The organism is Ruegeria sp. BJ3, from assembly GCF_056535665.1.
Window position 1 is genome coordinate 553,955 of the sequence record NZ_JBQFIT010000001.1, and the last position, 54,817, is coordinate 608,771.

Annotated in this window: 58 protein-coding genes and 1 tRNA gene (2 of these 59 cut by a window edge); 17 read left to right on the top strand and 42 right to left on the bottom strand. The window is 59.9% G+C overall.

All coding sequences use genetic code 11. The features are described from left to right. The 7 genes from ACR3EL_RS02830 to ACR3EL_RS02860 form a co-directional block, all read left to right on the top strand. A protein-coding gene (locus ACR3EL_RS02830) for an RluA family pseudouridine synthase (protein WP_480720344.1) crosses the window boundary here: on the top strand, positions 1 to 287 show its end. The gene continues 757 nt to the left of window position 1, outside the view; 287 of the gene's 1,044 nt are visible here — the last part of the coding sequence; its start codon lies beyond the left edge, outside the window; its stop codon occupies positions 285 to 287. Then, a complete protein-coding gene (locus tag ACR3EL_RS02835) occupies positions 284 to 955 on the top strand; it encodes an HAD-IA family hydrolase (protein ID WP_170342943.1) in 672 nt (223 codons plus the stop codon). Before ACR3EL_RS02830 ends, ACR3EL_RS02835 begins: the two co-directional genes overlap by 4 nt. Positions 956 to 959: 4 nt before the next feature. Next, positions 960 to 1,667: an ATP12 family chaperone protein gene (locus ACR3EL_RS02840; RefSeq protein ID WP_170342941.1), complete on the top strand. Its 708-nt coding sequence runs from the start codon at positions 960 to 962 to the stop codon at positions 1,665 to 1,667. A gap of 210 nt (positions 1,668 to 1,877) precedes the next feature. Next, on the top strand, positions 1,878 to 2,894 hold the full coding sequence (locus tag ACR3EL_RS02845; protein WP_093965393.1) for an amino acid ABC transporter substrate-binding protein: 1,017 nt from the start codon (positions 1,878 to 1,880) through the stop codon (positions 2,892 to 2,894). Between the two features lie 126 nt (positions 2,895 to 3,020). Further along, entirely contained in the window at positions 3,021 to 4,253 is a 1,233-nt protein-coding gene (locus tag ACR3EL_RS02850) for an amino acid ABC transporter permease (RefSeq protein WP_093965394.1), read from the top strand. A gap of 3 nt (positions 4,254 to 4,256) precedes the next feature. Then, positions 4,257 to 5,555 (top strand): amino acid ABC transporter permease, encoded by a 1,299-nt coding sequence (locus ACR3EL_RS02855; protein WP_170342939.1) that lies wholly within the window; start codon positions 4,257 to 4,259, stop codon positions 5,553 to 5,555. 12 nt (positions 5,556 to 5,567) lie between these two features. Beyond that, on the top strand, positions 5,568 to 6,359 hold the full coding sequence (locus ACR3EL_RS02860; RefSeq protein ID WP_170342938.1) for an amino acid ABC transporter ATP-binding protein: 792 nt from the start codon (positions 5,568 to 5,570) through the stop codon (positions 6,357 to 6,359). Between the two features lie 49 nt (positions 6,360 to 6,408). On the opposite strand, the gene ACR3EL_RS02865 is transcribed toward ACR3EL_RS02860, so the two are convergent. The 15 genes from ACR3EL_RS02865 to rpmH form a co-directional block, all read right to left on the bottom strand. After that, positions 6,409 to 6,906, bottom strand: coding sequence for a SixA phosphatase family protein (locus tag ACR3EL_RS02865; protein WP_170342936.1), 498 nt, complete (start codon positions 6,904 to 6,906; stop codon positions 6,409 to 6,411). Next, the gene (locus ACR3EL_RS02870) at positions 6,903 to 7,616 is read right to left on the bottom strand and encodes a 4Fe-4S dicluster domain-containing protein (RefSeq protein ID WP_217354998.1); all 714 of its coding nucleotides are present in this window, start codon (positions 7,614 to 7,616) and stop codon (positions 6,903 to 6,905) included. Before ACR3EL_RS02870 ends, ACR3EL_RS02865 begins: the two co-directional genes overlap by 4 nt. After that, positions 7,553 to 8,347, bottom strand: a complete 795-nt coding sequence (locus ACR3EL_RS02875; RefSeq protein ID WP_170342987.1) for a sterol desaturase family protein — start codon at positions 8,345 to 8,347, stop codon at positions 7,553 to 7,555. The genes ACR3EL_RS02870 and ACR3EL_RS02875 overlap by 64 nt, the downstream gene beginning before the upstream one ends. Positions 8,348 to 8,399: 52 nt before the next feature. Then, positions 8,400 to 9,263 (bottom strand): acetylglutamate kinase, encoded by an 864-nt coding sequence (gene argB / locus ACR3EL_RS02880; RefSeq protein ID WP_093965404.1) that lies wholly within the window; start codon positions 9,261 to 9,263, stop codon positions 8,400 to 8,402. Positions 9,264 to 9,419: 156 nt separating this feature from the next. Continuing rightward, positions 9,420 to 10,823: a PepSY-associated TM helix domain-containing protein gene (locus ACR3EL_RS02885; RefSeq protein WP_170342935.1), complete on the bottom strand. Its 1,404-nt coding sequence runs from the start codon at positions 10,821 to 10,823 to the stop codon at positions 9,420 to 9,422. 66 nt (positions 10,824 to 10,889) lie between these two features. Continuing rightward, a complete protein-coding gene (locus ACR3EL_RS02890; RefSeq protein WP_254433005.1) occupies positions 10,890 to 11,246 on the bottom strand; it encodes a DUF2946 family protein in 357 nt (118 codons plus the stop codon). Positions 11,247 to 11,254: 8 nt separating this feature from the next. Next, positions 11,255 to 11,908: a ribosome biogenesis GTP-binding protein YihA/YsxC gene (gene yihA / locus ACR3EL_RS02895; RefSeq protein WP_170342933.1), complete on the bottom strand. Its 654-nt coding sequence runs from the start codon at positions 11,906 to 11,908 to the stop codon at positions 11,255 to 11,257. Next, positions 11,905 to 12,642 (bottom strand): MOSC domain-containing protein, encoded by a 738-nt coding sequence (locus ACR3EL_RS02900; RefSeq protein WP_480720352.1) that lies wholly within the window; start codon positions 12,640 to 12,642, stop codon positions 11,905 to 11,907. The genes yihA and ACR3EL_RS02900 overlap by 4 nt, the downstream gene beginning before the upstream one ends. Further along, on the bottom strand, positions 12,639 to 14,465 hold the full coding sequence (gene yidC, locus ACR3EL_RS02905) for a membrane protein insertase YidC (RefSeq protein ID WP_480720354.1): 1,827 nt from the start codon (positions 14,463 to 14,465) through the stop codon (positions 12,639 to 12,641). The genes ACR3EL_RS02900 and yidC overlap by 4 nt, the downstream gene beginning before the upstream one ends. Before the next feature lie 116 nt (positions 14,466 to 14,581). Next, positions 14,582 to 16,132, bottom strand: coding sequence for a putative bifunctional diguanylate cyclase/phosphodiesterase (locus ACR3EL_RS02910; protein ID WP_480720356.1), 1,551 nt, complete (start codon positions 16,130 to 16,132; stop codon positions 14,582 to 14,584). Between the two features lie 68 nt (positions 16,133 to 16,200). Next, on the bottom strand, positions 16,201 to 17,094 hold the full coding sequence (gene ttcA, locus ACR3EL_RS02915; RefSeq protein WP_170370210.1) for a tRNA 2-thiocytidine(32) synthetase TtcA: 894 nt from the start codon (positions 17,092 to 17,094) through the stop codon (positions 16,201 to 16,203). Between the two features lie 42 nt (positions 17,095 to 17,136). After that, positions 17,137 to 18,759 (bottom strand): acyl-CoA dehydrogenase family protein, encoded by a 1,623-nt coding sequence (locus tag ACR3EL_RS02920; RefSeq protein ID WP_480720358.1) that lies wholly within the window; start codon positions 18,757 to 18,759, stop codon positions 17,137 to 17,139. 78 nt (positions 18,760 to 18,837) lie between these two features. Next, positions 18,838 to 19,077, bottom strand: coding sequence for a membrane protein insertion efficiency factor YidD (gene yidD, locus ACR3EL_RS02925; RefSeq protein ID WP_170343482.1), 240 nt, complete (start codon positions 19,075 to 19,077; stop codon positions 18,838 to 18,840). Further along, positions 19,074 to 19,496 (bottom strand): ribonuclease P protein component, encoded by a 423-nt coding sequence (gene rnpA, locus ACR3EL_RS02930; protein ID WP_170342922.1) that lies wholly within the window; start codon positions 19,494 to 19,496, stop codon positions 19,074 to 19,076. The genes yidD and rnpA overlap by 4 nt, the downstream gene beginning before the upstream one ends. A 26-nt stretch (positions 19,497 to 19,522) precedes the next feature. After that, positions 19,523 to 19,657: a 50S ribosomal protein L34 gene (gene rpmH / locus ACR3EL_RS02935; protein WP_005980833.1), complete on the bottom strand. Its 135-nt coding sequence runs from the start codon at positions 19,655 to 19,657 to the stop codon at positions 19,523 to 19,525. Between the two features lie 295 nt (positions 19,658 to 19,952). Between rpmH and ACR3EL_RS02940 the strand changes: the two genes are divergently transcribed. The 4 genes from ACR3EL_RS02940 to ACR3EL_RS02955 all read left to right on the top strand — a co-directional run bounded on the left by ACR3EL_RS02940 (position 19,953) and on the right by ACR3EL_RS02955 (position 23,648). Further along, positions 19,953 to 20,684 (top strand): TVP38/TMEM64 family protein, encoded by a 732-nt coding sequence (locus ACR3EL_RS02940; RefSeq protein ID WP_170342921.1) that lies wholly within the window; start codon positions 19,953 to 19,955, stop codon positions 20,682 to 20,684. A gap of 3 nt (positions 20,685 to 20,687) precedes the next feature. Next, a complete protein-coding gene (locus tag ACR3EL_RS02945) occupies positions 20,688 to 22,106 on the top strand; it encodes a dihydrolipoyl dehydrogenase family protein (RefSeq protein WP_170342919.1) in 1,419 nt (472 codons plus the stop codon). A gap of 18 nt (positions 22,107 to 22,124) precedes the next feature. Further along, complete coding sequence (locus tag ACR3EL_RS02950) at positions 22,125 to 23,507, top strand: sensor histidine kinase (protein WP_254433003.1); 1,383 nt, start codon at positions 22,125 to 22,127, stop codon at positions 23,505 to 23,507. A gap of 64 nt (positions 23,508 to 23,571) precedes the next feature. Then, positions 23,572 to 23,648: transfer RNA gene (locus ACR3EL_RS02955), tRNA-Arg, on the top strand. Positions 23,649 to 23,759: 111 nt separating this feature from the next. On the opposite strand, the gene ACR3EL_RS02960 is transcribed toward ACR3EL_RS02955, so the two are convergent. The 11 genes from ACR3EL_RS02960 to ACR3EL_RS03010 form a co-directional block, all read right to left on the bottom strand. Continuing rightward, positions 23,760 to 24,137 carry a hypothetical protein gene (locus ACR3EL_RS02960; RefSeq protein WP_170342917.1) on the bottom strand — a complete coding sequence of 126 codons (378 nt, stop codon included), beginning with the start codon at positions 24,135 to 24,137 and terminating at the stop codon, positions 23,760 to 23,762. 496 nt (positions 24,138 to 24,633) lie between these two features. Then, the gene (locus ACR3EL_RS02965; RefSeq protein ID WP_170342915.1) at positions 24,634 to 25,788 is read right to left on the bottom strand and encodes a Gfo/Idh/MocA family protein; all 1,155 of its coding nucleotides are present in this window, start codon (positions 25,786 to 25,788) and stop codon (positions 24,634 to 24,636) included. Then, positions 25,788 to 26,843 (bottom strand): sugar phosphate isomerase/epimerase family protein, encoded by a 1,056-nt coding sequence (locus ACR3EL_RS02970; RefSeq protein ID WP_093965426.1) that lies wholly within the window; start codon positions 26,841 to 26,843, stop codon positions 25,788 to 25,790. The genes ACR3EL_RS02965 and ACR3EL_RS02970 overlap by 1 nt, the downstream gene beginning before the upstream one ends. Positions 26,844 to 26,869: 26 nt before the next feature. Next, on the bottom strand, positions 26,870 to 27,928 hold the full coding sequence (locus tag ACR3EL_RS02975) for a LacI family DNA-binding transcriptional regulator (protein WP_170342914.1): 1,059 nt from the start codon (positions 27,926 to 27,928) through the stop codon (positions 26,870 to 26,872). Between the two features lie 7 nt (positions 27,929 to 27,935). After that, positions 27,936 to 29,558: a dihydroxyacetone kinase subunit DhaK gene (locus ACR3EL_RS02980; protein ID WP_170342912.1), complete on the bottom strand. Its 1,623-nt coding sequence runs from the start codon at positions 29,556 to 29,558 to the stop codon at positions 27,936 to 27,938. 10 nt (positions 29,559 to 29,568) lie between these two features. Beyond that, positions 29,569 to 30,561 carry an ABC transporter ATP-binding protein gene (locus ACR3EL_RS02985; protein ID WP_170342910.1) on the bottom strand — a complete coding sequence of 331 codons (993 nt, stop codon included), beginning with the start codon at positions 30,559 to 30,561 and terminating at the stop codon, positions 29,569 to 29,571. Further along, positions 30,554 to 31,651, bottom strand: coding sequence for an ABC transporter ATP-binding protein (locus tag ACR3EL_RS02990; protein WP_170422020.1), 1,098 nt, complete (start codon positions 31,649 to 31,651; stop codon positions 30,554 to 30,556). Before ACR3EL_RS02990 ends, ACR3EL_RS02985 begins: the two co-directional genes overlap by 8 nt. 2 nt (positions 31,652 to 31,653) lie before the next feature. Beyond that, on the bottom strand, positions 31,654 to 31,842 hold the full coding sequence (locus ACR3EL_RS02995; protein ID WP_170343500.1) for a hypothetical protein: 189 nt from the start codon (positions 31,840 to 31,842) through the stop codon (positions 31,654 to 31,656). Next, positions 31,839 to 32,777, bottom strand: a complete 939-nt coding sequence (locus ACR3EL_RS03000; protein ID WP_010442361.1) for a carbohydrate ABC transporter permease — start codon at positions 32,775 to 32,777, stop codon at positions 31,839 to 31,841. Before ACR3EL_RS03000 ends, ACR3EL_RS02995 begins: the two co-directional genes overlap by 4 nt. Further along, a complete protein-coding gene (locus tag ACR3EL_RS03005) occupies positions 32,774 to 33,721 on the bottom strand; it encodes a carbohydrate ABC transporter permease (protein ID WP_170332156.1) in 948 nt (315 codons plus the stop codon). The genes ACR3EL_RS03000 and ACR3EL_RS03005 overlap by 4 nt, the downstream gene beginning before the upstream one ends. A gap of 79 nt (positions 33,722 to 33,800) precedes the next feature. Then, positions 33,801 to 35,120 carry an ABC transporter substrate-binding protein gene (locus ACR3EL_RS03010; protein WP_093965439.1) on the bottom strand — a complete coding sequence of 440 codons (1,320 nt, stop codon included), beginning with the start codon at positions 35,118 to 35,120 and terminating at the stop codon, positions 33,801 to 33,803. Positions 35,121 to 35,518: 398 nt separating this feature from the next. Between ACR3EL_RS03010 and ACR3EL_RS03015 the strand changes: the two genes are divergently transcribed. Then, positions 35,519 to 36,298: an MOSC domain-containing protein gene (locus tag ACR3EL_RS03015; RefSeq protein ID WP_170342908.1), complete on the top strand. Its 780-nt coding sequence runs from the start codon at positions 35,519 to 35,521 to the stop codon at positions 36,296 to 36,298. 107 nt (positions 36,299 to 36,405) lie between these two features. Here the strand turns inward: ACR3EL_RS03015 and ACR3EL_RS03020 are convergent, their stop codons facing one another. From ACR3EL_RS03020 to ACR3EL_RS03050, 7 genes are all read right to left on the bottom strand, one after another. Next, the gene (locus ACR3EL_RS03020) at positions 36,406 to 37,293 is read right to left on the bottom strand and encodes a sulfotransferase domain-containing protein (protein WP_480720367.1); all 888 of its coding nucleotides are present in this window, start codon (positions 37,291 to 37,293) and stop codon (positions 36,406 to 36,408) included. A 345-nt stretch (positions 37,294 to 37,638) separates the two neighbouring features. Beyond that, positions 37,639 to 39,186 (bottom strand): arylsulfatase, encoded by a 1,548-nt coding sequence (locus ACR3EL_RS03025; RefSeq protein WP_170342904.1) that lies wholly within the window; start codon positions 39,184 to 39,186, stop codon positions 37,639 to 37,641. Between the two features lie 571 nt (positions 39,187 to 39,757). Further along, positions 39,758 to 40,606 carry an enoyl-CoA hydratase/isomerase family protein gene (locus ACR3EL_RS03030; protein ID WP_480720369.1) on the bottom strand — a complete coding sequence of 283 codons (849 nt, stop codon included), beginning with the start codon at positions 40,604 to 40,606 and terminating at the stop codon, positions 39,758 to 39,760. Between the two features lie 78 nt (positions 40,607 to 40,684). Next, the gene (locus tag ACR3EL_RS03035) at positions 40,685 to 41,473 is read right to left on the bottom strand and encodes an SDR family NAD(P)-dependent oxidoreductase (RefSeq protein ID WP_480720371.1); all 789 of its coding nucleotides are present in this window, start codon (positions 41,471 to 41,473) and stop codon (positions 40,685 to 40,687) included. A 12-nt stretch (positions 41,474 to 41,485) separates the two neighbouring features. Beyond that, a complete protein-coding gene (locus tag ACR3EL_RS03040; protein WP_480720373.1) occupies positions 41,486 to 42,451 on the bottom strand; it encodes an LLM class oxidoreductase in 966 nt (321 codons plus the stop codon). Between the two features lie 13 nt (positions 42,452 to 42,464). Next, positions 42,465 to 43,241 carry a CmcJ/NvfI family oxidoreductase gene (locus tag ACR3EL_RS03045; protein ID WP_480720375.1) on the bottom strand — a complete coding sequence of 259 codons (777 nt, stop codon included), beginning with the start codon at positions 43,239 to 43,241 and terminating at the stop codon, positions 42,465 to 42,467. Between the two features lie 54 nt (positions 43,242 to 43,295). Beyond that, positions 43,296 to 43,991 carry an NAD(P)H-dependent oxidoreductase gene (locus tag ACR3EL_RS03050; protein WP_170526347.1) on the bottom strand — a complete coding sequence of 232 codons (696 nt, stop codon included), beginning with the start codon at positions 43,989 to 43,991 and terminating at the stop codon, positions 43,296 to 43,298. A 110-nt stretch (positions 43,992 to 44,101) separates the two neighbouring features. On the opposite strand from ACR3EL_RS03050, the gene ACR3EL_RS03055 reads away from it, so the two are divergent. Beyond that, on the top strand, positions 44,102 to 45,016 hold the full coding sequence (locus ACR3EL_RS03055; RefSeq protein ID WP_480720377.1) for a LysR family transcriptional regulator: 915 nt from the start codon (positions 44,102 to 44,104) through the stop codon (positions 45,014 to 45,016). A gap of 44 nt (positions 45,017 to 45,060) precedes the next feature. Here the strand turns inward: ACR3EL_RS03055 and ACR3EL_RS03060 are convergent, their stop codons facing one another. From ACR3EL_RS03060 to ACR3EL_RS03085, 6 genes are all read right to left on the bottom strand, one after another. Next, positions 45,061 to 46,038: an energy transducer TonB family protein gene (locus ACR3EL_RS03060; RefSeq protein ID WP_480720379.1), complete on the bottom strand. Its 978-nt coding sequence runs from the start codon at positions 46,036 to 46,038 to the stop codon at positions 45,061 to 45,063. A gap of 101 nt (positions 46,039 to 46,139) precedes the next feature. Continuing rightward, positions 46,140 to 46,517: an ExbD/TolR family protein gene (locus tag ACR3EL_RS03065; protein WP_170342891.1), complete on the bottom strand. Its 378-nt coding sequence runs from the start codon at positions 46,515 to 46,517 to the stop codon at positions 46,140 to 46,142. Positions 46,518 to 46,521: 4 nt separating this feature from the next. After that, complete coding sequence (locus ACR3EL_RS03070; RefSeq protein ID WP_093965501.1) at positions 46,522 to 46,848, bottom strand: ExbD/TolR family protein; 327 nt, start codon at positions 46,846 to 46,848, stop codon at positions 46,522 to 46,524. A 31-nt stretch (positions 46,849 to 46,879) separates the two neighbouring features. Continuing rightward, on the bottom strand, positions 46,880 to 47,545 hold the full coding sequence (locus ACR3EL_RS03075) for a MotA/TolQ/ExbB proton channel family protein (protein ID WP_170342889.1): 666 nt from the start codon (positions 47,543 to 47,545) through the stop codon (positions 46,880 to 46,882). Continuing rightward, positions 47,542 to 47,976: a hypothetical protein gene (locus tag ACR3EL_RS03080; RefSeq protein WP_170342887.1), complete on the bottom strand. Its 435-nt coding sequence runs from the start codon at positions 47,974 to 47,976 to the stop codon at positions 47,542 to 47,544. The genes ACR3EL_RS03075 and ACR3EL_RS03080 overlap by 4 nt, the downstream gene beginning before the upstream one ends. A gap of 166 nt (positions 47,977 to 48,142) precedes the next feature. Beyond that, entirely contained in the window at positions 48,143 to 49,267 is a 1,125-nt protein-coding gene (locus ACR3EL_RS03085; protein WP_170342977.1) for an ROK family transcriptional regulator, read from the bottom strand. Positions 49,268 to 49,573: 306 nt separating this feature from the next. Here ACR3EL_RS03085 and ACR3EL_RS03090 point away from each other — a divergent pair, with 306 nt between their 5' ends. The 4 genes from ACR3EL_RS03090 to ACR3EL_RS03105 all read left to right on the top strand — a co-directional run bounded on the left by ACR3EL_RS03090 (position 49,574) and on the right by ACR3EL_RS03105 (position 53,141). Next, positions 49,574 to 50,542 carry a sugar ABC transporter substrate-binding protein gene (locus ACR3EL_RS03090; protein ID WP_093965461.1) on the top strand — a complete coding sequence of 323 codons (969 nt, stop codon included), beginning with the start codon at positions 49,574 to 49,576 and terminating at the stop codon, positions 50,540 to 50,542. A gap of 114 nt (positions 50,543 to 50,656) precedes the next feature. Next, a complete protein-coding gene (locus tag ACR3EL_RS03095) occupies positions 50,657 to 51,730 on the top strand; it encodes an ABC transporter permease (protein WP_480720382.1) in 1,074 nt (357 codons plus the stop codon). Further along, entirely contained in the window at positions 51,730 to 52,506 is a 777-nt protein-coding gene (locus tag ACR3EL_RS03100) for an ATP-binding cassette domain-containing protein (RefSeq protein ID WP_170342885.1), read from the top strand. The genes ACR3EL_RS03095 and ACR3EL_RS03100 overlap by 1 nt, the downstream gene beginning before the upstream one ends. Further along, positions 52,503 to 53,141 carry an AAA family ATPase gene (locus ACR3EL_RS03105; protein WP_170342884.1) on the top strand — a complete coding sequence of 213 codons (639 nt, stop codon included), beginning with the start codon at positions 52,503 to 52,505 and terminating at the stop codon, positions 53,139 to 53,141. Before ACR3EL_RS03100 ends, ACR3EL_RS03105 begins: the two co-directional genes overlap by 4 nt. Here ACR3EL_RS03105 and ACR3EL_RS03110 read toward each other — a convergent pair. From ACR3EL_RS03110 to ACR3EL_RS03120, 3 genes are all read right to left on the bottom strand, one after another. Next, positions 53,138 to 53,656, bottom strand: a complete 519-nt coding sequence (locus ACR3EL_RS03110; protein WP_480720385.1) for an N-acetyltransferase family protein — start codon at positions 53,654 to 53,656, stop codon at positions 53,138 to 53,140. The two genes, ACR3EL_RS03105 and ACR3EL_RS03110, sit on opposite strands and share 4 nt — an antisense overlap. After that, a complete protein-coding gene (locus tag ACR3EL_RS03115; protein ID WP_170342880.1) occupies positions 53,653 to 54,207 on the bottom strand; it encodes a helix-turn-helix domain-containing protein in 555 nt (184 codons plus the stop codon). The genes ACR3EL_RS03110 and ACR3EL_RS03115 overlap by 4 nt, the downstream gene beginning before the upstream one ends. Before the next feature lie 108 nt (positions 54,208 to 54,315). Then, positions 54,316 to 54,817, bottom strand: partial view of a Fe(3+) ABC transporter substrate-binding protein gene (locus ACR3EL_RS03120; RefSeq protein ID WP_170342878.1) — the final stretch only. It continues 512 nt past the right edge of the window; only the last 502 of its 1,014 coding nucleotides appear in the window; the start codon falls outside the window, past its right edge; it ends in the stop codon at positions 54,316 to 54,318.

The window sequence follows — 54,817 nt, forward strand, 5'->3', positions numbered from 1 at the left end:
ACCAGCTGCGCGCGCACATGGCGGCCATCGGGCACCCGATTATCGGCGATGGGAAATATGGCGGCTCGGGTCAGGAAAACCTAGGCGATGGCTGGGGCGCGCAATTGGGCGGGGTCATCAGCAAAAAGCTGCATCTGCACGCCCGAACCGCGTCCTTCAAGCATCCGATGACCGGCAAGCAGATCACGATCAACGCTCCGCTGCCACCGCACATGAAGGACAGCTGGGACACCTTGGGCTGGACCGAGGATCTGGCCGCCGAGGACCCGTTTGAGGAGTTGCAATGACCGCGCCTCTGCGCCTGGTTCTGTTCGATGTCGACGGGACGCTGGTGGACAGCCAGGCCAGCATCGTGTCGGCCATGACCGCCAGTTTCCAGGCTCTGTCCCTTCCGGTGCCGGATCGCGCGGCGATCCTGTCGATCGTGGGGCTGTCCTTGCCGATTGCAATCGCACGCCTCGCGCCGGATCAGTCACAGGCAACTCAAAGCCGGTTGGTCGAGGGTTACAAAGAGGCGTATCACGCTCATCGGCTTGAGATGGGGGCGGCAAGTTCACCGCTCTATCCCGGCGCGCGCGAGGTTATCAGATCGTTGCAGGCCGTGCCCGAGATCCTTCTGGGCGTGGCGACGGGTAAATCGCAGCGGGGGTTGGATGCCTTGCTCGAGGCGCACGGGTTGGATTCTGTCTTCGTTACCCGTCAGGTGGCGGACCATCATCCATCCAAGCCGCATCCCTCGATGATCGAAACGGCGCTTTTTGAAACAGGGGTTTCGGCCGGTGATGCCGTGATGATCGGCGACACCAGCTTTGACATGGAAATGGCGCGGGCCGCCGGGGTTGCGGGGATCGGTGTGGGCTGGGGTTATCATGATCGGTCGCAGCTAGGTGCGGCGTCCGCGGTGATCGACCGGTTCGAGCAGCTGCCCGGCGTCCTGACCGCAGTCTGGGGATAACGACATGAGTGAGTGGAAACCGAAACGCTTTTGGACAGGCAGTGCCGTGGTCGCGACCGATGGTGGCTATACCATCGAATTGGACGGCCGCCGCGTGCGGACACCGGCCAAGGCTGCTCTGGTCCTGCCCACCCGGGCCATGGCCGAGGCGGTGGCCCGCGAATGGGACGCGCAGGAAAAGGAAATCGATCCGGCGACGATGCCCTTCACCCGTTCGGCCAACGCGGCAATCGACAAGGTGCAGCATCAGCACGCGGAAGTTGCCGACATGTTGTCGGACTATGGCGATTCGGACCTGCTGTGCTATCGCGCAACGCACCCCGAAGCCCTGATCGAACGTCAGCGCCACGAATGGGATCCCGCGCTGGACTGGGCCGCGGAAACGCTGGGCGCCAGGCTGATCCCAGTTGAAGGCGTACGGCATCAGCCTCAGGCCCCCGAGGCACTGGACAGGCTGCGTCGGCAGGTTCACGACCTGGACGCGTTCCGTCTAGCGGCGTTTCACGACCTTGTGAGCCTGTCGGGTTCGTTGATTCTGGGTTTTGCCGCTGCCCAAAACTGGCGCAAACCGGACGAGATATGGCGCATTTCTCGGCTGGATGAATCCTGGCAGGCCGAGCAATGGGGGGACGACGACGAGGCGGTCCAAGCCGCCGAACTCAAGAAGATTGCCTTTTTGCATGCGAAAACCTTCTACGATCTATCGGTTTGAGCCTTTCTGGTCCTGATTTGAGAGGCTTGGGCGGCTGCCTTGCCGGGAACATATCGTTTTCACTGATCCGACCCTTGACGTTTGTTTATGAATGCGCCCAAACTCGGGCGCACTAAAGGGGAGACACCTTTGGGGTAACCTATCCGGCTACCTTTGTGTGTCGGACAAGATCCGTCCCGGGATGGGGCGGGAAATCAGGAAGAGGTAAAAATGAAAAAATCCGTAATCTTGGGCGCGGCGACGATTGCCGGTCTTGCTGCCGGCGCGGCCGCGGCAGGAACCATGGACGACGTCAAAGCGCGCGGCAAGCTGAACTGCGGTGTAACCACCGGTCTGGTTGGCTTTGCTGCACCTGACGCGAATGGCGAATGGCAGGGCTTTGACGTTGCTGTATGCCGCGCAGTAGCCGCCGCCGTTCTGGGTGACGCGAACGCTGTTGAATTCGTTCCCACCACCGGCAAAACCCGCTTCACCGCTCTGGCTTCGGGCGAAGTTGACATGCTGGCCCGTAACACCACCTGGACCTTCAGCCGCGACGTCGACCTGAAGTTCGAATTCGTGGGTGTGAACTACTACGACGGTCAGGGTTTCATGGTGCCCAAGGCACTGGGCGTCAGCTCGGCCAAGGAACTGGACGGCGCGACCGTCTGCATCCAGACCGGCACCACCACCGAGCTGAACCTGGCGGACTTCTTCCGCTCGAACAACATCAGCTACGAGCCGGTTCCGATCGAAACCAACGCCGAAGCGCAGCAGCAGTACCTGGCAGGTGCCTGTGACGTTTACACCACCGACGCCTCGGGCCTGGCCGCAACCCGCGCCACGTTCGAAAACCCCGGTGATCACGTTCTGCTGCCCGAAATCATCTCGAAGGAGCCGCTGGGCCCGCTGGTCCGTCACGGCGACAACGAGTGGGGCGACATCGTTCGCTGGACCCTGAACGCGCTGATCTCGGCTGAAGAGCTGGGCATCACCTCGGCCAACATCGACGAGATGGCTGCAGGTACCGAGAACCCGGAAATCAACCGTCTGCTGGGTAGCGAAGGCACCCTGGGCGAGATGCTGGGTCTGGACGCACAGTGGGCCATGCGCGCCGTCAAGGCGGGTGGTAACTACGGTGAAGTGTTTGCCAAGAACATCGGTGAGGAAACCCCGATCGGTCTGGCACGCGGTCTGAACGCACAGTGGACCGATGGTGGCCTGCTGTACTCGCCGCCGTTCCGCTAAAATCCACGGAAAAGGGCGCAGGGCAACCTGCGCCCTTTTTTGCAAAACAGAATGCTACGGGCTGCTCGGGAGCGGGGAAAACCCTGCCGGGAAGGAAGCGTCCGAAAAGCACGGGGATCCCAAAATATGTCGACTATGACTGACCCACCGAAGGCTGACTTTCGGTTGTCGATGCTCATAAACGATACACGCTATCGCTCTCTTACATTTCAGGTGATCGCGGCAATCGTTATTGCGCTCAGCATCTGGTATCTTGGTAACAACCTGATCCAGAACCTTAGGGCCGCAGGGCTCAACATTTCTTATTCTTTCCTGGGCGATCCGTCCGGGTATGACATCAACCAGCGATTGATCGAATATGACAGCCAGTCCTCGCATGGGCGTGCGGCTGTCGTCGGCATTCTCAACACGCTTTTGGTTGCAGTCCTGGCTTGTATCACTGCCACGGTGTTTGGCGTGATCGCCGGCGTTTTGCGCCTGTCAAACAACTGGCTTGTATCCAAGCTGATGGCGGTCTACGTGGAAATCTTCCGGAATATTCCGGTTCTGATCTGGATCATCATCATCTTCACGATCATGACCGCCGTGCTGCCGGGACCGAGGGAGTTCCGGGGCGATAACCCAACATCCAGCATGCTGTTTGATCTGTTCGCCTTTACCAACCGCGGCGTCTATGTCCCGCGCCCCGAGTTTGCGAATGGGCTGTTCGGTTCGACCTTTCTGAATTGGCTGCTGGTCATCGCGGTTTTGGTCGCTTCGTGGTTTGCGTCTCGTGAAATTGAGAAACGCGCCACGCTCAAACAGGAACAGACGGGCGAGCGTCCAAAGACCGGCCTTGTGAAGCTTGCAGTCTGGCTTGTGCCTTTTGCGCTGCTGATGATTTTGATGGGCCTGACCTGGGATGTCCCCGCTCTGAAAGGTTTTAACTTCAGCGGTGGTATCAAGGTCGGCGGTCCGCTGATCGCATTGTGGTTCGCTTTGTCGATCTATACCGGCGCCTTCATCGCAGAAAACGTACGTGCGGGTATTCAAGCGATTTCAAAAGGTCAGACCGAGGCTGCGGCCGCGTTGGGCCTGCGTCCCGGCCGGATCATGAATCTTGTGATCCTGCCTCAGGCGCTGCGGGTCATCATCCCGCCGTTGATCTCGCAATACCTGAACATCACCAAGAACTCGTCTCTGGCGATTGCAGTCGGCTATGCGGATATCACCGCAACACTGGGTGGCATCACGCTGAACCAAACCGGTCGCGCGATCGAGTGCGTCTTGCTTCTGATGCTGTTCTATCTGACAGCCTCGCTGCTGATTTCGATGGCGATGAACATCTACAACGCATCCGTCAAGTTGAAGGAGCGCTGAGCCATGGCTGATCAAACAACAAATCCGATCGCATTTGTGGCCGACGGAACCATTCCTCCGTCGCCTCCGCCGGCAAACCAGACGGGTATCGTCAAATGGCTGCGTGAGAACCTTTTCTCGGGTGTCACAAACACGATCCTTACTCTTCTGTCGATTCTGCTGATCTATGTGCTTCTCAAGAACACCTTGCCGTGGATTTTGAACGGCGTTTGGAATGCGGACTCGCTCGCGCAATGCCGCGAGATTCTGGACGGCAAGACCGGGGCCTGTTTCGCAGTTCTGACCGAACGCTGGCATCAACTGATCTACGGGTTCAAATATCCAGTAGAAGCGTATTGGCGCCCGAACTTGGCGTTTGTGCTGATGCTGGTCGCTGTGGCACCTGTTCTGTTCTTCGACCTGCCTCGTAAGCTGCTGCTGTTTACGGCGCTCTACCCGTTTATCGCTTTCTGGCTGATTTGGGGTGGAACCATCATGGTGCCCATCGTGGCCCTGCTGGGCTGTGTCGCGGCAGGCGTGGTATTCCAGAAATTTGGCCGCAACAGCTTTGCAGCCGGGTTCTTTGGGGCCATTGTCGTGGCGCTGGTCGTGTGGAATGTCGGCGGGGCACTAATTCCCGAAGACGCCAACGAAGGTGCGCTGCTGACTGCGGTGCCCAGCCGTGACCTGGGTGGTTTTATGCTGAACCTGATGTTGGGTGTGACCTGTGTGTCACTGTCTTTGCCCCTGGGTATTGCACTGGCTCTGGGTCGTCAGTCCGATATGCCGCTGATCAAGTGGGTTTGCGTCATCTTCATCGAATTCATCCGTGGCGTGCCTTTGATCACGCTGCTGTTCGTGGCTTCGGTGATGCTGGCCTATTTCTTCCCGCCTGACAGCACGGTCGACCTGTTTCTGCGCGTTGTGATCATGATCACCATGTTCTCTGCCGCCTATATCGCCGAGGTGATCCGCGGCGGTCTGGCTGCGCTTCCGCGCGGTCAGTATGAGGCAGCAGACAGTTTGGGTCTGGACTACCCGCAGGCGATGCGTCTGATCATCCTGCCACAGGCCTTGAAGATCTCAATCCCTGGTATCGTAAACGTGGCCGTTGGCCTGTTCAAAGATACCACGCTGGTTTCGGTCATCTCGATGTTCGATCTGGTGGGCATGATCCGGGGTCCCATCCTGGCGTCGACCGAATGGAACGGCGTCTATTGGGAGCTTCTGGGCTTTGCCGCGCTTCTGTTCTTCGTCGTCTGTTACGGCATCTCTCAATATTCCCAGTGGCTCGAGCGTCGCCTTGCCACGGATCATCACTAAGGAGTTCAACACATGTCTGAACTTGCAATCGACCGCGAAATTGACCGCTCTAAAATGCAGGTGAGCGACGAGGTCGCCATCGAAATCACCAACATGAACAAGTGGTACGGGTCCTTCCACGTGCTGCGCGACATCAATCTGACCGTCAATCAGGGCGAGCGGATCGTGATCGCGGGGCCGTCGGGCTCGGGCAAATCCACTCTGATCCGCTGCCTGAACGCGCTGGAAGAACACCAGCAGGGCAAAATCGTGGTGGACGGAACCGAGTTGTCGAACGATCTGAAGAACATCGACAAGATCCGGTCCGAGGTTGGCATGGTGTTCCAGCACTTCAACCTCTTCCCGCATCTGACCATACTGGAGAACTGCACGCTGGCCCCGATCTGGGTGCGCAAAACGCCCAAGAAAGAGGCCGAAGAAACAGCGATGCACTTTCTCGAAAAGGTCAAGATCCCCGAGCAGGCCAACAAGTATCCCGGCCAATTGTCGGGTGGTCAGCAGCAGCGTGTGGCCATCGCCCGCAGCCTGTGCATGCGTCCGCGCATCATGCTGTTCGACGAACCGACCTCCGCTCTGGACCCCGAGATGATCAAAGAGGTGCTCGACACGATGATCGAGCTGGCCGAGGAAGGCATGACCATGCTCTGCGTAACGCACGAGATGGGCTTTGCCCGCCAGGTGGCGAACCGGGTGATCTTCATGGATGCCGGTCAGATCGTTGAACAGAACGAGCCGGAAGAGTTCTTCAACAACCCGCAAAGCGAACGGACCAAGCTGTTCCTCAGCCAGATTCTGGGTCACTGACACGGGTTGAATACGACGTTGGAAAGGGCGGGGTGATCCCGCCCTTTTTTCATTCTAGCAACGCGCGCGGCGTGACGAATTCGATCACCTGGCCGTCGTGCCAACCGATTCCGGACCAGTCCGCCATATCAAATTGAAGAACCGTGGTCGCACAGGTCGGATAGTCGAGGAACCGCGGGTGCTCCGGTGCAGACTGGACAATACGTTCCGCAAACTCCGCGACCCCCGGATTGTGGCCCAGCAGTAGGACCGTTTGCCCCGTCGCGCTGGACAGCGCCTGCCGCATCTGCTCGGGAGCGGCATGATAGAGTTCGGGGAGGAACCGGATGTTGCGCGCGCTCAGCCCCATCCGAAGCCAGGTCTCGCGCGTGCGCACGGATGAAGAACTGAGGACCTCGTCGGGCCTATAACCCTTGCGTCGCAGCCAATCGCCGATGGCGGAGGCCGAAGCTCGCCCGCGCTTGTTCAGTGGTCGGTCATGATCGGGCAGGCCGGGATGGTCCCAACTGGATTTTGCGTGGCGGGTCAGGATAAGCGTGCGGGTCATTCCGGGTGAAAGGCTCTCATGTGATGGGCGGATTGCTCGGCCCGACGTCCGGCCCCCACGCTGAGCGGACAGGCCAGCCGGGCTGCGCATCCCTGTGTCATGCAGGCCTGACCGGGCGGAGTTCTCAGGTGGCCGTGGCAGGCGTCGACGTCATAGAACGTTTTGGCGTTCAAGGCCCCGACCGGGCAGGCCGATGCGCAGGGCGCAGGGCAATTGATACATGGCGACGGGTCGTCTGCGACGGGAATGTTGAACTCGTGATCAAAGTGCAGGGCTCCACGCAATGAAATCATCATTCCCACCGTGTCGTGCACCAGCGCGCCCACCGGGCTTTGAAACGTACGTCCCGAATTCAAAGCCCAATCTATGAATGGCGCATACGGGGGGCCGCCGAATGGATACAACGCCTGGGCGCCCAGGTTTTCCGCAAGGGTGCCGACCACTCGGAGCGACCAACGGTCGACCGGGTCTGGCTTGCCGTCCAACCACTCGGCCGAAGCGGTGAGGACCGGCCAAAAGCTGCTGCCTGCCCCGAGTAGAATAAGCGTGCCAGTATCCAACTGTTTGGCGCCACTCACCCGCGGGTGTTGCGCGCCCATAACGATCAGGCCCGCTGCCTCGGATGTGGACACCACTTGATCATAGGTCACTTGCGCCGAAACGGCAGAGCGAGGCTCCACCCCAGCTTCGTCGGTCGATCGTCCTGCCATTCCAGCCCCACGGTCATGTCGTCGTGGCCGGCCTCGGGCTGCGCCACATACGTCCCCATCAAACGATCCCAGATGGATAATGCAAAGCCATAATTGCTGTCATGTTCCCTGCGCAGCACCGAATGGTGGACCCGGTGCATGTCCGGTGTGACCAGTATTCGGCGCAGAGGGGCATCGACGACGGCGGGCAGACGGATGTTCGAATGGTTGAACAAAGCTGTGCCGTTCAGCAGGATTTCGAACAGGATGACCGCCAGCGCGCTGGGTCCCAGCAGGTAGACGAGACCGATCTTCAGGCCCATCGACAAGGCGATTTCGATCGGATGAAAGCGAACGGCCGTGGTGACATCCATGTCCCGGTCGGCATGGTGCACACGATGAAGACGCCACAGGACCGGCACCTTGTGGGTGATCAGATGTTGCGCCCAGATGGCGAAATCCAGCACCAGGACACAAAGGGTGACCTCGACCCATTTGGGCCAGTCCAAAGCGTTGAAAACTCCGACGCCCAACCGGCCGGCATCCAAGGCAGCCCCGACCGTAAGCAAAGGGAACCCGATCGCCATCGCCCGCAGTGTCAGCGTGTTCAGAAGGGTGACCGACAGGTTGGTCAGCCAGCGGCGCGATCGAGGCACGCGTAGCGGGCGGCGCGGGGCAAGCCTTTCGGCCAACGAGAAGGCCAGAAACAGCGTCAGAAAGATGCCCAAGCGGATAATGAGTTCACGCTCCATGCATTCAAATTTAAGCATGTGAGTCTGAACTGCAAGGGCGGGCTTGCCCGCGTCAGTCGGGGCGGATCAGAGATCCCGCACCATGTTCGGTGAACAGTTCCAGCAGCACGGCATTGGGGGCACGGCCGTCCAGAATGACCACGGCGCGCACGCCGCTGTGCAGCGCGTCCAGCGCGGTTTCGGTTTTGGGGATCATACCGCCTGCAATGGTGCCCTCGCGGGTCATTTCGCGGATCTGGCCAGCCTTCAACTCGGTGACGACCTCTCCAGCGGCGTTCTTGACGCCGGATACGTCCGTCAACAGCAGAAGGCGATCGGCCTTCAGCGCCGAGGCAATCGCGCCGGCGGCGGTATCGCCATTCACGTTGAACGTCTCCCCGTTTCGACCGGCCCCAAGCGGAGCGATCACCGGGATCACGTCATGCGAAAACAGATCATGCAGGATCTTGGGGTTCATTTCGGCGGGCGTGCCGACATAGCCCAGCGACGCATCGGTCTGGTCACAGGTCATCAGGTTGGCATCCTTGCCCGACAGGCCAACGGCCGTTCCACCCTGAGCATTGATGGCCTGCACGATGCGCTTGTTCACCACGCCGGACAGCACCATTTCGACCACTTCCACCGTGGCGGCATCGGTGACGCGCTTGCCGTTAACGAAGTCCGACTGGATGTCCAGCTTGTCCAGCATCGCGTTGATCATCGGCCCGCCGCCATGCACGACAACCGGGTTCACGCCGACCTGACGCATCAGCACCACGTCGCGGGCAAAGCTCTCCATCGCTTCGTCGCTGCCCATGGCGTGCCCGCCCAGCTTGATCACGACGATCGCTCCGTCATAGCGCTGCAGATAGGGCAGGGCGCTGTTGAGCGTGGCGGCGGTGGCTATCCAATCCCGGTTCATGTCCTGTTTCTTCATGGCTGTCGTCCCTCTGGCCTTCCCTGTTAGGGCCTTTGGCCGGACCTGCCAAGCCCGGAACGGGCAGGCCACAGGTTTTGTTGCGTGGCGCGCCAAAAGGGGGACGCTGTCGCGCCACGCAGATGGGCGGCACCACAGTGGTACCGCCCGAACCGATCAGCTGAATGCGCGCCGAACCGCGGGGATGTTGCTGACCGCCAGCAGGTCGACGGCCAGCACCGCAAGCAGCGTCAGCCCGACCAGCGGAAAGGCCATGGCCGTGAACAGCCCGATCAGCACCGCGCCCTTCCACAGGGGCATCTCAGCCGGCATCGGCGGCGCCGCCAGACGGCTGGCGCCGGACGGCCGCCGTTTGATCCACATGACCACGCCGGACACGCAGACAAAGATCACCGACAGGCAGAACACCACGTTCAGGACAAAGTTCCACAGACCCGCCAGACCCATATGCAGCGGAATACCCACCGCCATGGCCTTACCCATCAGCGAATAGTCCTGAAACCGCACGTCGGCCAGAATCTTGCCGGTGTACTGGTCGACATGGACGGTGCGGTCCTCGGTGGCGTCGGTCGAATCGCCGCTCATGCTGTCGCGGTTCAGGGTCCACACGCCCGTGTCACCGCTGGGGTAGGCAACGCGGAACCGGTTCTGCATGCCCAGGGACTCACCCAGCGCAACCATCGCATCGATATCGACCGGAACACCCGTCGGCACCCCGGCAATGCCCGCTTCCGAACCCGAGGCCGGCATCGGTGTCTGTTCCAGCGCCCAGGGCACGTCGTTCTGGCTGCCGTGGTTCATGCTGGCATGCAGATCGTCCGACAGTGGGACGTTGTCCCATTTCTCGGCCGGAAAGCTGCTCCAGGCCTGCACGAACTTGCCGCCCCAGATCCCGGTCCACGACATGCCCGAGATCAGGAACCCGACCAGCAGAACCGACATCCAGAACCCGGTGACCGCGTGCAGCGATTTCCACAGGGCCCGGCCCCGCGCCCGCAGGTCAGGCACCAGGGCCGCCACAACGTTTCCGCGCGACCACCACATGTAAAGGCCGGTGAACACCAGCAGCAGCGCCATCCCGGCCGCGATTTCCAGAATGCGGTCGCCGGTATCGCCCATCAGCAGGGTCGAGTGGATGTTGTCGGCCAGATCGTACCACCCCGCGCGACGGTCCCAGACCTGGATCACCTTGCTGGAATACTGGTCGATCGCTACCATGCGCTGGCCTGTTTCGGCCTTGACGCGGAACACGGTTGCCAGATCCGGTGCCTTGGGGCCGGTCCATTCGACCACGCGGCCCGGTACGCGGGCCTGCACCAGATCGGCCAGTTCGGATGCGGGCATCGCCTGTCCCGTGATCTCGACCGCGATCTTTTCTCCGTCGCGGCCATCGGCTTGGGTAATGAACATCATCATCAGGCCGGTCACCGCCAGGATGATCAGGAAGGGGACAACAAAAAGCCCCGCATAGAAGTGCCACCGCCAGGCGGCCATGTAGAATTTTTGCGCGTGCTTGCGCCGGGCCGCCTGCGCGACTCCGGTTTGGCTGTCTTGGGCCATTTCAGTCTCCAGAAATTCGAAACATCCCCGGCCGGGCGGCCGAGGTTTCAGGTCTTGTTCGCGGTTTCAGGAGAGGTGGGGCGGACCCCGTGCGTCATACCGGGCGTAAAAGCCTGCGCTGCGATGAGTGAAATCCACATGCGCCCAACGCGCGGCAATCGGCCAGTCGGCGGGCAGCACCGTCCCCACTTCGGGCAATTGGGTTGCCAGATTCACCCCGCCATAAGGGCAGGCGCTGCGTTCGTCGGTTTCGTCGTGGTCCGGGGCGTCCTCGCCCGGGTCGATCCAGCGCTCGACCGGGCCGTCGCCCGTGCAGATCACCATAAGGATCGCCCCGTCCGAGTTGCGCGTGGGCATCCAGCCCATCGGGATTGCACCGGATACCATCACGGCAACCAGCGTCAGCACCGATATGACGCGCATCAGCAGCATCATTCCAGATTGGCGATGATCGAACGTAGAGTTGGGATGCCGTCGCCTTTTTCGGACGAGGTCAGCACGATCTCCGGATAGGCGGCGGGGTGTTTGGACAGGGCACCGCGCACCTGTTCCAGAACCTTTTCTCGGTCCTTGGCCTTGACCTTGTCGGCCTTGGTCATCACGCATTGAAAGGTTACGGCGCTGGTGTCCAGCAGCTTCATGATCTCGTCATCCACGGGTTTCACGCCGTGGCGGGAATCGATCAGCACGAAGGCCCGGCGCAGGGTCTGCCGCCCGCTCAGGTACTGTTTCAGAAGGCGTTGCCACTTCTCGACCACCTTGACCGGCGCGTTGGCATAGCCATAGCCGGGCAGGTCAACCAGATACAGCTCGGGGCCTTGAGTGAAGAAGTTGATCTCTTGCGTGCGGCCCGGCGTGTTCGACGCGCGGGCCAACCCCTTGGTGCCGGTCAGAGCGTTGATCAGGCTGGATTTGCCCACGTTCGAGCGGCCGGCGAAACAGACCTCGATCCGGTCGGGGGCGGGCAGACCGTTCATTGCCACGACGCCTTTGACGAATTCGGACGGCCCGGCAAACAGCTTGCGGCCGGCCTCTATTGCGTGGTCATCGGGATCGGCCGCCAGGGAAAATGGCAGGGCTTTCATTGAACCTGCACCTTGTCTCCGAGGCGGATCATGCCTTGGCGAATGACTTCGGCGTATACTCCGAAATCCTGATGGTCCCAGCTGCGCAGAGCACCTAGCGTATCTGCGTCCCGCACTCCGGTGTCGGGGTTCGCAGTCGTTGCCATGCAGCGCGTAATCCGTTCTCGCACGTGAAACACGGCCTCGCCGATCTGCACGTCCCTATCCAGCCAATCAAATTCTTCCCACAGAGGAAGGCCATCGAACCAGATGTTGCCACGCCAGCGGCAGATCGACAGCTCGCGGCCCAGACGCTGCTCGACCGCCCGATGCGAGGCCATGTTGCACAGGCTGACCGAGGGATAGTCACTGTCGGTCATACCACGGCCAGGAACCCGGACGATCCGTGCCGATGCGGCGCGGTCGGCAGGCATCAGCGGGCTGACCCACTCCAGAAACAGGTCTTGTTCTGTGTCCGGGTGGAAGGTCAGATCGGGACGATTCGGGTGGCTGAGGGTCACGCGATCCCCGTCCAGAACGGCCGATATCGCCATCACTTGGGGCGCCTTCGAGCCGCGGCTGAAATTGGCGCAAGGCGCCCACTCGGACCCGTCGGCCTTGGACATTTCATGCGCCACCGCCCAGACGCGATCCCCGGGCATGGTCTGCCCGGGGATAACGGTGACTTCCTGCAGGGATTCTCTGCCATGGCTTTTGATCGGATGGCGCCAGATCTGCGTGACTTGCCCGGTCATTTCTTGTCCGTCCTGGGGGTTTTCTTGAACCCCGACTTGATGTTGCCAAACACATCCGGCGTATAGCCCTGGCTGCGCATGATCAGGTATTGCTGGGTGAACGTGATGGTGTTGTTTGCGATCCAGTAAACGACCAGCCCGCTGGCAAAGCTGCCCAGCATGAACATGAATACCCATGGCATCCAGGCAAAGATCATGGCCTGGGTCGCGTCGGTGGGCGCCGGGTTCAGCTTTTGCTGCAGCCACATCGAGATCCCCAGCAGCAGCGGTAGGATGCCGATGAAAATCGTCGCCATCAGCGTGCCCGGCTCAGGTCCGGCCCACGGCAGCCAGCCGAAGAAGTTGATGATCGAGGTCGGATCCGGCGCACTCAGGTCCCGGAAAGGACCGAACCAGGGGGCTTGCCGAAGTTCGATGGTGACGAAGATCACCTTGTAGAGAGAAAAGAAGATCGGGATCTGCAGCAGGATCGGTAGACAGCCGGCGGCCGGGTTGACCTTTTCCTTTTTGTACAGCTCCATCATGCCCTGCTGCATCTTCTGACGGTCGTCGCCGGCAGCTTCTTTCAGGGCTTCCATCTGTGGCTGCAATTCCTTCATCTTCGCCATCGAGACGTAGGATTTGAACGCCAGCGGGAACAGGATTGCCTTGATGATCAGGGTCAGCCCGATGATCGACCAACCCATGTTGCCGATCAGGGCGTTGATGTTGTGCAGCAGCCAGAAAATCGGCTTGGTCAGGAAGAAGAACCAACCCCAGTCAATGCTGTCGATAAACTTCTGAACGCCCTGGGCCTGATATTCGCGGATGGTCTCCCATTCCTTGGCCCCGGCAAACAGTCGGGTGGTAACCTCGGCGGATTCGCCGGGGGCAACCGTCATCGTCGGCAACACCGTTTCGGCCTGGTAGATCTTCCGACGCGCGTCATATTTCGCGGCCGCCTTGAAAGCCGACCCCGGATCGGGGATCAGCGTGGTCATCCAATAATGGTCGGTAAAGCCGATCCAGCCGTTTTCCTTGACCTGATAGACCTCGGCCTGTGCCCGTTCGTTGGGGTCGATGTCGAAATCGCGGACATCGCCATAGTCGACCTCGGACAGGGTCCCGTCGGCCATGCCGATCACACCTTCATGCAGGATGAAGAAGTTCTTCAACCCCGGCAGATCGCCATCCTCGCCGATGCCGTGGCGGGCCAGAATGCCGTATGGGGCCATTCCGACCTCGGCTCCGGTGCCGTTTTCGACGGATTGGGTCACGGTGAACATGTAATCCGCATCCACACCGATCGTGCGGCGGAATGTCAGGCCCGCGCCATTTTCCCATTTCAGGGTTACTGGGCTGTCTACCGACAGGGTCTCGCCCTGTTCCAGTGTCCAGATGGTATTCGGGCCCGGCACGTCCGAACCAGCCAAACCGGCACCGGGTGCCCACCCGTAGAGGGCGTAATAGGCCGAATTGGACCCAACGGGCGACAGCAGTTCGACGATCGGCGCGCCTTCGTCGATCGAGACCTTGTAGTCTTTCAGATACAGTTCGTCGATCCGTCCACCCGAAAGCGACAGGCTGCCCGACAGACGCGGCGTGTCGATTTGGATCCGCGGCGCGGTGGCTTCCGGCAGGGTTTCCTCTGCGGTGGCGGTTGCCTCGCCGACGGTCGTGCTTCCGGCGCTGGGCGTCTGAATCTCTTCCCCCTCCGAGGCGCTGATCTCAGCCTGCTCAGGTGTTGTGGTCGGTTCCGGCGGAGGGAACAGCACAAACCAGACCAGGATCACAAGGAAACTAAGCGCGGTTGCAAGGATGAGATTCTTGTTCTGATCGTCCATCTGGGACAGCCACCTTGAGCAGTGAAAGACACCGCAGGGTTCAACAGAGTGCAGCCCAAAAGGTCAAGCGGAATCGCCCCGGAAATCGTGAGTGTAGGGCAATCCAGTCCCCGAAATCAGGATTTCCGGCTCAATTCGCGGCCAATCCGCGGTGCGCCTTCCAGTTTCGCGCGGCGGTCCTTGATCCAGTCGAGCGTATGCTCGACCGGCATCGGCTTGCCGACCCCAAAGCCTTGGACATGGTGACACCCCAATTGCGCCATCAGCGCGTGCTCGCCGGGGGTTTCCACCCCCTCGGCCAGGGTTTCAAGGTTCAACCTCTCGGCCATCATCAGAATGGCGCTGACCATTTGCTGCTGGGACGGATCCCTATCCGCATTGGACACGAAAGACCGGTCGATCTTGATGCGGGAGACATCAAAGCGTTTGATCGACGAAAATGATGCGTGACCAGTGCCGAAATCGTCCAGATCGATGCAACAGCCGAGCTTGGACAACTGGGTCACGTTGCGGGTGATGACATCATCGGGTCGGCGCGAAAAAACGGTTTCGAGGATTTCCACGGCCAGCCGGTCCGGCGAAAGGTCGAACTGGTCCAACTCCCATCGCACCCGGTCAACAAGTGAGGGGTCCCGCAATTCGTCCGATGAAAAGTTGATGCCGATCCGAGGAATGACGGCGCCGGCGCAGTCCCAGTCGCGCATAGCGCGAAAGGCGTGGTGGCGGATCGTCTGGCCCAGCTTGTCCATCAGCTTGGCCTGTTCGGCAAAAGGCAGAAACACCTGCGGCCCGACAACTCCCTTGGAAGGGTGTTCCCATCGAGCAAGGGCCTCAAACCCGGTGATGTCGCCGGTGTCCGTTGAAACCTGTGGCTGAAACCAAGGGCGGATCTGACCGGTTTCCAGAGCAGTCTCCAACTCCTTGCGGAAATTGATATGGACGACTGATCTGCGCCGCGTGGCCTCGGAGTAGGCGCGGATCGTGGAAGGCCCGTTCCGCTGTGCTTCGGCAAGCGCGGCCCGAGCGGCCTCGATCCAGCCGTCCGGCTCTTCATCGGCAACGGCAGAGTGCAGGCAGAATCCGGCAGAGCAGGACAGATAGAGGCTGGCATTGTCCAGCGGGATCGGTTCCTCCACCGTGCTTTGTATGCGTCCCGAGGTTTGGATGCAGCTTTCCAAGTCCAGATGCCGTGAGGGGCGCAACCCGATCAGAAACGTGTTTCTCGACAGGCGTGTTGCAATATCCTCGCTCCGGATCACCGCCAAGATGCGGTCGCAGAAGCGCCCTGCCACATAGTCGGCTGCCGCGGTGCCGTGCAGCTCTTCGACATCGTCGAAATCATCTAGAGACACAACGATGCAGGCTGAATCCTCTCCGGTTGCCCGCGATGTGCTGTGCAGATACTCCATCTCGGCGCAGAAAACATCACGTGGTAACAGTCCCTTGGGCCGCATGTGCGTCGCCAAAGCAGGACCGGCGCCCGGTTGCAGCCGTTGGGCGGCCGAAAACAACAAGGGCAACCCCAGGGCGACAACGACCAACGCCGTGTCGCCGCCCAGCCAGAAAGCAGCCAGGCACAATGCAGGTACGAACGCCAAAACCTGCGGCATTGCCAGAACGGTCAGCAGAGCATTCCGAAAACTTTGGAGTGAGAACCTTTTCAGCATCGATTCCGGCCTTCCAATTGGGCGAACTGAGTCCGATCGGAGGCTAGGAAATCAATCTGAGTCAGACGTTAACGCTGAAGCGGAATTTCTTCCGGATTTTCGCCGTTTTTGTCGGGGTTCAGCGTCAGTCCGGCAAAATCGAACAGCTTCGAATCCAGAAGGTGCGAGGGCCGGGCATTGGTCAGTGCGCGGAACATCACCTGCCGCCGGCCAGGGCTGTTCTTTTCCCATTGGTCCAGAATCTGTTTGACCTGCTGGCGTTGCAGGCCGTCCTGACTGCCGCACAGATCACAGGGGATGATCGGATAGTTCATCGCTTTTGCGAATTTCTCGCAATCAGCCTCGGCCACATGGGCCAGCGGGCGATAGACGAACAGGTCGCTTTCTTCGTTCACCAGTTTCGGAGGCATGGTCGCCAGACGGCCGCCGTGGAACAGGTTCATGAAGAAGGTTTCCAGGATGTCATCGCGGTGATGCCCCAGAACCACGGCCGAGCACCCTTCCTCGCGCGCGATCCGGTACAGGTTACCGCGGCGCAGGCGCGAGCACAGCGCGCAATAGGTGCGGCCCTGCGGCACCTTGTCGACCACGATGGAATAGGTGTCCTGATACTCGATCCGGTGCGGCACGCCCATGCGTTCCAGAAACTCGGGCAGCACGGTGGCTGGAAAGCCCGGCTGCCCCTGATCCAGATTGCAGGCCAGCAGGTCCACGGGCAGCAGGCCGCGCCACTTCAGCTCGTACAGAACGGCCAGCAGGGTATAGCTGTCCTTGCCGCCCGACAGGCAGACCAGCCAGCGCGGCGGCTTGCCGTCCTTGTCGTGGGCCGACGGGTCAACCATGCCGTATTGCTCAATCGCTTCGCGCGTCTGGCGCACGATGCGTTTGCGCAGCTTCTTGAACTCGGTGGTCGAGGGCGCACCGGCAAACAGCGGATGGATATCGTCAGCTTCGTCGAACATGCGCAGCCCCTACCGCAGATGCGCCGACCGGGCAAGGCCCGCCTAGCCGGACAGCCGGCCCAGCAGGACGTCGGTGTCCAGCCCCGAGACCGATCCGGGTATGCGCCCGCTTTCGCCCAGAACCCGCGTGGCAATATATCCATCGGCCACCGCACCGGGCGCGTGGCGCAGCAGCAGCGCGGCGGTCAGCAGATGCGCGGTGGCCTCGGCGAACCAGCGGGCCTCGGCCTCGGGGGGCAGGGTGGGCCAGCGGTCGCGATGCGCCTTCAGGGCGGCGTCATAACGGCGGTCGGCTCCGGTTGCCGCGTCCAGTTCGGCCTGCAAGGTCTGGGCGGCCAGCGGGTCGCGCGCAAGGCTGCGCAGAATGTCCAGGCAGATCACGTTGCCCGACCCCTCCCAAATGCCGTTCAGGGGCGCTTCGCGATAGATCATCGGCATCGGCGTGTCTTCGACATAGCCCATGCCGCCCAGCACCTCCATCGCCTCGACCGCCACGACTGGGCAGCGTTTGTTCGACACGAACTTGGCCAGCGCCACCCCGATCCGGGCAAAGGCGCAGTCTTCGGCGGTGTCCCCGTCAAAGGCGCGGGCCACGCGCAGGCCCAAGGTCAGCGCGCCTTCCCAGTCCAGCACCAGATCGGCCAGAACGGCGCGCATCAGCGGCTGGTCAATCAGGCGGCGCTGAAAGGCGCTGCGGTGGCTGACCCAGTGATGCGCTTCGGACAGGGCTGCGCGCATCAGGCCGGCGGGGGCCATCGCGGTGTCGAGCCGGGTGTGATGAACCATCTCGATGATCGTGCGCACGCCGGCCCCCTCGTCGCCCAGCTGATAGGCCAGCGCGTCATGGAACTCGACTTCGGACGAGGCATTGGCGTGGTTGCCCAGCTTGTCCTTGAGGCGCATCAGGTGGATGGCGTTGCGCTCGCCTTCCAGCCAGCGGGGCAGCAGAAAGCAGGTCAGCCCGCCCGGAGCCTGCGCCAGCGTCAGGAACCCGTCGGACATCGGGGCCGAGCAGAACCATTTGTGGCCGCGCAGCCGCCAGGCATCGCCGTCACGGTTGGCGGTGGTGGTATTGGCACGCACGTCCGAGCCGCCCTGTTTCTCGGTCATCGCCATGCCCAAGGTCGCCGAGCGTTTTTCTCCGATCGGGCGGGGGGCCGGGTCATAAGTGTCGGCGGTCAGTTTCGGGCGCCAGATTTCGGCCAGTTCGGGGTTGGCGGCCAGCGCCGGCACGGCGGCATAGGTCATGGTCAGCGGACAGCAATGGCCCGGCTCGACCTGGCTGGCCAGATAGACCATCGTGGCATGGGTGGCGTGACCGCCCGGCGCTCCGTCCCAGGCAAGTGCGGCATAGCCTGCCGATTGGCTCAGATCCATCATGTGATGATAGGCCGGGTGGAACCGCACCTCGTCCAGACGGCGGCCGCCCCGGTCGAACAGGCAGAGTTCGGGCGGGTGCATGTTGGCGTCGCGCCCGGCGTCGCGCGTTTCGGCTCGGCCCAGAGCGGCCCCGTAGGCGGCCAGCGAGGCCGCCCGCGCCCCGGCGCGCGTGGCGCAGTCCCTCAGAACCGGGTCCGAGGTCCACAGGTCAACGTCGCCGCGCTCGGGCGGTTGGTTCGTCACTTCATGCGTGGGCAGAGATTGGCGGGCGTTGGATCTGGACATGGGCGCCTCGGAGAGTTGTTGCTGAAGCCGATGTTCAGCGGCGCACCCCCCTTGGGTCAAGCGTGACGGGGTGTCAGATCAGGGCGCGTCGGGTTTGTCGTCGGGCACCGGGTCATAGCCGTCGCCGCCCCAGGGGTGGCAGCGCCCGATGCGGCGCGCGGCCAGCCATGCGCCCTTGATCGGGCCGTGCTTTTCCAGCGCTTCCAGCGCATAGGCCGAGCAGGTCGGCTGATAGCGACAGTTGAACCCCACCCAGGGGCTGAAGATCAGCCGGTAGGCCCGAATGGGCAGCGCGAGGATATGGGCAAGCAGGGTCATTTGCGCGGGCTGTGGATCTTGCGCAGGGCCTGGCGCAGATCGTCCAGCAGGGCGTCAAAGGGGCGGGCGGCGGTCACCTCGGCCCGTCCGATCAGGACATAGTCCCACCCGTCCCGGCCATGGTCCGGCAGAACGGCGCGGGCCGCCTCGCGCAGGCGGCGCTTGGCCCGGTTGCGGGCTACGGCATTGCCGACCTTTTTCGAGCAGGTGAAACCGACGCGAATGCCCTCGGCCTCATCCGGCGCGCGCTTGCGGGCCTGCACCATCATGGAAGGCGTGCCCTGTCGTCGGGCCCGTGCGGCCCTGAGGAAATCGCTGCGCTTGCGCAGCACCGACAGAGCAGGCGCGCAAACGGACGCCGCCGGGGGCATATCCCCGGGGTGGTCAGTGCCATCCACAGGGGCCTCCGGCGGCGTCATGTTCAAAACCTGAAAGGTCGCGCGGTTTATGCGCTCAGCGACTTGCGGCCGCGGGCACGGCGAGCGTTCAGGATCTTGCGGCCGGCCTTGGTGGCCATGCGCGCGCGGAAACCGTGGCGGCGTTTGCGAACCAGGTTCGAAGGCTGATAGGTGCGTTTCATCGCTCCGTCTCCAATCTTTGGCGGTCGGGTGCGGCGCGGATTCGCCTGCCCGTGGTGTTCGAAGCCCGTCCTCTACTGGGAACCGGCGGGCAAGTCAAACCCCATCGCAACGGTTTTCGTGCCTTTTGCAACAATTCTGTCGGGCGACCGGTCAAAAGTTTCAGAATCAGCCCGAGGATGGCGGATTTCTCACATTGAACCGGTGCGTGTTCAACCCGGCGTGAGGACCCTGTTGCACAGAAGGCCAAGCGCGCATCTTGTGGAGCAGATGAAGCATTCGAACCCGGAAGACAAGATGACCGAAACCACCCAGGTGCCGCGCAGTGGGCTGGCGCGACATATTCCCCTGATCGTGATCCTGACGGTTGCAGTCGTCGGGTTCTTTGCGCTGGGCGACTACCTGACTTTTGAAACCCTGCGCGACAATCGCGAGGCGCTGTTGGCCTGGCGCGATGCCAATTACTGGTCGTTGGCGGGCGTTTTCGTCCTGGTCTATGTCCTGATCGTCGCCTTCTCTCTGCCCGGTGCGGCCGTGGCGTCGATGACGGGCGGGTTCCTGTTCGGGCTGTTCGCGGGCACCGTGTTCAACGTCTTTGCCGCAACCGTGGGGGCCTCGGCGATCTTTCTGGCGGCCCGCTGGGGGTTGGGCGAGGCGTTGACGGCGCGGCTGGAGGCCTCGGAAGGCACCGTCAAGCGAATCAAGGACGGGTTGCGCGAGAACGAGATCCCGGTGCTGTTCCTGATGCGGCTGGTGCCGGTGGTGCCGTTCTTTGTCGCCAATCTGGTGCCGGCGCTCGTCGGGGTGAAGTTCCGGAACTTTCTGCTGACCACGGCGCTGGGCATCATTCCGGGCGGCATCGTCTATACTTGGATCGGCGTCGGTCTGGGCGGCGTGTTCGACCGGGGCGAGACGCCGGACCTGTCGCTGCTGACCGAGCCCTTTGTGATCGGCCCGATCCTGGGGCTGTGCGCGCTGGCGGCTTTGCCGATTCTCCTCAAACTCATCCGCGGCCGAAGGGGCCTTTGATCCATGCAAGAACTCAAGACCGACATCCTGGTGATCGGGGCCGGGTCGGGCGGCCTGTCGGTGGCCGCCGGGGCCAGCCAGATGGGCGCGGACGTGATCCTGCTGGAAGGGCACAAGATGGGTGGCGACTGCCTGAACTATGGCTGCGTCCCGTCCAAGGCCCTGCTGGCCAGCGCCAAGCTGGCCCATGCACAGAGCCATGCCGCGCCATTCGGCGTTGCCGACCACGCGCCGCAGGTGGACTATGCCGCCGCCAAGGATCATGTGCGGGACGTGATCGCGCAGATTGAGCCCATGGACAGCCAGGAACGGTTCGAAGGTTTCGGCGTGCGCGTCATTCGCGACTGGGGGACGTTTCTGTCGCCCACGCAGGTTCAGGCCGGCGATTTCGTCATCACCCCCCGCCGCGTGGTGCTGGCCACGGGCTCGTCCCCGCTGGTTCCGCCGATCCCGGGGCTGGATGGCGTGCCGTTTGAGACCAACGAGACCATCTTCGACCTGCGCGACAAGCCCGACCACCTGCTGATCATCGGCGGGGGACCCATCGGCATGGAAATGGCGCAGGCCCATGTCCGGCTGGGCTGCAAGGTGACGGTGATCGAAGGCGCGCGGGCGCTGGGCAAGGATGACCCCGAGGCGGCCGCAGTGGTATTGGAGGCTCTGCGCGCCGAAGGGGTCGAAATTCTGGAACATGCAATGGTGGCCCGGGTGCGCGGGAAGGCCGGGGCGGTCGAGGTCGTCACCGAGGACGGCGCGGTCCATGCGGGCTCGCACCTGCTGCTTGCGGTGGGACGCAAGGCCAACATTGACCGCCTGAACCTGCAGGCTGCGGGGATCGACCAAACGCGCACGGGCATCAAGGTGGATGACAGCCTGCGCTCCACCAACCGCAGGGTCTACGCGATCGGCGACGTCGCGGGCGGGCTGCAGTTCACTCATGTGGCGGGGTATCATGCCGGGGTCATCATCCGTTCGGCCCTGTTCGGGCTGCCGTCCAAGGCCAAGACGGCGCACATCCCCTGGGCGACCTATACCGACCCCGAACTGGCCCAGGTCGGCCTGACCGAGGCGCAGGCGCGCGACCGTCACGGCGACAAGGTCGAGATCGCCCGGTTCGACTATGCCCATAACGATCGCGCCGTGGCCGAACGCAAAACGACCGGGTTCATCAAGGTCATGGTCGTCAAGGGTCGCCCGGTGGGGGCCGCAATCGTGGGGCATCAGGCCGGCGAACTGATCAACTTGTGGTCTCTGGCGCTGGCCAATAACCTGAAGATGAGCCAGATCGCGGCGATGGTGTCGCCCTATCCCACGATCGGAGAGCTTAACAAACGGGTGGCGGGCGCCTATTTCTCGCCAAGACTGTTTGAGAATCAGATGGTTGAACGAGTGGTCAGGCTGGTCCAGCGCTGGATCCCCTGATCGGGAAAGGAGCGCCACTTGAACTCGCTGTCGGGTCGTTTCCTGATCTTGACGACGGTCTTCGTGATGTTGGCCGAGGTGCTGATCTTCGTGCCGTCGATCGCGCGCTTCCGAGAGGATTTTCTTCTGAACCGGCTGGAACGCGCCCAGATCGCCTCGCTCGCGCTGCTGGCAGACGACATGCTGGCCGACGAGCTGGAGGCCGAGCTTTTGGCCAATGCCGGGGTCTACAACGTGGTGCTGCGCCGGGACGAGGTGCGCCAGCTGATGCTGTCTTCCCCTATCCCAGACCAGGTCGCCAAGACCTATGATCTGCGAGGCGCCGGGCCCTGGGTTCTCATTCGGGACGCGATGATCCGTTTCTTCACGCCCGAGAACCAGGTCATTCGCGTCATCGGGCAGCCTGTCCGGGATGCGGGCCTGCTTATCGAAGTTACCATGGACAGCGCGCCCCTGCGTATGGCGATGATCGACTATGGCCTGCGCATCCTCGGCCTGTCCTTTGTCATCTCGATCATCACCGCGTTTTTCCTGTTCCTTGCGGTGCGGGTGGTTCTGGTGCGCCCGATCAAAAGCGTGGTGGGCTACATGCAGCGTTACGCCCGTGCACCCGAGGATGCGCGCGGCATCATCTCGCCCCAATCCAAGGTGACCGAACTGCGCGAGGCTGAAGAAGCCCTGCAGATGCTGCAGACCGACCTGACCCAGGCCCTGAAACAGCGCGAGAGGCTGGCACAATTGGGTGGCGCGGTGGCCAAGGTCAGCCACGATCTGCGCAACATCCTGACCTCGGCCCAGCTGTTCACTGACCGGATCGAAGCCAGCGACGACCCGCTGGTCCGACGGATGGCGCCCAAGCTGGTCAACTCGATCACCCGGGCGGTGTCCCTGTGCGAAAGTACGCTGGCCTTCGGGCGGGCCGAAGAGCCCGCGCCCACCCTGACCAAGGTGCGGTTGCGCGATATCGCTGCCGACGTAGCGTCCAGCGAGGCTCTGGCCGTAGACGGCGGCTGTATCGAAATCGCCAACGACGTTCCCGAAGACTTGGTCGTTCGGGCCGATCCGGAACAGATGTTCCGGGTCATCATGAACCTTGTGCGCAACGCACGCCAAGCACTGATGACATCCGGCCAACCAGGAAAAATCACGATTTCGGCCTGCGAAGATCAGGACGCATGGGTCATCGAGGTTCGAGATACCGGCCCCGGTTTGCCGCCACGAGCGCAGGAGAATCTGTTCACGCCGTTTCAGGGTGGTGTGCGCAAAGGTGGCTCGGGCTTGGGTCTGGCGATTTCGCAGGAACTGGTGCGCGGCCACGGGGGAGAATTGGTGCTGACCAGCACCGGCCCCGAGGGCACGGTCTTTGAAATAAGGCTCCCACGGGGAGAGATGGGTTTTTGAAATATTTTTGAAGAATCGGGTTGCACGTCCCGAACGCCGGGTCTAAATACCGCCTCACCAACGCGGACCGATAGCTCAGCTGGATAGAGTACTTGACTACGAATCAAGGGGTCGGGGGTTCGAATCCTCCTCGGTCCGCCACTGGTAACTCCCGAAAAACAGTGTTTTTGGCAGTTTGGCCCATGTGGTGAAACCGAGGTGTTTTGTCTCAAGACAACTTCGAGGCAACCGCGCTGGGTTTAATGGGGTGTTTCACCCCATTCCATATGGTCCGCCTTCCTGTAGTTCGCCGAATGCCGCCCAAACCTCGTGACAGGCGCGTTCAAACGCCACATCATCTTTTGGGATGCTGGCCTTGAAATTGGGGTAAGACATGTGGTTGCCCAAGTTCATCAGCACGGTCACGAGGTGGTTGCGCGGTATGAATGCCCGGTAACGGTAGTCGCCGCCCGGTGTCTCGATCACCTGACCGTCCATGCCATAGTCGCGCAGCAATTCGGCGTCCTGTGCGCGGCGAAACCGCAGGCAGACGCGGGATCCCATGTGCGGCCCGCTGGTGTTGCCGTCCTCATCCTTGGCAACGGCTGAGAAAAAGCCCGAACCCTCGGGCGTCGAGAATGCTACCCACATCTGCAGGTCCTCCTATTTTTGGGAAAGGGCGCGCTGTCTATCAGAAAAAATACGGGGTCGTCAAATCGAGGGGGCTTCCGCGCTGGGTTGCTTGGCCTGGAGGCGCAAACCGAGACCTCAAAATCCGGCATTGGATACGTGGGGGTTGGAGGCTATTCGTACCCATCCAGTTTTGCCGTGATCGCCTCCTGTTGCGGCGATCTTTCTGAAAGCGGTGGCTGACATCATTGAGCTGCTGTGCTGAACAGACGCTCATACCGATGGTTCCTTTGTGGGCCGGTTCGGGCCATTTGTACTTGCCGGCCGCGTTGGTGGCTTCGTCCGCAGAGCGGCCATTGGTGGACGATGCGGCGAAGAGTTGCTTTGCCCGGCGGGCTATGATTTTGGCGGCCACAGAGTTTCAATACTGCGGCGAACTGGTGGTTGGACGAGCCGAGGGGCAGGGAAGGGTTGGCTGGCTCAGTATCCGGTGCCTACCCTATGCCCACAGCCAGACTTACTCCAACTTGACCCAAGCCGCGTTTCTGGACGAGCTTTGCACACAAGCGGCTACAAATTTGACGCCGTCTAGCCCGTCGTGCACGGTTGGGTAAACAACGGACGCCTCAGGTGAAATCCCATTTCGGAAAGCCTGGATCGCCTCAGCAGCCTCTCCGTAAATATTGGCGAACCCTTCAAGATATCCTTCGGGATGGCCCGGAGGAACTCTGCTCAAGCGATTGGCAGCGTCACCAGCTCCAGCGCCATTGCGGGTGATCAGACGCTTTGGCTCGTTGTAGGGCGTAAACCAGAGATAGTTCGGGTCTTCCTGAGCCCACTCCAGCCCACCTTTTTCACCGTAGACCCGCAACCGAAGTGCGTTTTCATTGCCAGGAGCCACCTGAGAGGACCACAGCATACCCCGCGCTCCGCCTTCGAAGCGAAGCAAGACATGTGCGTTGTCATCGACTTGGCGCCCAGGCACGAAGGCCTGCAGATCCGCCGCAAGGCTTTCCGCCCTCAGCCCGGTCACAAAACAAGCGAGGTTGTAGGCATGGGTTCCGATGTCGCCGGTTGATCCGCCCGCGCCCGAGCGTTCGGGATCGGTTCGCCACTCCGCCTGTTTGAAATCCTGCTGCTCGGTCAGCCAATCCTGCGGGTACTCAACCTGGACGACGCGGATCTTGCCAATATCGCCGTTGGCAACCATTTCACGCGCCTGCCGAACCATCGGATAACCCGTGTAGTTGTGGGTCAAAATGAACAAGGCATTCGCGCTTTCCGCCGCTTTGACCAGTTTTTTTGCATCGGCAAGGGTCGAGGTGAGTGGCTTGTCACAAATGACGTGAATCCCGCGTTTCAGGAATTCACGCGCGGCGGCATAGTGGACGTGATTTGGCGTGACGATTGAGACCGCTTCAATCCCGGATTTGAGCCGGGCTTCCCGGATCGCCATTTGTTTGAAGTCTTCATAGACCCGTTCGAGACCCAATGCCCGGCCGCTTTCAATGGATTTTTCGGGCGTCGAAGACAAAGCGCCGGCAACCAGCTCGAACCTTTCGTCCAATCGCGCCGCTATGCGATGAACGCCGCCTATGAAGGCGTCATTTCCGCCGCCGACCATGCCAAGCCGAATGCGTCTCGAGGCTTCTTCACTGCGTCCTGTAACCATTATTCGATCCCCAGCATTTTGCGATTGGCGGCTTCGTCAGCACCACCGTCCGCGAAATCATCAAAGGCTTTCTCGGTCACACGGATGATGTGATCCGACACAAACTGAGCGCCCTCACGCGCTCCATCCTCGGGGTGTTTGAGGCAGCATTCCCATTCGACCACAGCCCAGCCATCAAAGTCGTTCGCCGCCATTTTTGAGAAGACCGCCCCGAAATCCACCTGGCCATCACCAAGCGACCGGAACCGACCGGCACGATCGACCCAGCTTTGGTATCCTGAATAAACCCCTTGCCGCCCGGTCGGGTTGAACTCGGCATCTTTGACATGGAACATCCGGATCCGATCCTTGTAGATGTCGATATTGTCCAGATAGTCGAGGCATTGCAGCACGTAGTGCGATGGGTCGTACAACATGCAGGCCCGTGGGTGATTGCCTGTCCGTTCGAGGAACATCTCGTAGGTCACGCCGTCGTGGAGGTCCTCTCCGGGGTGAATTTCGTAGCAGACATCGACGCCGCATTCCTCGGCGTGGTCAAGGATCGGCACCCAGCGGCGGGCGAGTTCATCAAATGCCGTTTCAATCAAGCCGGCAGGGCGCTGCGGCCAGGGATAGACGTAGGGCCATGCCAACGCGCCCGAGAATGTCGCATGGGCCGAAATGCCCAAGTTCTTCGAAGCGGACAATGCTTTTTTGACCTGGTCTACGGCCCATTCTTGCCGGGCTTTCGGGTTTCCTCTGACGCTCTCGGCGGCAAAGCCATCAAAGGCGCTGTCATAGGCCGGGTGAACGGCCACAAGCTGACCCTGAAGGTGCGTTGACAGTTCAGTGACTTCGACGCCATTTTCCCTGGCTTTGCCTTTGAAGTCATCGCAGTAACCGGTGCTGGACGCGGCCTGTTCAAGGTCGAACAACCGGCCATCCCAACTGGGAACCTGGACGCCCTTGTATCCACAGTCAGCCGCCCATTTGGTAATCGCGTCCCACGAATTGAACGGCGCTTCGTCCCCTGCGAATTGTGCAAGAAATAGTGCTGGACCTTTGATCGTTTTCATAAGTTTCCTCCCCAAAACCTAAGCCGCTATGGCGGTAAATTTTCCCTCAGATAGATGTCGATACGGATACGTTCCTGCGCTTTGTTGAATGGGACCTTGTCTGAAGTCGCACGCAGAAGACGGACGGCTGAACGAACAATGTGCCCGGTGTCTTGCGAGATCAGGGCGTCAAACGTGCCAACCCTCAGAGCCTCTCGACTAAGCGGAGTCAGTTCATGCGCTATGATCACCAGATCCTTGCTGAGCTTGTTTTCCGAAAGGAATTGAATAAGGCCGGCATTGCCCGCTGCTGACGAGTATATTCCGACCAGATCCGGATAAGTTTCGAAGATTTCGGGCATCATCTTGTAAATCAGATCCGGGTCATCCCGGCCCTCAACAGACGCCACGACCTCGAGATGCGGAAACTCCTCGGCCACAACAAGATCAAAGCCCTGGCGACGCTCCAGGTGGTCACGTGCCAAACGAGAGCCAGTCAGAACCAGGACCTTGCCTTCCCGATGAACGAACCGCCCCATCAATTGACCGGCGGTTCGTCCTGCGGAAACGTTGTCAATTCCTACAAAGTGGTCTCGCTCGGAACTCGGCAAGTCAGACACCAAGGCAACCACCGGGACCCCTTTGTCCTTGAGCCGTCTCACCGCATCGCGAACAGAAGGCGTTTCGGGTCCGAAAACGGCAACTCCATCAATATCCAAACTGTCGACAGCATCTAGAATGTTAACGATATCCTGCGGTTCAAACGGAGCGACCCTTTTGATCGTGATGCGAGTTCGCTCGATAAACTGGTCACGGGATTGCTCTGCGATCTGATTGCTGATCGCTTCCACAAATTCGTTGTCGGTGTCCGGCAGAACAAAGAGGAAGTTGTAAACCCGGTTTCGTGCGAGGTTGGCCGCGGCGGTGTCGCGCACATACCCCAGCTCATCAATTGCCTTTTGTACTTTCTGAACGGTCACTGCCCGCACGCCGGGGCGCCTGTTCAAGACCCGGTCCACAGTCGCCAGGCTGACACCCGCAACCCGCGCGATGTCATTGACGGTTGGCTTCTTCACCAATTCTAGTTTTTGTTTTTGGTCTGCCACGTGTTCTTCAGCCCTCAAGCTCCCGCGCCAAGCCCTCGAATAACAAGGCAACGGCCTCAGCGCCGGGATCGTTATGTCCAACTAGGTTTTCTTCGGGAACATAGGCTGCTCGGCCCGCCTTCGCACGGCGAATTTTGGCCGTATTGTTCGCACCTTCGCGGGCGGCACTTGCTGCATGGGCCAACCCCGACGGGAGAGCGGCAAGCGCGGGTGCCAAGGCGTCAATCATAGTTCTGTCGCCGACCTTGGCGCCTCCAACTTGGCTGACGCGTTTCAGGCCTTCTTCCAAGGATTTGGCAACGGTTGCCCCATTGGCACATGCATCACCAGCTGCGTTGAAGAAAATTGCAAGTATCACGCCGGAGGAGCCACCCATTGTCTGGCTCAATTCATTGCCCAACGCCGGAAACAGCTGAGTCAAATCAGCCAGCGGCATGCGGTCAAGGCTGCCTTGCAGCGCTCTTGCGGCCGTCGCCAATGTGCTTCCTGTATCGCCATCACCGGATTTCGCGTCCAGTTCGTTCAGGTTCTTCTCAGCGTTGATGAGGAGTTCAGACAAGCGCGAGATCGTTTCTCTTGTGGTGGGATTGTTCGAAGGAATTGGGTCGATCGGGGTCAGGCCGTCAGGCAATGGTGCCACTTTGACCGGGTCGATGGAATTGACTCCGGGCCACGCGGCCAGATCAACGGGTGCTTCAAGAGCTGACAAATCGTCCTGATCCACGGGCAGAATGGAAACAGAAAACCCGTGCATATCCAGCGATGTCATCATGGGGGCCGGGCCGATGATATGGTGGGCAATACCGGTTTCGGACAAGGCGTGCGTGAGGACAGCCATTTCCAGCGGAGTTGTGGAACCGAGGTTGTTCACCAAAGCTACACATTCCCCGGCCCCAAGTCGTTGCCTCAGTTTCTCCACCATTGTGGACATGGCCGATACGGCACTTGAGAACTCGACTTGCTGCACACCCGGCTCGCCATGGATGCCCAAACCAAGTTCCGCTTTGCCAGGTGCGATCCTGTCTTCTTTCGGAGATCCCGGAACAGTACAGGTGTCCAAGCTCATACCGATGCTGACAACCTTCTCGATGGTGCTACTGGCTGCTTTGGCAACGGTGTCCAGGTCAGCACCACTTTCAGCAAGTGCTCCGGCGATTTTGTGCACGAACAACGTGCCTGCCACGCCACGTGGCTGCGGCAGGTCGGGCAGGGCGATGTCGTCATCGACGACCACCATTTCAACCTTGCGGCCCAATGCACGGGCGCGTTCAGCGGCCAGCCCAAAGTTCAACCGGTCACCGGTATAATTCTTGACGATCAGCAAGCACCCTGCCTCACCCGTGACTGCAAGAATGCCCGCCAGAACCGCCTCGACCGACGGGGACGCAAACACTTCGCCGCAGACTGCGGCCGTCAGCATTCCGGCGCCAACAAAGCCTGCATGGGCGGGTTCGTGACCTGACCCTCCACCGGACACCAACGCCACCTTCGACTTGTCCCAATCCGACCTGTAGACAACTTTGATATGCGGGTAGCCGTCCAGCCGGGTAAGCCTCCCTCCAGAGGAGGCCAGAAGACCGTCTATGGCATCTGTTACCAGAGTTTCTTTTGTGTTGAGGAACTGGGCCATGCTTTGCTCCTTAATTCACCCGCGCGCCGGACGCGTCAAAATACAATGGGTTGTGGGGGCGGATTTTTATTATTTTTCCAGTTGGATAGTCCTGGTGGACATCTATCAACGTCACGACCGGGTGACCGTTTAGGTCCAGGTGCAGCCGTGTTTGATCGCCCAGGTGCTCGGCGCGTATCACGCGCGCCTCACGGCCTTCACCTTCAACGATGTTTTCCGGGCGAAGACCAATCTGCGGGCCTTTGTGGTCGCCTCCGAACAACTCGGACGGCAGGATGTTTATCCGTGGCAGACCCAACCTGCTGGCCACGTAAACGCTGCCGGGATTTTCGTAGATATCGCGGGGGGTACCGTATTGAACCAGCCTGCCGTTTTCCAACACGCCGATATGCGTGGCCATTGTCATGGCTTCCACCTGATCATGGGTCACATAAAGCAAGGTTGATCCCAGGTCGGCCTGAATTCTTTTCAGTTCGACCCGCAAATCCGCCCGAAGCTTGGCATCCAAAGAGCTGAGCGGTTCGTCCATCAGGAATATCTGGGGGTCGCGCACCAGCGCCCGTCCGATCGACACTCGCTGCATTTCGCCGCCGGACAATTCGGTGGCTTTGTTGTCCAGCTTGTGCGGGATCTGCAGGATCTCCGAGACTTCGTTGACCTTCCTGGCGATCTCATCCTCTGGTGTCTTCAGGATCGGCGACCGCAGAGGGAAAGACAGGTTTTCACGCACTGTCATATGCGGGTACAGCGAGTATTGCTGGAAGACCATCGCCACGTCGCGCTGGGCGGGTGTATCCATCCCGACGTCGCGCCCGGCAATGCGAACTGTGCCTGAATCCAGCTTCTCAAGCCCGGATATCAATCTCAGCGTTGTTGTTTTTCCCGCACCCGTCGGACCCAACAACACCACGAAGGCACCGTTGGGGATCGTCATTGAGATATCATCCACCGCTTTGATGTCGTCGAATGACTTCGAAATGTTTTCCAAAACGACTTCAGCCATTGCTCAGTACCTCGTCGTTCAGTGCGGACCTCAACGCGCGTCCGGTAGATTTTTCGAAAAGGGTCACTGCGGATGATCGGAATTCCAATCCGACCGTCTCGCCGGGATTGACGGTTTCGCGAGCATCAATCCGGGCTTTCAGCTCTCCGTTCGGGCTTTGCAGCGTCACGATCTGGGTGGTGCCAAGATATTCTGCGGCCAGGACTTTGGCTCGGTAGGCACTCGCATCCGACAGAAAAACATGTTCGGGGCGGACACCAAACACCAGATCACCTTCCGCCCCTTCCATCAGCTTGGGCACGGCTTCGTCATGACCATTCAGTCGTACCATTTCCGAGCCAGGCTCGACCTTTCCTTGAAACGGCAGGAAGTTCATCGAAGGAGACCCGATAAAATCCGCAACGAACATTGTGGCCGGTTTGTCGTAGATTTCCTGCGGCGTGCCGAATTGCTCGATCACAGCGTTGTTCATCACAACGATCTTGTCGCCCATTTGCATGGCTTCCAGTTGGTCATGTGTGACGTAAACAGTGGTTGCGCCCATGCGATCGTGGAGCGCGCGCAATTCTTCGGCCATGTGCTCACGAAACTCGGCATCCAAAGCGCCAAGAGGTTCGTCCATCATGAATGCCTTGGGTTCGCGAACAATTGCGCGACCCAGCGCCACGCGTTGCCTGTCGCCACCTGAAAGCCCACCCACCGGGCTGTCGAGGATGTCGTTTATCCCCAGAATTCCCGCGACTTCTTCGACTTTGGCTTTGACAGCAGCGCGCGGCATGCCCTGCGAAATAAGCGGATAGCTGATGTTCTTGCGCACGTTCATGTGGGGATACAGCGCGAACATCTGGAACACGAAGGCAATGTCCCGCTCTGATGGCGGCCGCTGGCTGATCTCTTCGCCGTCCAGATAGATTTCGCCCGACGTTGGAAGCTCCAATCCCGCGATCATCCGCAGCGTCGTCGTTTTCCCGCAACCGGAGGGGCCCAGCAGCATGAAAAACTCGCCGTCTTCAATCGTGAACGAACTTTCGCGGACAGCCGTGAAATCGCCGAACATCTTCTTTACGTTTTTGACTACGATCTGGGCCATTTCTACTCCGGGAAATGGCTGACGATGATGAACATGACGGTTCCGATCAGCGTGACGATGAAAGAGTAAGTGAAGGCCCAAAGGACAAAGGGCTGCATCAGCATGAAGACACCCAGTGCGATGAGGATGGTTGCGACCATCTCCCATGGGCCGCGGCGGAGCCGCACCAATCCGGAAAGAAACTCGCTCATTTGCGTACGGCTCCGAATGTTATCCCGCGCAGCAAGTGTTTGCGCATCAGGATGGTGAAAATCATGACCGGGATCAGGAAGATCGTCGCGCCGGCCGCAACGGCAGGCCAGTCCAAGCCGCCGATACCGATGATGGTCGGGATGAACGGTGGTGCAGTTTGCGCGTTTGCGGATGTCAGCAGCACGGCGAACGCATACTCATTCCAGGCGAAGATCAGGCAGAAGATCGCAGTTGACGCAATTCCGGTAGCGGCTTGCGGCAGCACCACTTTGTAGAAGGCCTGAAACCTCGTGTACCCATCGATAAGGGCGGCTTCTTCGTACTCCCTGGGGATTTCGTCGATGAATCCTTTCAGCAACCAGACCGCCAGGGAGATATTCACGCCCGTGTAGAGCAGGATCATCCCGAGATGCGTGTCGCTTAAACCGAGGTTTCTGAACATCAGGAAGATAGGGATGGCGACAGCGACCGGAGGCATCATCCTTGTACTCAGGATGAAGAACAGAAGGTCATCCTTAAGCGGGACCTTAAATCGGCTGAACGCATAGGCAGCCAACGTGCCAAGGAAGATACTCAAGAACGTCGAGCCAAATCCGATGATGACCGAATTCATGAAGCGCTCGCCGAACTTGGAGGGCCCAACGATCACCATGTCGTATTGGCGTACGATCTCATCGGCCCAGTTCTGCGGCGGGTTGGCTTCCAGAAACTCCTGCGTCTGCCTGGTGCGTGTGGTGAAAAGGTTTACGTAGCCTTCGAGCGTTGGGTCAAAGACCACTTTGGGCGGGTAGCTGATCGCGTCGGCCGGAGACTTGAAGCCAGTCAGCAAGATCCAAACCAGCGGGATCATCGTGATCAGCGCATAAGTGATGACCAGGAAGCCTGCGATCCATTTGGACCGGTTCGAAGGTTCAGTGACCGAAAAACTGCTCATCGCTGTTTCACCTTGTTCAGGGCCTTGACGTAGATCGACGCAAGGCCGAACACGGTGACGAACAAGATGATCGCATAGGCCGAGGCGTAGCCCGTCCGCCACTTCTCAAACGCCTCTCGCTTGAGATTGATTGAGGTGAGTTCCGTTACAGATCCCGGCCCACCGCCTGTCAGCTGAACAACCAGGTCGAACATCTTGAAGTTCTCGATCCCTCGAAACAGCACCGCGAGCATCAGGAACGGCAGCACCATCGGAATGGTAATCGTAAAGAACTGCCGCAGCTTGCTGGCCCTGTCGATCTCAGCCGCCTCGTAGATGTAGTCGGGGATGCTGCGCAGCCCGGCCAGACAGATCAGCATCACGAAGGGGGTCCACATCCAGGTGTCAACGATCACGATCGCCCAAGGGGCCAAAGTGACCGACCCCAGCATTTCAAAGCTTGAGGGGTCCTTGCCGGTGAACCAGGACACGATGTAGTTGAACAGGCCGATTTGAGGCTGATACAGGAATTTCCAGAAATTCCCGACGACGGCCGGGGACAGCATCATCGGCAGCACGATGATCGTGGTCCAAAGATCGTTGCCCTTGAATTTCTTGTTGATCAACCACGCCAGCGTGAACCCGATCAGGACCTGGAAAAAAATTGTCCAGAACAGGAAATGCGCTGTTGCCTGCATATTCAGCCAAGTATCCGAGTCCGTCAGGATACGCTCGTAGTTCCTGAGTCCGACGTCTTTGACTTCGCGCCCGATCCGGTTGGCCTTGTAGTTGGTAAAGCTCAGCTGGATGGTCCAGATCAACGGAAAGATGTTGATCGCCAGCAATAGAAAAATCGTTGGGGAGATGAAAATCCAGGCGATCGCGCGGTCGGATAATCCTCGGATTTTTCGCGCAACTCGCTCGGGCGTTGCCTGCGCAACGCGATCTACGGTCCTGTCAGACATCTCTTTGCCAGCTCTTGTTGGTTTAGGACTCACGGGTGAAGGTGGAGCGGGATTGCACCCGCTCCTGCCTGTGTCCGGACTACAGCTTGCCTTCGTCTTCGAAGACTTCGGTCCAGTCTTGGATCAGAAGGTCAAGCGCTTCTTGAGCGGTGCCCTGGTCCGCAACCACGTAGTCGTGGATGCGCTTCTGCATCGCCAGCAGCAGTTCCGCATAAGCAGGCTCCTGCCAGAAATCCTGCACCCCGGCCATCGCTTCCAGGAAGTCACCGGCAAACGGCTGGCTGTCAACAAAACCCGGATCTTCCAGTACGGAGTTATGGGCCGAGTAGCCGCCGAGCTCCCACCATTTGGCCTGAACGTCCGGTTGTGCAAACCACTTGATGTACTCAAGTGCGGCGTCCTGTTTGTCAGAGTAGCTGACAACAGAGATACCTTGTCCGCCCAGTGTCGAACCTGCCTGATTTTGTGGTGGGTTCACAAAGAAGTCGATCTTGTCGCCGCCGGTATTGGGATCGGCGTAGAGACCCGGGAAGAACGCAAACCAGTTCATCGCCATGGCGACCTGACCGGACTTAAAGGCGTCCAGACTCTCACCCATGTAAGAGTTGGTATATCCCGGAGGCGTCGCCGTTTCGTAGAATTCCTTGTAGAATTCCAGAGCTTCAACCGCTTCGGGCGAGTTCACGGCGCCTTCCATGTCATAGGAACCCGGCGTGTTTTCGTATTTGAAGCCCCAAGGATACAGCGCTCCGGTCACACCCATGGTGATCCCTTCCGAGCCGCGCTCGGTAAAGATGGCTGCGCCATAGACAGTCTTGCCGTCGATCTCACGACCTTGGAAGAACTGCGCGATCTGCAGGAGTTCTTTTTGCGATTGAGGCTCGCGAAGATCCTGACCCGTCGCCTCTTTGTAAGCGGCTTGGATGTCGGGGTTTTCGAACCAGTCCTTGCGGTAGAACCAGCCATTCGCATCGCCCATCGCTGGCAACGCATAGTAGTTTGGCGTGCCCTTGGGCCAGGTCGAGTAGGCATAGACGGTGGCCGGCGCGAAATCGTCCATGCTGATGCCTTCAGCATCGAAGAAGTCGTTCAGTTTGACATAGTGGCCATTCTCGGCGCCCCCGCCGATCCACTGGCTGTCGCCGATCAACAAGTCGCAGAGCTTGCCCCCGGAGTTCAGCTCGTTCAACATCCGATCCGCGAAATTCGGCCAGGGAACAAACTCGAAGTTCATCGTGTGACCGGATTCGGCTTCGAATTCCTTTGAAAGCTCAACAAGCGCGTTGGCCGGGTCCCATGCAGCCCAACAAAGCGTCAGATCTTCAGCATTCGCCTTGGTGGAAAGAGTAGTAGCGGCAAGGACTATTGCGCTGGCCGAGGCCAGTTTTGTGTAAGTCATCCATTCCTCCCTTTTTGCGCCGTCAATCGAGGATGTGCGAATCGCGGCATACCTCCAAGGCTATTTGAGGTACGCACATCAAGTCTAGATATTTTTGAGGTTCGTACCTCAAGGCGGCGGCAATTGACGGGGAATAATCCTTTTAGTAATTGATTTTAATTAATTTTATTACTTTTCGTCGTTGCGCAAGTATTTTCAGCAGTGAGGCATTTAATGGCCGTACCCGCCAAGATCGGCGCAGCTCACAATCACGGCCCTCGTGCGGCCAACCGGTTTTTGGCACCCGCTTGTGAAGCTCTAGCGGATTATTCGGTCGATACCTTTGAGGATTGGAGATAGCGTCAAACGGCACGGGTCACTCTGGATCGTGCATAACTCGGTTGGACAGGTGCAGACGTATGAACACGCTCTCTATCGTCAGATTGAACCGGTACCCAATCAAAGGCTTGAGTGCCGAGCCGATGCAAACCGTGACGCTGCGGGCAGGGGAGGGGATCCCGGGTGATCGCCTGTTCGGATTTGCGCGCTACAACTCCGGGTTCGACGCGCAGAACCCTCAGCCACTGCCGAAAGATCGCTTTGTTGTTCTGTTGAATGAGGCTGCGTTGGCAGGCGTAGAGACGAGTTTTGATATTGAGACTCAAGATCTTGAGATCAAAGCGAACGGCAAAACACAAAGCTTCAATATGCGAACACCAGAAGACCGGATGAATGCGGCGAGTTTCTTGTCTTCGGAGATCGACTTGAAAGATCCCGAATTGCCGGAATTCGTCTCGTCTGCTCCTCATCGGTTTACGGATGTGTCCGTCGTCTCACCAAAAATGATGAACGCGATATCCGTTCTTAATCGCGCGTCGGTGCGAGAGTTGGGTGAAAAACTGAACTCAGAGATCCAGCCAGCGCGCTTCCGCGCGAATATCGAGATAGACGGCTTGCCTTCGTTTTCCGAGTTGGACGCAGTTGGATCGGTTCTGAGATTTGGCGATGTTGAGTTGAAGATACTATCGCGAACGAAAAGGTGTGCGGCCACTGAAGTGAACCCGGATACGGCCGAGCGTGACTTGAAAATACCCTATCTTATCAGGCAGTTGATGGGGCACATGGATATAGGGGTTTATGTCGAGGTAGCCAAAGGCGGAACCCTAAGTGTTGGCCAAGCTGGGGAAATGCTTGCCTGAATGCCGCCCCTTCAGATTAGCAACCCCGGGAAACCTCTGTTCTATATTCCATTGCGAACCGGGTTTACTATTTTCGGTATTCGCTGGTTCGATCGGTATAGCAATATCTAGGCAGCGTCGTTTCCCCGAGAGCCATATTCCAACCATTCTCGGTCTTTGGGATCCAGGTGTGCGTCCATCATTGCGTCGTAGCCTGCCAGTTCTTCCGCCGTCAGTTTCCCGTGCCATTTGCCACTCGTTCCGCTGTGGAAAAACTCGGCATCCGACCTGAAGAACCCCTTGCCACCTGAGGGGGCATAGCGTTCTGCTTTGTCCTTCATGTTGTCGAAGGTCGCAGCTTGAACCAATTGATCCATGACCACCTCTGAATGGGTCGTGCCCAAGATGTCAGCCAGTCGGAAGAACGTCCCTCTCAAGTCCCGGGTCATGTCGGCGTAGTGAAAAAGCGATACGTTCGGCCGGTCGGAAAGTGCCGCAGCTGCTTTGTAATGCCAAATGATATGTGCCAGTGGCATCGCATCGGTATCGAACCCTTCCGCCCCGCCGTCCAAAAAGCGACGGAATGTGATACCTTCTTCATCGTTCTCGGGATACCAGGTGTCAAACCAGGTCATTGGAATGTTTCTGACGTGTTTGCGATACGAGAAATGCGCGTCGAGGGGATGACGAAAAACACAGATGTACTGTGCTTGATCATCCAGAGGTAACCCATCCATAGGTGTGTGGCTTTTCATGCTGCGCCGATGCTGCATGGCTTCGAGCCGCTCTGCGACTTCAGGCATTTCTCGGATTCGGATGTCTACCCAAGGCATCTTCACGGACAACTCCGTTTCAACTTCGGGATCACCAGAAAACAACAGCGATACGATGGTTTGCATCCAGGTCGTGCCGCATTTCGGAGGTGTCACCACGAACACATCGTCGGGGCGGATGCGAACCACATCCCAGCGTCTATTGTCGGTCAGGGGGCCAAGGTAGAGCTTTCGGTTTTTCACGTCTAAAAACTCCTCCGTGCGAATTGGTTCAGGAAAAGTGGAATGAAAGTGAAAGGCGACTGATTCTCATGGCAGAAAGCCCAAAAAGCCTGTTGCTGCCTTGTTGAGTTAGGCCGGCAACAGAGTGAGAGCGGAGCAGCGCCAATACGTTATTCCAAAGACCGCCTAGGGTTCTGTCCAGAAAGCAGCGCTCAATGCCCGCAAAACGGAACCGAGCCGCCGTTCACTATTTCCCTTGGACTGCGCTGGTCTTCAGTCCAAAGGGATGATTTACCAGTCTGAATTCGACAAACAGTTGACTGTGAATTCAGACTGGCGAACACAGCTCACGGCGTCCAGTTAATGCTATTGGTTCCCGGCACGGCTCGTGAGTTCCTCCATAACGTTGTCGAGGTTGAAACTGCCAGGTTTTTGCCTTGGCGGAAATTCCTCGAAGCTTTGCAGCCATTGCCCTACGTAGGCGGCGGCCGGCGCTATCGCGAACATATGCTCGAGGAACCAGCGCTGGTATCCCATGGCGTTCTCTTCTTCGGCTCGCTCGAACGGATCGCTGCGGAGGTTTGCCAGCATCGGTGCGCGCAAGACTTCAAACGGTGAGAGCCATACATCAAGCCCATGAGCATTCTGCTTCAGGAATGTCACCTTGTACTGTTCGTATCGCAAGGCGGCGACGCTGCCATCATCCGTCCAATAGATGAACTCACTGCGCGGCCACTCATCAGTTTGACCCGAGAGCGACGGCAGAAGATTGTAGCCGTCCAGATGGGCCTTGTATTGGCGGCCGATGGCTTCAACGCCACCATCGAGCAACCGTTCTTTGATGTCTGGCTCACCGACCGCAGCCAGAATGGTAGGCAACATATCCGTATGCGATACTACGCCATTGACCTTCGATCCCGGCTCGATAACACCCGGCCACTTGATGACCGTTGGGACGCGATAGCCACCTTCCCATTGTGTGTTCTTCTCACCGCGGAAGGGTGTCGTGCCGCCATCCGGCCACGTGAACGTCTCCGCTCCGTTGTCGGTTGAATACATTACGACGGTGTTTTCGGCGATTCCGAGCTCATCAAGTTTATCAAGCAGTACACCGACATGCCCATCATGCTCGACCATGCCGTCAGGATAAACTCCAAGTCCCGTCACTCCCTCGGATTCTTCCTTCAGATGCGTAAAAATGTGCATGCGGGTGGAGTTCCACCAAAGGAAGAAAGGTTTGTCCTGTTCAACGGCTCTATCCATGAAATCCAACGCGCTGGCTGTGACTTCTTCGTCAACGGTTTCCATGCGCTTTTTCGTGAGCGGCCCGGTATCCTCGATCGAGCCATCAGCGGTCGACTTGATCACCCCGCGCGGGCCGAAGTTTTCCCTGAAGGCTTCATCCTTGGGGTAGTCAGGGTTTTCCGGCTCTTCTTCTGCGTTGAGATGGTAAAGGTTTCCGAAAAACTCGTCGAAACCATGGTTTGTGGGTAGGTGCTCGTCACGGTCACCCAAATGGTTTTTGCCGAACTGGCCAGTCATGTAACCATGGTTTTTGAGCAGCCCTGCGATGGTTGGGTCTTCGACGGGCATGCCCTCTGGCGCGCCGGGTAGGCCGACCTTGGTCAGGCCCGTGCGGATGGGAGATTGTCCTGTGATAAAGGCCGCTCGTCCCGCGGTGCAGGACTGCTCTCCGTACCAATCAGTAAATAGCGCGCCTTCTTTGGCTATGCGGTCGATGTTGGGTGTCTGATACCCCATCATGCCATGGTTGTAGGCACTGATATTCCAAAATCCAATGTCATCTCCCCAAATAATCAGGAAGTTTATGGGGGGATCATCTTGTGCGGAAACGGTTGTGGCAGCTGCAGCAAACAAGGCCGCCATTATGGTTGATCTTGTTTTGTTTTTCATTTTCGTCCTCCCAAAATTTTTTGTTAATACCGAGTAACCTACCACAAAATCGGCGGTTTTGTCGGGGTACTTGCGGTTTTCAATATTTCGGGCGGAAACGCGCAAGTGATCCAAGACACCCAATCGACTTTGTTGGCTTTGCTTTATGAGCCGGCCGAAACTTTTCCCCGCGCTTCAAGGCGTGGTTGATAAAGACGAGTTGCGTCGAAACTCGGATTCACGCCAATACGGTTTCTGGAGCACGTCTTCTGCTTTGGGCGCAAAGAAGGCACCTGCTAAACGTTGTTTGGGTGTGTGTTTAGTAAGTCTGCCGGTCGTTCCGGCACATTCGATCCCGTGCGTTGGCGACCGAAAAGCGCCGCGCACCGTTGATCAGCCCGGCCGCCTCGGACGTCGGTGCTGCTGCCGTCTATCCTTTGGCTTACCGCCGGCTTCGGAACATGGGCGTTTGGGTTCCTTGACAGACGCAGTATGGCGACCTGCGTGCCTCGGCCCCCTTGCCGTCGGAACGCCCATGCCTGCTGCGGGATATGATCCGCTGAAACCGATTTCAGCGGATCAAGCGCAGTCGTCAGTTGGCGATCTCTTGCACCTTCATGACCAGTTCGTTCCAGTTTCGCTGGTTCTCTATATCATGCTCGAGCCCTTGTTCATCGGCAATTCGAAAGCGCTTGACCGCCGGCGTCTTGCTTGTCGCCTGGTACAGCCAATAGGCCTCGGCCCTCAACGCTTCGGAAATAGGTTTGTCGATGGATTCGTAGACCATCTGCTTGCACGCGTTGATGGATTCGGCGGGGAATTGGGCAATGCGCCTGGCCAGAGCATCGACATAGGGACCGATCTCGTCGGGATCCAGCGCCTTGTTGATGGTGCCCATGCGCTCGGCATCGCCGGCATCGTAATCCTGCGCACTCAGGATGATTTCCAATGCCCGGCCAAGCCCGGTTTGGCGCGCCATGCGAGAAGCGCCGCCGCCGCAGGGCAGGATGCCCATGCCAACTTCCATCTGCATGAACTTGAACTTCCCGCGTGCCGCAAAACGCATGTCCAGCGCGAGTGCGAGTTCGTGTCCGCCGCCACGGGCGAAGCCTTCGAGCTTCGCGATTGTTGCCTGCGGGACCTTGCTCAGCCGTTCGCAAACGGACTGCAGGTCCAGCAGCTGGGCGTCTTCACGCGAGACGGCTTCGGTCGAAAGATCCTTGAGCAACTCGGTATCGTAGTGACAGACCCAGATTTCGGGGTTCGCCGACTGGAAGATCACCACTTTGGTTTCCCGGTCCCGCTCCAGCCGCATCGCAAGGCTGTTGAGGTCGGCCAGCATCTCTTGGCCCTGAACATTGACCGCTCCGAAGTTGAACGTCACGGTGGCGATTGCATTCTCGACCGCGACGTCAAAGGTCTGGAAGTTTTCGTATTTCATTGGACAGTCCTCTCCTGTTCTCGCCATCAAAGATGCGAGGGTTTGCATGGATTGGCAGGGCGCGGGAGTGCGCCCGGCTTAGCCGTATCGGCGGATAGTGTCTTGAATGGCCTTCATGACGTCGGCAGCGTGTTCGGACTTCAGCGCTGCGGGGTGCGGGTCTGCAAATGTACCGCCGTCATTGTCGAAATAGGCGCCCGACGCCTGCGCGAACCGATCGCTAAGTGCGGCGTCGATCAGGATGTCGGCGCCGATGTTGAGGTCGTTGCCGGCGACTCCGAAACCGTCCTTGACCATTTTTGACGCCAGCAACGAACCCGGATTGACCGCGATCAACGCCGGTCCATCGGGCAGGGCGCGGGCCTGTTCGCGCGTCCATATCGTGATTGCCAACTTGCTTTGCGCATATGCGCCCATATCGGCCAATCGCGTTTTGCCGGTCAAAGCATCCACATCCACAGGGGCCTGGGCGGCCGAGGACAGGTTCACGACGCGGCCAGTCTTGGGAATGATCGGAAGCAGAAGTTCGGTCAGCAGATAGGGCGCGAACGTGTTCACGACGAAGCGGATATCGAGACCGTTTTCGAGAGTGGTCTGCGGAGCCTTCAGGACGCCGGCGTTGTTGATCAGCACATCCAGCCGGTCGTGATTGGACCGGATGGCCTCCGCCAAAGACCTCACGGCTGATAGGTCGGACAAATCGGCGCTGTAGGTTTCCGGCTGTCCTCCAACCTCCTGGGCGGCTGCCTCCAGCTTTGCAGAGTTCCGCCCGTGCAACAGAACACGGTGACCGTCAGCGGCCAGTTTCTTGGCGGTGAGCAGTCCGATACCATCGGTTGCGCCGGTGATCAGAATGGTTTTGGTCATGCGATCCGTTCCTTATGAAAATTCTGGCAAGATCGTATCCGCCAGGCGTTTGAGTGTCGGTTCGATGGCGGCCTGGTTGAAACGCAGGTTCAGGGCGACGTGGTTCATCCCGATCTCACGTATTTCAGCCAAGTAGCGGCGCAGGAAATTCGAACCCGACTGGAACCCCAGATGTATGGGACGTGCGGGGGCATTTGGGTCTTCCAGCAAGTCGACATAGAGCGACTGCATCACCGGTTTGTCCGGTTGCCCCAGTCCTTTCAGACGGTTCCGGTAATCGGCCACCGCGCGCCCCTGTGATGCCGCGTCGCGCGGATAGGTCATCCATCCATCGCCGTTTTCAGCCACCCAATCCGGGGATTGTCGACTGCCGCCCGTGATTAACAGCGGCAGGCGCGATCCCGAGGGTTTTGGCAGAAGGTCAATGTCGCCGGGCAGATGCCCCTGCAGGCTTTCATGCTTGGGATAGGGTGTTGCCGTCGCACGGATATAGTCGACGCTGTCGCGGAACCGCTCACCTCGATCGGGGAAGGATTGACGCATTGCCGGATACTCTTCCGGTCGATCGCCGGACGCCACACCCAACAGCAGACGGCCATCGGACAATACATCCGCCGACGCGGCTGCCTTTGCCACATGGGCCGGATGGCGCAGGGGCAAAACGATGCTGGCGGTCCCCAGGGCAATGCGATCCGTCGCGGTCGCTAGCGCACCCAGATAGACGAACGGGTCAAAGATCTGGCCGGGGTCCCCGAAACTTGGAACATTGAATGGCACGTCGCGCAGCCAAAGCGCGGCAAAGCCCAGAGACTCGGCCAATTGCGCGGCCTTCATGTGGCCCTTCATCGTCGGCTCGGATCCCACCGGGTAGGCCTCAAGCGGCAATACCAGCCCGAGCGTCAGCTGATCCGGTCGAAATACCTGACCGTAGGCCTTGTTGATCGGGGCAAAGGACAGGTTTTGGTTTTTGTCCAACATGATGGTTCCTTGGTCAGTACCGCACCAAAGTGCGGGTCTCGATGCTCTTCCGGATGGTGGTGACGGTCGGGTTCTCGACCATATCGAGCGCGCTGTGCGCGACGGAAGGCAACCCCCGATTGTCGTAGATGTTGAAAATCGCGATTTCATCCGGGCTCATTCGAGACAGATAGACCCAGTCATGCCGTGCATTCCCGACAAGCCCCATGATCTGCCCTTTGCGGTCAGGATAGATCAGGTCAAGCAGGATCCAGTCTTTGGGTTCAACGGACGAAGGACGGACAAACCCCAGCGGCGCGCTGTTGATCGGGTGACCGACCGGCCGCCATAGATTGACAAAGGCATAGTGCCCTTTGCTCCACTCGGCCGCCCGCTCGGGGCCAAGCAAATCCACCAGTCGTTGCCGAGCGCCGTCCGCGCTGTAATCGCTGTGGACATTGCGCGCCGGCTTGCGTGTCGCCTTTGGGTCGTCCACGCGCAAGGTATGGTCAAAGATCACGACCTCGCGAACGCCGATCTTTTTGGTCAGCAGTTGAGTGAGCTCGTGTTCGTAGGTCCGTTTCCACTGATCCCCGGAAAAATCGCGGATGGCACTGGGCGCATTCAGAAACTCGACGCCGTCGGGGTCAAAGCGCAGGGGTTGCCCCGATGTCCGCATATCAGTCAGGTTCACCTGTGTCGGCAACAGTTCCGGCGAAATCAGGTTGCCGACAATGCCGCTGGCGTCCAGTTGGAACGCCTGCCGTTCAGGTTTGTGAACGTGATAGTTTACGATACCGGTTCGTTGCATCTGTACCCTCACTGAATTGCGGATGACGCAGCCCCTGGCTTAATCGACGTTGGCTCAGAACCAGTTCACGGTTTCGGCCATCGGGCGGCGGGTCTTGGGGAATTGCGGATCACTGGCGCGATACCCAAAGGCAAACATCACCGCGGGTTTCCATTTCGAGGTATCCACCCCGAAATGCTCGGCCAGAGTCTGGGTGGTGAGTTCCATGTCAAACCCTTCGATGGGGCAGGAATCGATACCCATCAAGGCTGCGGTCGTCATCATGTTGGCCAGAACGATATAGGCCTGTTTGCCGGACCAGTCGGTGATCTCGCGTTCAGTGGTGATGCGATGGTCGGTTGACTGGAACTTGCCATACGCACCGTTGAATAATTCGATGACGTCCTCGGGCAGTTGTTTGACCTTGCGATAGTGGTCCTGCAGATAATCAGACCCAGCGGTCATGGTTGCCGCAGTGCTGGCCAGAATGATGCCAAAATGGCTGGCTGTCCCCAATTGGCCGGAGCTGCCGTTCATCATGCCATTGGCGCCCCAGGAAAACTCGCGCAAAAGCTCGCGTTTGTTGGGCGATTGGATGACAAGAATCTTGAATGGCTCGTGCCCGAAAGAGGTGGGCGACAGGCGGCCAGCTTCAAGAATGGTTTCGAAATCGGCGTTGCTGATCTTGCGGTCGGGATCAAAGACCTTTGTCGCGTGCCGGAAATTGAAGGCTTCGAGGATCTGAGACTGAACGTTCGGGCGAACGGACATTTGTGGCTCCATTTAGTTTGTCTTCCGTGGAGCCAGAAATATCACTTGCAGAATCCGATGAAACGGCGGATATCAGGTTTCAGTTTTCGGATTTTGCGTATAATAAGCTAATGGACACACAAGCGCTTCGTCTTTTCGTGCTTGCAGCGGACAAGCTGAACATATCGGCCGCCGGGCGCGAACTGGGTTTGGTGCCCGCAGTCTCCAGCGCCCGACTTGCCAAGCTGGAGCATCATCTGGGTGTCGAGTTGCTTCACCGCTCGACCCGGAAAGTATCGTTGTCTCTGGAGGGCGCTGAGTTTCTACCTTATGCGCGCGAGATTCTGGCGCAGGAGAATGCGGCCTTGGCCGCTTTGGGGCAGGGGTCGGCCCAAGCCACCGGCACACTGCGGTTTACTGCGCCCAGCACGTTTGCACAGCTCTACATTGCTCCGATCCTTGCAAAGTTCCAGGAACAGCATCCGGGTGTGACCCTGGACCTGCGTCTGTCGGATGCTCAGTTTGATCTGATCGAAGGCAGCTATGATCTTGCTTTGCGGAACGCACCGCTGATCGATACCAGCCTCAAGGGTCGCAAGCTGGCGGATGACAAACGCATCCTTTGCGCGGCACCGAATTACCTGTCGGCCCACGGAGAACCCGAGACGCCGGATGATCTGGTGCATCATCGGCTGATCGCATTTCGCCACACCCGGGCTCGGGCGCTGAAAACTACCCGGGGGGCCGTCGCAAGCTTCGATCCCGGAGCCACGAAATGTCCATTGATCATGGATGACGGTCTCAGCCAGAAGCTGGCCACCGTGGCAGGTGCGGGGATCTCGATGAACTCGCTGTGGAGCGTTCAGGAGGAACTTGCCTCAGGCAGGTTGCGTCATGTCCTTCCCGAATACGAGGCGGCGGAAGACAACGTGCTGTGGCTGATCTTTCCAAAGTCGAACGTATTGTCGCCAAAGGTGCGGGTCTTCATGGATTTTCTGATCGCCGAGATCGGCGTGAAGCCTCCATGGGAAAGACCGTCGGACTGACCGATTGCGCCCAGTTGCTTCGGGCTAGCGCAGGAAAGGCCCGATTAACCGTTCTGAAAGTAGAACGACAGCTTCCGGCTGACCCCGCCCGGAGGTCTCGGGAAGGGCGATGCGCGACGGACCTGTTCCTTGGCGGCCCTGTCGACCTCGGTCGAGCCGGAACTGTCGATGATATCGACCCAGGCCAGTGTTCCGTCCGGGTTGATTTCAAAGAAGACTTTGGCAAAGCCGCGAACCGAGACATAGACCGGCGGAGTTCTGTTGAGGTGGACAAGAACCTGCCCGGCATAATTGGTGACGTTCGAGTTGCCGGGGCCTCGACCGCCGGACTGATTGGAGTTGCCCCCGCGGGTAAATGCGTCGACCCCCTGTCGGCGATAGGTCGTCAGCGGCGAGTCGATCTGCTTGTTGGGAAATCGCAGGTTGTCAAAACTGTCCAGCCTGCTGGCCCGTTGGTCGGGCGCAGGGGCCGGTGCAGGGGTGCGGTCCGGAAGACGCGGCCGGATCGATGTCGCAACCGCCAGATCCGAGGTGCCGTCGTCGGTGTCGCTTTCGACCGGTTGCTGCTCCTCCGCCGGCACTGAGGGGTCCGGTATCGGTGAGGTGGCAGGCAGGGCAGCGAGTTGCTCCGGCTCTGAAATCGGGGCCTCTATGGGTTCAACCGGTGCTTCGGGCGCCGCTGCGGACTGCGATTCGGCTTGGACGGGCGGTGTTTCGTCGACCTCATCGGCGGCCTGCCGATCACCTTCGGCCGAGTCCGCCGGCTCAACGATTTCCGGAACGGGCTGATCAGGCTGCACCGGGTTGGTTTGTCCGATATCAGGCGAGTTGACCTTTTGCGGGTCCGACGAGGCGACCAGTGTTTCGCTGACGGGTATTTCGGCCCGGTCCGGCTCTGTCGGCTGTTCGACTTCGGGCTCGGGCTCTTCTGCGGGGGGCGGCGGCTCGGGCGGGGTCGCGGTTTCCGCCAGATCCTCGAACGCGTTGCCCAAGGCAACCGTGTCCGGTTGCGAACCGGCCATCGCAGGTTCCGCAGAGTCCCGCGCGGCTGGCAGTAGCAGGAAAAGGTGAAAAAGCACCGAAAGCACAACGGCAAGCGCCGCGACAAACAGAGATTCCCGGATCATTCGAGCGCCCGTTCGGTCACCGCAAAGACTGCGGTGGCGCCGAGGCGGCGCAAAGCGCCGGTGACTTCGATCAGGCGTGCCCCGGAAACGTTCCGGTCAGGCACGATCCGCACGGGTTCCTCGCCACGAATGGTCATGTAGGTCTGCGGATCCGTCGGTGTTCCGCGAAAGCTGAGCGTCCCGTCAGCATGAAGAACCAGTGCATCGGGTGGTTCGCGGCCATCCAGATCGGATGTGTTGACCAGCTCCAAGTCCGGGTCCAACGGTTGAGCAACGGTTCCGGCGATCAAAAAGAAGATCAGCATCAGAAAGACCACGTTGATCAACGGAATGGTCGAGTCGCGCTTGCGGCTTGGGCGGTCGTGGCGGATCATGGCGTCACTCCAGAACCGTTACCGACAGACCGTCGAGGCCGCGCAGTTTCACCAGAAAGTCAACAAGCCGTTGGGCGGTGACGTCGCCGTCAAGACTGACCAGCACCTGCCCGGGCTGCAATGCCTGTGCCAATTCATCCAGCGAGAGCGGTGCTCCGTTCAGCACCACGCGGTTCGCCCCCAATTGCACAAAAGCGCGATCCGACGGGGCGCTGGGCTCTGATGGGCCCGCGGCTGCGCTGCTGAGTTGAATTTCTCCGAATGTCGAAAAGGTCGACGTCAGCATGAAGAACAGCAAAAGCAGAAAAATCACGTCGATGAGCGGTGTCATCGACATGGCGCGCCGAACAAATGGGGCCGCGTTACGCATGTCCCGGCGCGGCGACAAACGCGGTGCTTGTCGCTGCTGTAGGCAGCGCCTGGGTCGGTACGAGGATCGTGCGCAAGGCCTTGTCTGCGAATACCCGCTCGCGCGCGGTGCGGCTTTCGAACCAGGACAGGACCATGGATGTGGGCATCGCAACCGCCAGACCCACCGCCGTCGTCACCAGCGCAACCCAGATCCCACCTGCCAGCAGCGACGGATCCACACCGGCTCCGGCCGTCTGCAGGCTTTGGAAGGCTTCGATCATGCCCAGAACCGTGCCGAACAACCCCAGCAAGGGGGCCAACTGCGCGACTGTATCCAAAAGCCGGAACCCACGCTCGAGCCTGGCCAACGCCAGGCCGGCTTCGGCGTCCAGCCGTTCGTCCAGCCCAGCAGTATCCGGGGCGCTCATTGCCGCACCCACGATCGGGGCAAGGTAGCTGCTGCTGGCGGCCAGACGCTCGCGCGCAGTGTCGTGGTCTCCGGCATCCCAGGCCGCCAATGCCTGGGACAACACCCTATGGCGGCCGACGCCACAGGCCGCAAACTGCCAGAGCTTGTAGATCGAAACCGCTACGGTCAGGATCGACATCACAAGAAGGATCGCCACTACTGGCCCGCCCAGTGCAAGGATCTGGCCAAGCGCGTTGAAGATGTTCATCCCAAAAGCTCCATTTCCAAGCGGCTGGTCACCGAAAGGGTCGAATTGCAAAGATCACTCTCGGAACCGCCGGTCATGCAGGAACTGGCTCCGTTTATCAGAACGCGCCCGACCGTTGCGCATGGTCTGTCAGGCAGGTCGAACTGGCGTACACGCGGGCGGTCCTGCGGCAAATCCCTAAAATCGAACAATGACAGTTTGATCACCGAACCCTGCGTGTCGAAGATCACGGTTTCGAAAACGGCTTTGTCGATCGCCCGTCCGGTTTCGTTGGTGATCAGGAATGACAGCCGACAGGCCTGCCCCACATCCTGCGCCGCGTTGAGTTCCAGCGACAACCCGGCGCCATCGGCGTCAGACGATTGCGCATTGGCCGCAAAGGGGAGGGCTGACCATGCGATAAGGGCGGGTAAAAGGTGACGCAGTTTCAATGATAGAACCTCATTCTGAACACGTGGTACCTGCAGCCCGCCAAGCAGTGCTGGTGCCGTGCCTGTAATATCTTAGACCGGCTGTACGGGGAAGGGTTGGCGGGGGCTTTGTGATCGTTCGTCAGGCGAAACCTCGCCAATACTTTTGTACGTCCGCGGCTGTCGCTCAGGTTTCGACAAGATATCTGTTCGACAGAGGCAAGCTGGCTGCCCCCAGGGCGCGGGCATCCGGACCCACCGACCCGGCCAGAATCGAGGGCTGCTCGAGCCCTGTAAAGTTCAGCCGGGAGAGATGCGTCTCGACGCGTTCGATCAAGCGCTCGGTAACGCTCTCGGGCATCCAGCCATCGATTTTCACCGTTTCAAAGTCGATCAGGCTGCAGGAAGACAGGATCGCATAGGCCAGACCTTTCGCGGCCTCGTCCATCCATGCCTCGAGAAGTGTATCCGGCATGTCCCAATGGTCCGGGGTCTCCCACATATGGAAGGGATCCAGGCCTGCGGCGACAAGCTTCTGCTCAAGCACGCAAAGGCTGGCGACATCGATCAGGGGTTTGACCGCGCCCGAGCCGACGGGAACCGGCAACGGACCCAAGGCGCCTGCATTCCCGCGCCCGGAAAAAATGACGCCGTTGAGGACGACACCCCCGCCGATGAAGTAGCCCATGTAGAAATACAGAAAGTTCCGCGGTCTTTCGGACGGCCCGAAGACCAACTCTGCCCCGCAAGCCGCGGTGGCGTCATTCTGCAAATAGACCGGGATGTTTCGCGCTAGGGAAAGACTGGCTTGCAGATCAGCCGAGCGCCATGGATCCATCTTTTCTTGTGGGACATTCAGGGTCTGCGCCCAGTCCCAAAGATAGAAGGGCATCGCAATGCCCAACCCGGCCACCCGGTCACGCGACGCTGTCGGCATCTGGTGTATCATCCGGTCCAATGTGCCGGTGGCGAAATCCAATGTCGCGCCGGGGGTGGGATAGTCATAGGTCTCTCGCGCGCGATCCCGTACTTTGCCTAGGAAATCGGTCAATACCAGCTCGGTGCTGCGGCGGCCGACCTTCAGCCCTAGGAAATAGGCCCCATCCGGATTCAGGCGCATTGGCACCGAGGGTTGCCCAACCTTGCCACGTTGTGGCTCGCCCCGCAGCAGCAACCCATCGCTTTCCAGTTGGCGCATGATCACCGAGACAGTCTGCGCCGACAATCCGGTCATGCGGGCCAGCTCCGATTTGGCGAGCGCTTGGTGCCGGCGGACCAGTGACAGCACCAGTCGTTCGTTGTGGGCGCGCATGCCACTTTGGTTCGTCCCGCGCACGGTCGAAACGCGCTCGGGCGGATTGCTCTGCGCTGATTGTTCCTCGGGCACGGGCCGCTCCTCCTACGATCAAGAATGTGGATGCGCCTACTCAGTGTCAATAATAAATAAGAGTGATTTATTTATTGACAGAACCCGAGAATCACCGGATGGTTTTACATATGGGAGCCGGAAGAAATCCGTCCGGACTCCTTAGATGCCCATCGGGTATCGGAGATATTGGGAGGAAAAGCCTTGAAGATTTCAGCATTTGCCGGCGCGACCGCGCTGGCCTTTACAGCCATGGCAGGCGCTGCCGCCGCGCAGGACACGGTCTGCCTGATCACCAAAACCGACACCAACCCCTTCTTCGTGAAGATGAAAGAGGGTGCCACCGCCAAGGCCGAAGAGCTGGGCATGACGCTCAAGGCGTTCGCCGGCAAGATCGACGGTGACCATGAAACTCAGGTGCAGGCGATCGAGACCTGCATTCTGGACGGTGCCAAGGGTATCCTGTTGACCGCATCCGATACATCGTCGATCGTTCCGGCCGTCCAGCAGGCGCGCGACGCCGGTGTGCTGGTCATCGCGCTGGATACACCGCTCGAACCGATCGACTCGGCGGATGCGACTTTTGCAACCGACAACTTTCTGGCGGGCGAGCTGATCGGCAAATGGGCCGCTGCCACGCTGGGAGACGAAGCCCAGAACGCGAAGATCGCCATGCTGGATCTGGCAGTCAGCCAGCCTTCGGTCGGGGTGCTGCGCGACCAGGGATTCCTGCAGGGCTTCGGCATTGACTTGGGCGACCCGAACAAATGGGGCGACGAGACCGACCCGCGCATCGTAGGCCATGACGTCACCGCCGGGAACGAAGAGGGTGGCCGCAAGGCCATGGAGAACCTTCTGGCCAAGGATCCGATGGTCAACGTGGTCTATACGATCAACGAACCGGCTGCCGCCGGTGCGTATGAGGCGCTCAAGGCCATCGGCCGCGAAAACGATGTGCTGATCGTTTCGGTCGACGGCGGCTGCCCCGGTGTGCAGAACGTGGCCGACGGTGTGATCGGCGCAACCTCGCAGCAATACCCGCTGCTGATGGCGTCGCTTGGCGTCGAGGCGGTCAAGAAATGGGCCGACGAGGGCGTGAAGCCCGAGAACACGCCCGGCAAGGACTTCTATGACACCGGTGTTGCGCTGGTGACGGACAAGCCGGCCGATGGCGTCGAGTCGATCTCGGTCAAAGAGGGCATGGACCTCTGCTGGGGCTGATCTGATCCCTTCAGGGGCCGCAGCGCGCGGCCCCTGAATTGAACCACGACCTCACCCGAGATTTTGCTAGAGTCGCCCCAAGACGGGAGCTTGACGCATGGGGGAACCTCACTGATGTCCGACACATCGAGACAGTCCGACGACTTCGAAGCCGCAGCCAAAGGCAGCCCGGAACAAGTTGCCGAATTCGAAGATCACCACCGCGGTTTCATGGGGACGGTCCAACGCTTTCTGCATGTGAACCCGTCGCTGGTGCCGCTGATCGTTCTGGTCGCGGCGATCCTGATTTTCGGCGCCTTGCTGGGCGCCAAGTTCTTTTCGCCATTCGCACTGACCCTGATCCTGCAGCAGGTACAGATCGTCGGCATCGTCGCCGCCGCCCAGAGTCTTGTGATCCTGACCGCCGGGATCGATCTGAGCGTGGGCGCGATCATGGTCATGTCCTCGGTGGTGATGGGCCAGTTCACCTTCCGCTATGGGCTGCCGCCCACGGTGGCGATCCTGTGCGGTCTGGCCATCGGGACCGCCATCGGCGCGGTGAATGGGTTCCTGGTCAGCCGGGTCAAGCTGCCGCCCTTCATCGTGACGCTGGGCATGTGGCAGATCGTTCTGGCCGCCAACTTCCTGTATTCACAGAACGAAACCATCCGGTCGCAGGAAATCGAGGCCAACGCCCCGATCCTTCAGCTGTTCGGCGCCAAGTTCAATGTCGGCGGGGCGGTATTCACGGTCGGGGTGATCTTCATGCTGGTGCTGATCCTGGTGCTGGCCTATGCGCTGCGGCATACCGCGTGGGGGCGCCATGTCTATGCCGTGGGCGACGACCCCGAGGCCGCCGAGCTGTCGGGCGTGAACGTGCATCGCACGTTGATGTCGGTCTACATGCTGTCGGGGTTGATCTGCGCCTTTGCCGGCTGGGCGCTGATCGGGCGCATAGGCTCGGTCTCGCCCACCTCGGGGCAGTTGGCCAACATCGAAAGCATCACCGCCGTCGTGATCGGAGGCATTTCTCTGTTCGGGGGGCGCGGATCGATCCTGGGTTCGTTGTTCGGGGCGCTGATCGTTGGCGTGTTTACCCTCGGACTGCGGTTGTTGGGCGCGGATGCGCAGTGGACTTTCCTTCTTATCGGTATGCTGATCATCGCCGCCGTGGCCGTGGACCAGTGGATCAGAAAGGTAGCAGCGTGATGGAACCCATTCTCAAAGGGCGCAATCTGGTCAAACGGTATGGCAAGGTCACGGCGCTGGATCATTGCGATTTCGACCTGATGCCGGGCGAAATCCTGGCCGTGATCGGTGACAACGGCGCGGGCAAATCGACCTTGATCAAGGCGGTTTCCGGTGCCGTCGCCCCGGATGAGGGCGAGATCTGGCTGGAAGGGCGCAAGGTCGATTTCCACTCGCCCATCGACGCGCGCGAAGCCGGGATCGAAACGGTCTATCAGACGTTGGCCATGTCGCCCGCCCTGTCGATCACCGACAACATGTTCATGGGGCGCGAGATCCGGCGCAAGGGGCCGTTGGGCTCGGTATTCCGGATGCTCGACCGTCCGGCGATGGAGAAGTTCGCCCGCGACAAGCTGAACGAACTGGGGCTGATGACGATCCAGAACATCAACCAGGCGGTCGAGACCTTGTCGGGTGGACAACGTCAGGGTGTGGCCGTAGCCCGGGCGGCGGCGTTTGGGTCCAAGGTCATCATCCTGGACGAACCAACAGCGGCGCTAGGTGTCAAGGAAAGCCGCCGGGTTCTGGAACTGATCCAGGACGTGAAATCGCGTGGCATTCCGATCATTCTGATCAGCCACAACATGCCCCATGTGTTCGAAGTGGCCGACCGCATCCATGTGCATCGACTTGGCAAGCGGCTTTGCGTGATCGACCCCAAAGACTACACCATGTCCGATGCCGTGGCCTTCATGACGGGCGCCAAAGAACCGCCGGAACAGGATCGCGCGGCATGACGACCGAAGGGTCATCGCCGCAGGCGCTGGCCGAGCGGATCGCCGAAGCCGTGGCCGGGCTGGCGAGCGGCGAAGCGCGCCAGCTTGTCGCCGTGGCCGGGCCGCCGGGCGCGGGGAAATCCACGGTGGCCGCGCTTGCCCAACAGGCGCTGCAGGGGCGCGGCATTCCGACCGGGCTGCTGTCGATGGATGGTTTCCACTATGACAACCAGATCCTTACGGCACGCGATCTGCTGCCGCGCAAGGGCGCGCCCGAGACATTCGACCTGCCGGGCTTTCACGCCTTGTTGCGCCGCCTTCAGGCCGAAGACGAGGTCGCCGTGCCCGAGTTCGACCGCGTGCTCGACAAGTCAATCGCCGCCTGTTCGTTCGTGACCCGCGACCAGAAGGTGGTGATCGTCGAGGGAAATTATCTCCTGCTGGACGAACCGGGGTGGCGCGATCTGCGCGATCTGTGGGCGCTGACCGTGTTTTTGGACGTGCCGTTGCCCACGCTCGAGGCGCGGTTGCTGGACCGTTGGATAGGGCTGGGCTTGCCGCGCGACGAAGCCGAGCGCCGAGCCTTCGCCAATGACATTCCCAACGCCCGGCGCGTGGTGCAGAACTCGGGCGCGGCCGACCTGGTGCTGCGTTAGCCCAGCGCCTTGTACATGTAGATGGTGGGTTCGAACACGGGTTCGAACGGGTTGCGGCAATAGCCGGGAATCTCTCCGGCGGTTTCGAATCCCAAGCTTTGGTACAGGATGCGCGACGGGTCTGTGCTGCGCGTGTCCAGCACCAACAGGGTTCGGCCAAGTTCGACGGCGCGCTCCTGCAGGGCGCCCATCAAGGCACGGCCCAGCCCGCGCCGCCGTGCGTCGGGATGCACCAGCAGCTTGGCCACATCGGCGCGGTGCGGCTGGTTGGGCATCGCAGCCGGAATGAGCTGAACCGTCCCTTGGATGCGTCCGTCGCCATAGGCCACGAAAAGATCCAGTTCTCCGGCTGACAGCGCCGGGCGCACGCGCTCCTGCCAATAGGCGCGCGCGGCGTCACGGGAAAACGGCAGAACGAACCCTATGCTGGCGCCGGTATGCACGCAGCCATGCAGGACATCCGCCAGATCCTCCACCGCTTGGTCAAAAGTCGTTTCGGTCAGGCGTGTAATCATATCAGCACCAGAATGTAGCGTGCGCCGCGGGACGCCTCGGTTTCAAAACGGGTCGCGCCTGACAGATGATAGCGGAGGCAATCACCCCCGTTCAGCGCATGGGACGTTCCATCAACGGTCAGGGTCAGTGCGCCATCCAGCACGATCAAGTGATGTTCCTGCCCGGGGCGAGGCGGTGCGTCATAGGTGATCGTTGTGCCGGGTGGGAGGTGACATTCCAGAACCTCGCCCGTCAGCCCCGCCGAGGGCGGCGACACCGACCGCCGCGTGAACCCGGTTTCGGGGTCGCGCCATTCGATCTGCCGTTCGTAAGGAACCTTGGGGTCGAAGCTGTCCTCGACCATCATCAACAGGCGCGACATCGGCAGTCCGTAGGCTGCGCACAATCGGCCAAGATTCTCGGCCGTCGGGCTGACCTCGGCCTTCTCCATGCGCGACAGGGTGGCCCGGCTGACCCCGCTGGCCTGAGCGAGTTGTTCAAGCGACCAGCCCCGGCTGCGGCGCAGGTCGCTCAGGTGGCGGGCGAGGCGGCTGGACAGGTTGTCTAGCATGTCTCATATCCGAGAAACAGTTTCATTAATGAGATATATAGCAGAAATAAATAAAATAAAAAGGGGCGCCTGTGCTGCGCCCCTTCAACTGCTCGATATGATGGCGGCTTACTTCCAGCCAACCTCGTTGAAGATCTTCTGGGCCTCGGGGATGTTCTTGGCGACTTCAGACAGGTTCACTTCATCGGCCTTGAATTCACCCAGAGCGGCCACGTTCTCGGCCAGATCGACACCGTGGACGGCCGGGAATTCATCGTTGCCGTTCGAGAAGTAGACCTGTGCCTGATCGCTGGCGAGGTATTCCAGGAACTTGACCGCATTGTCCTTGTTCGGGGCATGGGCCGCGACGCCCGCACCCGACAGGTTCATGTGTGCGCCTTCGGCATCCTGCGCGGGGAATTGAATTCCGATCATGTCGACGCTGTCCGACAGGCCTTTGACGTCTTTGCGCAGGGCACGTGCAAAGTAGTACGAGTTCGACACGGCGATTTCGCATTCACCGGACACGATTCCACGCAGCTGATCGGTGTCGCCGCCCTGAGGTTCACGCGCCATGTTGGCCACGACGCCCTCGGCCCATTCGTTGGCCTTTTTGGCACCATGATGGGTG

What these genes read in the sequence shown, in the direction of transcription:
- ACR3EL_RS02835 (WP_170342943.1), top strand. Translation starts at nt 284, where the DNA reads ATGACCGCGCCTCTGCGCCTGGTTCTGTTCGATGTCGACGGGACGCTG.
- ACR3EL_RS02840 (WP_170342941.1), top strand. Translation starts at nt 960, where the DNA reads ATGAGTGAGTGGAAACCGAAACGCTTTTGGACAGGCAGTGCCGTGGTC.
- ACR3EL_RS02845 (WP_093965393.1), top strand. Translation starts at nt 1,878, where the DNA reads ATGAAAAAATCCGTAATCTTGGGCGCGGCGACGATTGCCGGTCTTGCT.
- ACR3EL_RS02850 (WP_093965394.1), top strand. Translation starts at nt 3,021, where the DNA reads ATGTCGACTATGACTGACCCACCGAAGGCTGACTTTCGGTTGTCGATG.
- ACR3EL_RS02855 (WP_170342939.1), top strand. Translation starts at nt 4,257, where the DNA reads ATGGCTGATCAAACAACAAATCCGATCGCATTTGTGGCCGACGGAACC.
- ACR3EL_RS02860 (WP_170342938.1), top strand. Translation starts at nt 5,568, where the DNA reads ATGTCTGAACTTGCAATCGACCGCGAAATTGACCGCTCTAAAATGCAG.
- ACR3EL_RS02865 (WP_170342936.1), bottom strand. Translation starts at nt 6,906, where the DNA reads ATGACCCGCACGCTTATCCTGACCCGCCACGCAAAATCCAGTTGGGAC.
- ACR3EL_RS02870 (WP_217354998.1), bottom strand. Translation starts at nt 7,616, where the DNA reads ATGGCAGGACGATCGACCGACGAAGCTGGGGTGGAGCCTCGCTCTGCC.
- ACR3EL_RS02875 (WP_170342987.1), bottom strand. Translation starts at nt 8,347, where the DNA reads ATGGAGCGTGAACTCATTATCCGCTTGGGCATCTTTCTGACGCTGTTT.
- argB (WP_093965404.1), bottom strand. Translation starts at nt 9,263, where the DNA reads ATGAAGAAACAGGACATGAACCGGGATTGGATAGCCACCGCCGCCACG.
- ACR3EL_RS02885 (WP_170342935.1), bottom strand. Translation starts at nt 10,823, where the DNA reads ATGGCCCAAGACAGCCAAACCGGAGTCGCGCAGGCGGCCCGGCGCAAG.
- ACR3EL_RS02890 (WP_254433005.1), bottom strand. Translation starts at nt 11,246, where the DNA reads ATGCGCGTCATATCGGTGCTGACGCTGGTTGCCGTGATGGTATCCGGT.
- yihA (WP_170342933.1), bottom strand. Translation starts at nt 11,908, where the DNA reads ATGAAAGCCCTGCCATTTTCCCTGGCGGCCGATCCCGATGACCACGCA.
- ACR3EL_RS02900 (WP_480720352.1), bottom strand. Translation starts at nt 12,642, where the DNA reads ATGACCGGGCAAGTCACGCAGATCTGGCGCCATCCGATCAAAAGCCAT.
- yidC (WP_480720354.1), bottom strand. Translation starts at nt 14,465, where the DNA reads ATGGACGATCAGAACAAGAATCTCATCCTTGCAACCGCGCTTAGTTTC.
- ACR3EL_RS02910 (WP_480720356.1), bottom strand. Translation starts at nt 16,132, where the DNA reads ATGCTGAAAAGGTTCTCACTCCAAAGTTTTCGGAATGCTCTGCTGACC.
- ttcA (WP_170370210.1), bottom strand. Translation starts at nt 17,094, where the DNA reads ATGTTCGACGAAGCTGACGATATCCATCCGCTGTTTGCCGGTGCGCCC.
- ACR3EL_RS02920 (WP_480720358.1), bottom strand. Translation starts at nt 18,759, where the DNA reads ATGTCCAGATCCAACGCCCGCCAATCTCTGCCCACGCATGAAGTGACG.
- yidD (WP_170343482.1), bottom strand. Translation starts at nt 19,077, where the DNA reads ATGACCCTGCTTGCCCATATCCTCGCGCTGCCCATTCGGGCCTACCGG.
- rnpA (WP_170342922.1), bottom strand. Translation starts at nt 19,496, where the DNA reads ATGACGCCGCCGGAGGCCCCTGTGGATGGCACTGACCACCCCGGGGAT.
- rpmH (WP_005980833.1), bottom strand. Translation starts at nt 19,657, where the DNA reads ATGAAACGCACCTATCAGCCTTCGAACCTGGTTCGCAAACGCCGCCAC.
- ACR3EL_RS02940 (WP_170342921.1), top strand. Translation starts at nt 19,953, where the DNA reads ATGACCGAAACCACCCAGGTGCCGCGCAGTGGGCTGGCGCGACATATT.
- ACR3EL_RS02945 (WP_170342919.1), top strand. Translation starts at nt 20,688, where the DNA reads ATGCAAGAACTCAAGACCGACATCCTGGTGATCGGGGCCGGGTCGGGC.
- ACR3EL_RS02960 (WP_170342917.1), bottom strand. Translation starts at nt 24,137, where the DNA reads ATGTGGGTAGCATTCTCGACGCCCGAGGGTTCGGGCTTTTTCTCAGCC.
- ACR3EL_RS02965 (WP_170342915.1), bottom strand. Translation starts at nt 25,788, where the DNA reads ATGGTTACAGGACGCAGTGAAGAAGCCTCGAGACGCATTCGGCTTGGC.
- ACR3EL_RS02970 (WP_093965426.1), bottom strand. Translation starts at nt 26,843, where the DNA reads ATGAAAACGATCAAAGGTCCAGCACTATTTCTTGCACAATTCGCAGGG.
- ACR3EL_RS02980 (WP_170342912.1), bottom strand. Translation starts at nt 29,558, where the DNA reads ATGGCCCAGTTCCTCAACACAAAAGAAACTCTGGTAACAGATGCCATA.
- ACR3EL_RS02985 (WP_170342910.1), bottom strand. Translation starts at nt 30,561, where the DNA reads ATGGCTGAAGTCGTTTTGGAAAACATTTCGAAGTCATTCGACGACATC.
- ACR3EL_RS02990 (WP_170422020.1), bottom strand. Translation starts at nt 31,651, where the DNA reads ATGGCCCAGATCGTAGTCAAAAACGTAAAGAAGATGTTCGGCGATTTC.
- ACR3EL_RS02995 (WP_170343500.1), bottom strand. Translation starts at nt 31,842, where the DNA reads ATGAGCGAGTTTCTTTCCGGATTGGTGCGGCTCCGCCGCGGCCCATGG.
- ACR3EL_RS03000 (WP_010442361.1), bottom strand. Translation starts at nt 32,777, where the DNA reads ATGAGCAGTTTTTCGGTCACTGAACCTTCGAACCGGTCCAAATGGATC.
- ACR3EL_RS03005 (WP_170332156.1), bottom strand. Translation starts at nt 33,721, where the DNA reads ATGTCTGACAGGACCGTAGATCGCGTTGCGCAGGCAACGCCCGAGCGA.
- ACR3EL_RS03010 (WP_093965439.1), bottom strand. Translation starts at nt 35,120, where the DNA reads ATGACTTACACAAAACTGGCCTCGGCCAGCGCAATAGTCCTTGCCGCT.
- ACR3EL_RS03015 (WP_170342908.1), top strand. Translation starts at nt 35,519, where the DNA reads ATGAACACGCTCTCTATCGTCAGATTGAACCGGTACCCAATCAAAGGC.
- ACR3EL_RS03025 (WP_170342904.1), bottom strand. Translation starts at nt 39,186, where the DNA reads ATGAAAAACAAAACAAGATCAACCATAATGGCGGCCTTGTTTGCTGCA.
- ACR3EL_RS03030 (WP_480720369.1), bottom strand. Translation starts at nt 40,606, where the DNA reads ATGAAATACGAAAACTTCCAGACCTTTGACGTCGCGGTCGAGAATGCA.
- ACR3EL_RS03035 (WP_480720371.1), bottom strand. Translation starts at nt 41,473, where the DNA reads ATGACCAAAACCATTCTGATCACCGGCGCAACCGATGGTATCGGACTG.
- ACR3EL_RS03040 (WP_480720373.1), bottom strand. Translation starts at nt 42,451, where the DNA reads ATGTTGGACAAAAACCAAAACCTGTCCTTTGCCCCGATCAACAAGGCC.
- ACR3EL_RS03045 (WP_480720375.1), bottom strand. Translation starts at nt 43,241, where the DNA reads ATGCAACGAACCGGTATCGTAAACTATCACGTTCACAAACCTGAACGG.
- ACR3EL_RS03050 (WP_170526347.1), bottom strand. Translation starts at nt 43,991, where the DNA reads ATGTCCGTTCGCCCGAACGTTCAGTCTCAGATCCTCGAAGCCTTCAAT.
- ACR3EL_RS03055 (WP_480720377.1), top strand. Translation starts at nt 44,102, where the DNA reads ATGGACACACAAGCGCTTCGTCTTTTCGTGCTTGCAGCGGACAAGCTG.
- ACR3EL_RS03060 (WP_480720379.1), bottom strand. Translation starts at nt 46,038, where the DNA reads ATGGCCGGTTCGCAACCGGACACGGTTGCCTTGGGCAACGCGTTCGAG.
- ACR3EL_RS03065 (WP_170342891.1), bottom strand. Translation starts at nt 46,517, where the DNA reads ATGATCCGCCACGACCGCCCAAGCCGCAAGCGCGACTCGACCATTCCG.
- ACR3EL_RS03070 (WP_093965501.1), bottom strand. Translation starts at nt 46,848, where the DNA reads ATGACACCGCTCATCGACGTGATTTTTCTGCTTTTGCTGTTCTTCATG.
- ACR3EL_RS03075 (WP_170342889.1), bottom strand. Translation starts at nt 47,545, where the DNA reads ATGAACATCTTCAACGCGCTTGGCCAGATCCTTGCACTGGGCGGGCCA.
- ACR3EL_RS03085 (WP_170342977.1), bottom strand. Translation starts at nt 49,267, where the DNA reads ATGCGCGCCCACAACGAACGACTGGTGCTGTCACTGGTCCGCCGGCAC.
- ACR3EL_RS03090 (WP_093965461.1), top strand. Translation starts at nt 49,574, where the DNA reads ATGGCAGGCGCTGCCGCCGCGCAGGACACGGTCTGCCTGATCACCAAA.
- ACR3EL_RS03095 (WP_480720382.1), top strand. Translation starts at nt 50,657, where the DNA reads ATGTCCGACACATCGAGACAGTCCGACGACTTCGAAGCCGCAGCCAAA.
- ACR3EL_RS03100 (WP_170342885.1), top strand. Translation starts at nt 51,730, where the DNA reads ATGGAACCCATTCTCAAAGGGCGCAATCTGGTCAAACGGTATGGCAAG.
- ACR3EL_RS03105 (WP_170342884.1), top strand. Translation starts at nt 52,503, where the DNA reads ATGACGACCGAAGGGTCATCGCCGCAGGCGCTGGCCGAGCGGATCGCC.
- ACR3EL_RS03110 (WP_480720385.1), bottom strand. Translation starts at nt 53,656, where the DNA reads ATGATTACACGCCTGACCGAAACGACTTTTGACCAAGCGGTGGAGGAT.
- ACR3EL_RS03115 (WP_170342880.1), bottom strand. Translation starts at nt 54,207, where the DNA reads ATGCTAGACAACCTGTCCAGCCGCCTCGCCCGCCACCTGAGCGACCTG.